Origin of the sequence: Methylomonas koyamae, assembly GCF_006483455.1 — a bacterium.
In the GTDB taxonomy this organism is placed as follows: domain Bacteria; phylum Pseudomonadota; class Gammaproteobacteria; order Methylococcales; family Methylomonadaceae; genus Methylomonas; species Methylomonas koyamae_B.
On the sequence record NZ_PPPU01000012.1, the window covers coordinates 114,433 to 170,761 of the forward strand.

Below are 56,329 nucleotides of genomic sequence, written 5' to 3' on the forward strand. Positions count from 1 at the left end.
CGAAGCGGCTTTGTTTCCGCGGCCTACCGATTCGATGCTGCAACGCCACTACGATAGTCTGGTAGCGGCCAAGGTCGAGAGTCGGCTGCAGGCTTTGATCAAGTAACATACTGCAATCCGGCGCCGATGCCGGGAGATTGGCCAGCGATCCCGACATCGGCGCCGTTGTCGCCTTGCGCGACACCTGCCTTAACTATTTTCTGGCGTTGTTGCCTGTGATTTGGCGAGAATAAGCCCCATCCTGACTCGATTCTTTTACCAATGCCCGATTCTTCCGATTACGCCGCGCTGTGGCTGACTTTTAAGGTCGCCGGGCTTGCCACCTTACTGCTGTTGTTGGTCGGTACGCCATTGGCCTGGTGGCTGGCGCGTAGCCCTTCGCGCTGGAAGGGTGTCGTCAACAGTATCGTTGCCTTGCCTTTAGTGTTACCGCCCACCGTGCTGGGGTTTTACCTATTGATATTGATGGGGCCGGCCGGCGTCGTCGGCAAATTCACCCAGTGGCTTGGATTTGGCACGTTGCCGTTCAGCTTCGGCGGCTTGGTCACGGCATCGGTGTTGTATTCGCTGCCGTTTGTGGTGCAGCCCTTGCAGAATACCTTTGTCGCCATCGGCAGCGGACCGTTGGAAGCCGCCGCCACCGCCGGCGCCGGACCGCTGGACCGCTTTTTCTCGGTGGCGTTGCCGCTGGCCAAATCGGGGTTCCTGACCGCCGGCATACTCGGCTTCACCCATACTGTCGGCGAATTCGGCGTGGTGCTGATGGTCGGCGGCAATATTCCGGATAAAACCCGAGTGGCGTCGGTACAGATCTACAATCATGTCGAGGCCCTGGAGTACGGCCAAGCCCATTGGCTGGCCGGCGGTTTGTTGATCTTTTCGTTTCTGGTGTTGTTGGTTTTGTACAGTACTAAACATACCCAGCCTTTGAGTCAGTCCGCCAAATGAACGCGTCCGAATTGATCGCTCGTTTCCAACTCAACTACGGCGGATTCGCGTTGAATGTGGACTTGAATTTGCCGGCGGCCGGCGTGACAGTGTTCTACGGCCATTCCGGGTCGGGCAAAACCACGTTGCTGCGCTGTATCGCCGGTTTGGAGCAGGCGCCGCAGGGTTATCTGCGTGTCGGCGATACCTTGTGGCAGGACAGCGAGCGCGGCCTGTTTCTGCCGACCCACCGGCGTAACCTGGGTTATGTGTTCCAGGATGCCAATTTGTTTCCACATCTGAGCGTGCGCGGCAATCTGGATTATGCGGTCCGGCGCATGCGTTGCCGGGAAGGCAAAATTTCGCTGGAGCAGGCCATCGAATTATTGGCGATTGCGCCGTTGCTGGCGCGCATGCCGGGGCGCCTGTCCGGCGGCGAGCGGCAGCGGGTGGCGATCGCCCGCGCTTTGGCGGCCAGTCCCGACATCTTGTTGATGGACGAACCGCTGGCGGCATTGGACGAAGAACGCAAGCAGGAGTTTTTGCCCTATCTGACCGGCCTGCAGCAAAACCTGCGGATTCCGATTCTGTACGTCACCCATTCCCGGCACGAGGTCAATCGGCTGGCTGACCACTTGCTGGTGATGGCGGCCGGTAAAGCCGTGGCCTGCGGACCGCTGGCCGAGACATTGACCCGGCTGGACGGGCCGCTGGCCGCGGACCGGATGGCGGCCAGCGTCTGGCAGGGCCGGCTAGTGAGCCACGAAGCCGACTACCATCTGAGTCATGCCGAATTTGCCGGCGGCAATCTCAGTCTGCCCTACCTGGATGCCGCGCCGGGCAGCCCGGTACGGATCAGAATTTATGCGCGCGACGTCAGCATCGCGCTGCAACCGCCCCAGGCTTCCAGCATCTTGAATATATTGCCGGCCGAAGTACGCGCGGTCGCGGATCTGGGCCAGGGCCAAAGCGTTGTGCAATTGGCGGCCGGAGGCGAAATTCTGCTGTCCCACATCACCCAAAAATCGGCGGCGTTGTTGAACCTGCGACCGGGGATGCCGGTGTTTGCCCAGATCAAAGGCACCTCTATCGTCGGTTGACTCAGGATTGCGGCCGTTTTCGGCGTAGCGGGCGCTGTGTTGGCTGCAGAAATCGGCTACTCTTTGCCGAAGTTTTCGACGACGGCGGTCACGAGGTAGCGATGGAAGAGGATAAAACCGTACTGATGAATGCGAAGCCGGGGGCCGCGCAGGCCGATTTGGACCGAACTCTGCTGGTCGGCACCAGCAGGCTGGCCGTCAGTGTGTTGGATGCTTCCGGCCGCGCCGTCGCCGATTTTGCCTTTGCCAAGGATTTTCGCGTCGGCCGTTCCGCCGACAACGAGGTGGTGATCCAGGATCCGTCGGTCAGCCGGCACCATTGCGAAATCAAATTCAGCGGCGGCGCCTGGTGGCTGTTTGACCTCAACAGCAGCCACGGCGTCTATCTGGAGGGGCTGCGGGTTTCGGGCAAGCTCAAATTGGCTTTGCCGGCGACGGTCGGTTTCGGCCCGGCGGCGTTCGTTTTGAAACTCAGCGACCCCGCCGCCCAGCAAAAGCCGATATTGCCGCAACCCGGCGCCGCAGCAATCGCCCAAGTCGAGCCGCAACCGCAGCAGCATAGCCAATCCCGCCCGCAATTAACGCCCGAGCAAATCCGTAATCGGCTATTGTCCGAACAGGAGTCGGAAGACATGGGCGACTACACCCGGATGGTGCGCGGCTTCATCCGCGAGGACCGCACCGTTCGCACCAAAAGCTACAAGAAATGGATCTGGTCGCTGGCCGGATTGTTGGTGCTGGTGGCCGGTTTGGCGGTGTATCAGCGGTTTGCGCTGGACAACGCCCGGGCGCTGGCGATCAACATGTTCTACGACATCAAGACGCTGGAAGTCAGCCTGTCGCAAGCCGACATTCGGCTGGAGCAAAGCGCGGAGACCTTGGTGCAAACCCTGGCCGCGGTCAACGACGAAAAGATGCGGGTGTCGCAGGAAAGGATCAAGGAAGAGCAATTGCGAATCCAACAGGAAAAGAAACGTCTGGCGGAAGAACGTGAGCGCTTGAAGGCGATGAAAGTCAAATACCAGGCCTATCTGCAACAAATCGATTTTCTGCGGCTGAGTTTTCCGAGCGACGAGGAATACGAGCGGGAACTGGTGACGCGGGTGGCGCGCGGTTTCGGCGAAAGCGAGCTGGAGGTACCGGAAGAGTTCGTGGCCAAGGTCAAGCAGTACATCGACAGCTGGAAAAACAGTTCCCGTCTGCAATTGGCGATTCGTAACCTGGAAGCCAACCAATATGCGCCTATCGTGCTGAGCGAGCTGGAAAAGGAAGGCTTGCCGGCTTACTTTTTGTATTTGCCGCTACAGGAAAGCAATTACGACAGCAAAGCCGTCGGTCCGGAAACCCGCTTCGGCATCGCCAAGGGCGCCTGGCAGTTTCTGGCGAGCACCGGCCAGGATTACGGCTTGGCGCCGGGGCCGTTGGCTAATACCCGCGATTACGACGAGCAGGACGCCCGTTTCGATTTCAACCAGGCAACCCGCGCCGGTGCCAAGTACTTGAAGTACATCTACGGCACCCAGGCCCAGGCCTCCGGCTTGTTGGTCATGGCCAGTTACAACTATGGCCACAACAAAGTGCGCAGCATGGTGGAAAACATGCCGGACAATCCGCGCGACAAGAACTTCTGGAAATTCATCCAGCAATACGAGATACCGGCCGAGACTTACGATTACGTGTTTTACATCGTCTCCGCGGCCGTGATCGGCGAAGACCCGAAGCATTTCGGCTTCGATTTCAAACCGCCGTTGCTGGCGGCGATGCCGGTACCGGGCTAGCGCCGCCGCTCGATCCGCGCCGCCAGCGCCGATCGGCGATCAGGCGGCGACGGCCGCAGCCTGCACCGATTGGAGGAAGTCCTGGACGTCGGCGTTGATCAGTTCGAAGCCCATCCGTTCGCTGAAACGTTTTTCTTTATCGGTCGGATTTTTGCGCAAAAACCAGCCTTTCGGCTCGGTCGCACCGTAAACGATGTCGCTCATCACCATCCGCTCCGAGTCGCGGTTCAACGGTAAACCGATCAGCAGGTACTTTTTGCCTTTACGGTATTCCTTCAGAAAATCCGGAATCGCAAAGCCGCCCATCAATTCGGTAATGTAATCAACGTAATCGGCATCCGAGGCGATATAGTTGGCTTCCGGTTTCGGTGTGCCCATCGGCTTGAATAGGACCGGCAGGTTTTTGTCGACCTGCTCCTGGCTGACCTCGAAATAGCCGCTGCCGTCGTAGTGGTAAATTCTGAAACGGAACGCGGTACCGACGATGCGGGCAACGCCGACGATCAGAGTGTGTTCCTCGTCGGCGTAACTGTCCTGCAACTGGGTGTCGCGGTTGATATCGATCACGTACTTCGGCCGCCATTCCTGCAGCCAATCGTGCAGTGCGGCGCGGGTGTATTGCGCCTCGCCGTAGGTTTTATTCAGAAATTGAGTCAGAAAGTTGCGGCCGCGTTTCAATTCCTGGTTCATCGCGGCCCGCGGAAATTCGTACATCAGCTTGGGAGCCATCGGTTTGCCGCCGTTCATTGCCAGAATCAGGCTGTCGCTGTCGGCCGGCATCGGCTCCCGGGTCAGCTTGTTTTGAGCGTCGAACAAGACGCCCGGCCCCAGGTACGGGATGACTTGGTTGTCGTACAAGCCGCTTAAAATTTCGGAAAACACACTGTTGGACATGTCGCGCCCCATCAAGGATAGTAAAGGATACTGGGGGAAAGCAAAATTCAATCCAATTTTTCCGGTTTGGCGGCAGGCCTTGTCCGGCGAGGCTTTCGGCTGCCACCGGTCGGGAAGGCTAAGGCAACAACCGCATAAATTTCAGTGAATTTGTCGGACATGCGACAAATCCGGTTTCAGGAAATCGTTGTGGCCGGCAAAGCCGGTGGCGGCCGTTCGGGCCGCCGGATGCGCTCAACCGATACTGAACTGCGCAATTAAATCGCGCAAATTGCGGTTGATGCCGGTGATGGCCGATGCGCTGGCTTTGTTGTTTTGGGCTTCGCGGCTGGTTTGCCGGGCCAATTCCGCGGTCTGGTTGAAACTGGTGGCGACACGTTCGCTGGCTTGGGATTGTTGTAGCGAGGTCTCGGCGATGATTCGGCTTTGTTGCAATAGGCTGGCTACCGAGTCTTTGATGCCGGCAAAAACCTGACCGACTTGTTCGACGGCTGCGGCGGTATTTTTGGCGGCGCTTTGTTGGCCGTCCATCAAGTCCACCGTGTCGGCGGTCGCGGCATTCAGCTTCTCGACCAGGGTGCGGATTTGCCCGGCCGAAACCGCCGTTTGCGCCGCCAGCTTGCGCACTTCGTCGGCCACCACCGCGAAGCCTCGGCCGTGCTGGCCGGCCCTGGCAGCCTCGATAGCCGCATTCAAGGCCAGCAGATTGATTTGTTCGTTAAAACCTTGAATCACATCCAGCACGTTGCCGATGCCCGCCGCATCGCGTTGCAAGCGCTCCAATGCGCGGCCGGTGGCTTCGTTGCAGCGGTCCAGCGTGTCGATTTGCTCCCGGGTATGTTGCATCGTGGACAGGCCGCGGTCGATCAAATCCCGCGCCGACGCCGTCACGCTTTGCGAATGGGCGGCATGGTCGGCAACGCTGGCAAACGAACGGTGTAGTTCGGTCATCTGGCGGGCGCCGTTCTCGGTGGCGAGGCGTTGGTCGGCGATAATGGTTTCCAGGCTTGCGGCAACCTGCAGGATATTCTGGCCGTGCCGGTTTAGCTCGGACGATTCCTGGTTGATGTTGCGGATTAGCCGTTCGAAGTAATCGTGCAGTTTCAGCAGCGAATCTTTCAGCAGGTTTATCTCGGCGATCCGGCTGCTTAAGTCGACCGAGCCGCGCAGATTGCCGTTGGCCAAACGGTCGACATGGCCGCTGATATAGCCGATAACTTCGGCAAGATGGCGTTTCAGATAAATCATCAAGCCGCTGATTGCGACCAGCACGGCGGTACACAAACCGACGATTCCGTACAGTACCCGCTCGTAGGCTTGGTATTCGGCGGAAATTTCGCCGCGTAATCCGTCCAGGCGTTGCTGCAGCGCATGCATTTGCTGTTCCGCCTGGTCCTGCCCGGCTTTTTTCTGGGCGATCAACTGGCTGGCGTTGGCCAGTTCTTTGTCGTAACGCTTCGTCAGTGCGGCGATTTCGGCCACCGGTTCGGCGGCGAAATCCTCCGCCGGCCGGTCTGTTCCGGCCAGCGCCAAGCCGAAATCGGGTTCATCGGCAGCTTGCGGCTTCAATAAACCCAGCAACGGCAGGTGTTGGATGCGTTCCGTTACGGCGATGAGCTGCTGCAGATAGTGGTGCACGTTGTCCGGCGAACCGTTGCCGCGGGAAGCAAAATAACTTTGCCTAGCTCGGGACAGCGACAGCAAAGCGGTTTGCGCCTGGCTGAGCGTCACCCAGTAAAGCTGTTTGGTGTGGTTTTCGGCCGGCGCCCGCTCGGCGTAATCGAGCAAGGTTTGCAGATGGCCGGCGAGCTGTTGTTCGTTATTGATCAATAGCAGTTGCGGGTCGGCCAGCTTGCCGGCGGCGGCCAATTCGGCGATCACCGATTCCTGCACGTTGCGGAGCAGGTCCAGAAGCGGCGTTTTCAGATGGGCGGCGATTGTTGGGTTGGCTTCGAGATCGTTAACGGTCTGGCGGACGTTGTGGTCTATCGCGGTCAGCAGCGTGGCGTCGCCGGTAGACAAATAGGCAAAGATCGGCTGGCTGACCTGCAGGTAAAAGCCGTTTTGCTGTTGTCCGAAATATTCGACGGCCGAAAACGCCTGGTTTAAGTGGCGCAACGCGGAGACTACGGCAATGGTGAAACCGCTGAGCGTAAGGATTAACAGTAGGCTGACGATCTTGGTAATTCGGCTGATGTTCATGGGCGAAAATAGCAATCGGTAATTTGGAAAATACTTGGCGGTTTAACGGACAGCAGCCGGCCTAACTTAGGCGTTGAAAGGCGCTGGTTTTGCCCCTAAACAGCAATGGCTGGATAGTGCGGGTCGTTGATTTGCCCGATTTGAGCGACTCTGGTGGCGATGCTGATATTGGCCGTCGATTGTTGGCAGAGTCGGGTGACATGGGCGTTTGTCTGTGCCCTTCCGGACCTTAGGTTTGAATCGATGCGCCGGATAACGGCCGATGGAATCCCTAACGGCAAAACCGCCAATTACCGCCACAAAAATCACCGGCGAGCTGGCCTTGGTGTCGATGTCCTTCATCGTTTCTGACTCCTGGTATGGTTAAGGCGCGGTGAGTTCGCGCGGCGGATGTTAAAACGGAATTGCGACAACTTTGTTACAGATTCGGGCCGGCGCTATTTCGATGGATAAATTGCCGGCTAGCCGGCAATTTCGGCAAGAAATTCGCCATGCGGGGTCGGGGGTGGCCGCGAATTCTGGCGTGAGGGCTAGGGAAATATTGCTGCCGACTCGGAATGCCGAAAGTTCGGCGGCGGGATCAATTTGGCGGGATTGTCAGGGATTGTTTCTGATTAGATACACGGGCGGCATGCGCTGGCCGCGCCGCCCCGGTGGGGGGGCGACGACTGCCGGTTGAACCGGTTGAGCCCCGATCTCGGTCTAGTGAGCGTTACTGCGAAATTGTTGTCGGATTTTCTGTTAATGCCAACCGCCGTACTGGGTGGTCGGGTCGCCGCGGAAACCGGAGGTGGTTTTGTTGGCGTCGGGCACGTGCGCGGTTTCTTCCGCCGCTCTGACCATGTTGCCATGGCTGTAGCCGCCCATGGCCTTGGCCTGTTTGGCTATGGCGGTCGTGGTCGGGTTGATGTCGTATTTGCCGGAGTCGGGATGGATGATGACGCTGACCAGTTCGTCGGCGCCCGAGCCGTAACTCAAGATCAGCGGCAGCGGCGTATTGGCCGGCACTGGTATCTCGAACCGCGGGCTGTTGTTCAATTCGGTGCTGGCGATCAATTTGCCGGCTTCGGAGCGCAACTTGACTTCGCCGGATTTGATCGGACCGCTGTTGTTGCTGACCGCACCGGTCAGGCTGGCCGCCCGTAAATGTTGGGCGCCGGCCGGCTTGGCGACGATGGTCTTGGGTTGCTCCTGGCCGCAGCCGGCCAGCAAAGCGCCGCTCAACAGCGCCAGCGCCGCGACCGGAAAAATCAGGTGTTTGGGGTGTGTTTTCATGGGGTTCTCCTCCGTTGCCGGCTAAAGATACCCGTTTCGCCGATGGCCGACAAGGCCGCGCCCTTGCTCAGATTGCAGTTGAATAATGCCGGTAACGCCGTTATATTGCCTGGCTTTTATACTTGTAAATCAATGCCATGCCATCATTCGACATCGTTTCCGAACTCGATAGCCACGAAGTGACCAACGCCGTGGACCAAGCCAACAAGGAAGTCTCGACCCGTTTCGACTTCAAGGGCTCCAATGCCAATTTCGAACAGACCGACGACGGCATTATGATGAAAGCCGAATCGACCTTCCAATTGCAGCAAATGCTGCCGATTCTGTATGCCAAGATGAGCAAGCGCGGCATCGACATTTCGGCGCTGGAGAGCGGAAAAATCACCGATACCGGCAAGACCGCCAGCCAGATCATTGCCTTGAAGCAAGGCATCGGCAGCGATCTGGCGAAGAAAATCGTCAAACTGATCAAAGATAAAAAAATGAAAGTGCAGGCCGCGATCAACGGCGACAAGGTGCGCGTGACCGGCAAGAAAAGGGACGATCTGCAGGAAGTGATCCAGATGCTGCGCACTGAGGATCTGGAACAACCGCTGCAATTCAACAATTTCCGGGATTGATCCCGGCCGGCAGACCCTGGTGGAAGCGCGCATCGGCCATCCGGCACCGCCGCTGGCAATCGGCGAATGGCTGCAGGGCCGGCCGACGCCACTGGCCGATCTAGCCGGACGCGTGGTGCTGGTGGCGGTATTCCAGGTCAATTGCCCCGGCTGCTTTTTGCATTGCCTGCCGCGGGCCGAGGATTTGCATTGGCGCTACCAGGACTATGGCTTGACCGTGTTGGGCCTGGCCACCGCGTTCGAGGATTTCGACAAAAACACGGTCGGCAATTTACGTTTGTTGCTGGACAGCGGCCGCGTGATCGGCGAAACCGAAAAACTGTTGCAGCAGCATGCGCTTCTCAAAGGCGAGCGGCTGCCGTATTCCTTGAGTTTTCCGGTGGCGATGGACTGGCTGGTGCCGCAATCGGCGGATAATCTCGAAGTCGAGATCGACGCATTCGTCGCCCGACAATTGCCGGATTTCGAGAGTCGCCCGCCGACGGAACGCCAAGTCATCCGCGCCCGGCTGCGGGCCTATTTCGCGCAACGGCCGTTCCGTCCGGAAACCTTCGAGCGCTATCGGCTGCAAGGCACGCCGTCGTATCTGTTGATCGATAGGACCGGCATCCTGCGTGCCAGCCGCTTCGGCGCCTACGACGAGCTGGAAACCGATCTGATCGGCCTGCTCTAAAACTCGCCGGCGTTGGCCGGCTTTTTCCAACCCCCCAAGGATATTTTCGATGACCGAACCGCTGCTGATCGCCAAATCCGCCACCGCCGAGTTGCACTTGTTGCCGGCCATGGCCAATCGCCACGGCTTGATTGCCGGCGCCACCGGCACCGGCAAGACCATTACCTTGCAAACGCTGGCCGAGGCTTTTTCCGAGATCGGCGTGCCGGTATTCATGGCCGACGTCAAAGGCGATCTGTCCGGGTTGAGCCGGCCGGGTGGCGGCAACGCCAAAGTCGACGCGCGTCTGGCCGAATTGGGCCTGCCGGAACTGCAACCGGCGGCCGCACCGGTGTTGTTTTGGGACGTGTTCGGCGCCAAAGGCCATCCGTTGCGTTCGACCGTGTCGGAGATGGGGCCGCTGCTGCTGGCGCGAATGTTGGATTTGAACGAAGTGCAGAGCGGGGTGTTGACCGCCGCCTTCAAAATCGCCGACGACAACGGCTGGCTGCTGCTGGATTTGAAAGACCTGAAAACAATGTTGCAGTACGCCTCTGAACATGCGTCCGAGCTGGCCGGAGAGTACGGCAGTATCTCGGCGGCCAGCGTCGGTGCGATTCAGCGCGGCTTGCTGCAACTGGAACACGAAGGCGGCGAAAAACTGTTCGGCGAGCCGGCGCTGGATTTCAACGATCTGCTGCAAACCGAAGGCGGCCGCGGCGTAATCAACATCCTGGCCGCCGATACCCTGTATAACTCGCCGCGGGTTTACGCCACCTTGTTGCTGTGGCTGCTGTCGGAGTTGTTCGAAAACCTGCCGGAAGCCGGCGATCTGGACAAGCCGAAGCTAGTGTTCTTCTTCGACGAGGCGCATTTGCTGTTCAACGACGCCCCGGCTGCGCTGTTGCAAAAAATCGAACAGGTGGTGCGATTGATCCGTTCCAAAGGCGTCGGCGTCTATTTCGTCAGCCAAAATCCGCTGGATATTCCGGACGTGATTCTGGGCCAGCTTGGCAACCGGGTGCAGCATGCGTTGCGGGCCTTCACGCCGCGCGACCAAAAGGCGGTGAAAGCCGCTGCCGAAACCTTCAGAACTAACCCCAAGTTGGACGTCACCGCGGCAATCGGCGAACTGGGCGTCGGCGAGGCGTTGGTATCGTTTCTGGAAGCCAAAGGGACGCCGGCCATTGTCGAGCGGGCCCTGATCAAACCGCCGCGCTCGCGGATCGGGCCGGCCAGCGACGCCGAGCGGCGGGAGACGATAGCCAGCTCGGTGATCGCCGGCCATTACGAAAAACAAGTCGACAGGGAATCGGCTTACGAGATTCTGAAAGGCCGCGCCGAGCAAGCCGGGCCGGCCGGAAGTGGCGATACCGGCGGCAGCGGTTTCGATTGGGGCGAGGTGTTGATGGGCGGCGGGGCCAGTAAATCGACTTCCCGCCGCGGCCGACGAAGTTCGGCCGAAACCGTGCTGGAGGCTGCAGCCAAAAGCGCGGCGCGCAGCATCGGCCAGGAAGTCGGCAAGCAAATCATTCGCGGCGTTTTAGGTTCTTTGTTGGGCGGGCGCCGCCGCTAGCGGCAAACATTGCTGACACCACGCTGTCAGGAGGGCTGTTTTAGGATGGCGGCTCTTTTAAACCAATGGAGGAATCCACCATGAATCAAAATATCGCAACCTGGTTCGAATTGCCTGCAACCGACCTCGGCCGCGCCCAGGATTTTTACCGTAGCGTCTTGGATACCAGTTTCAAGCTGGAGGACATGAGCGACATGCAATTGGCGATTTTCGAAGCCGAAGACGGCGCGGTCAGCGGCATGTTGGTGAAAAGTGAGCACTATCAACCCTCGGCAACCGGAGCCGTGGTGTATTTCAACGGCGGTGAAGATCTGAGCCAACCTTTGGCTAAAGTCGAAGCCGCCGGCGGCAAGGTCTTGATGCCGAAAACGCCGATCCACGACGGCGAATGCGGTTACTTCGCGCTGGTGCTGGACAGCGAGGGCAATCGAGTCGGCCTGTACTCACCGGCATAATCCGAAGCGGCAGCCGCGATGCGCAGAGCCGACCGTCTGTTTCAGATCGTGCAGATTCTGCGCAATCGGCGGCTGGTCACGGCCAAGGCCCTTGCCGAGCGGCTGGAAGTGTCGGAGCGCACTATTTACCGCGACATCCAGGTGTTGAGCCTGTCCGGGATTCCGATCGAAGGCGAAGCCGGCGTCGGTTATGCCTTGCGCCACAGCCTGGATATTCCGCCGTTGATGTTCAGTGCTGCCGAACTGGAGGCGCTGGTGGTCGGCGCCCGCATGGTCAAAACCTGGGCCGGTACCGAGCTGGGTCGGTCGGCGCAGTCGGTGTTGGACAAGGTCACGGCGGTGGTGCCGGCCGAATTGCGCGACCGTTTGGACCGTTCCAAATTGTTCGCGCTGCGCTTCTCGCCGCGCGAAGATTTGGACGTCACGATGGACATTTGCCGCCAAGCCTTGGACGCCAAGCGCGTGCTGCATCTGGATTACCGCCGCGGCGACGGCGAATTCAGTCAGCGCCGGATCCGGCCGCTGGGGCTGTATTTCTGGGGCAACGTCTGGACCCTGGTCGGCTGGTGCGAGTTGCGCGGCGATTTTCGCAACTTCCGCTTGGACCGCATCGAGCGCGCGCTGGTGCTGGACGAAGCCTTCAGCGAAGACCCCGGCCAGACTTTACAAGACTTTATCCGCAGCATGCATTGCACACCGCAATGATTTTGTAGCCGACGGCAAGAATCGGTTTGCCGAATTCCGGCTTTTATCTATCATGGCAGATTAAGCGGTCGGTGCGGCCGCCATTTTCCTCACCGTTTCAACCATTATCCCTACCATGACGACAATCAATATCCAACAAATGATGGCCGACAGCGGCGTTGCGTTCGGCACCAGCGGCGCGCGCGGCCTGGTCAGCCAGATGAGCGGCGAGGTCTGTGCCGCTTACACCTTGGCGTTCATTCAAGGCTTGAATCTCGCCCGCCGCGGCCAGCGTATTGCCTTGGGCATGGATCTGCGGCCGTCCAGCCCGGAGATTGCCCAAGCCTGCGTCGCCGGCATCCGCCAGTCCGGTTGCGAGGTGGATTTTTGCGGGGTGTTGCCGACCCCGGCGCTGGCCTTGTATGCGTTGGCGGAAGGCATTCCGGCGATCATGGTCACCGGCAGCCATATTCCGTTCGACCGCAACGGCATCAAGTTTTATCGGGCCGACGGCGAAATTAGCAAGGCCGACGAGGCGGCGATGACCGGTGCGACGGTCGAAGTGGAAGCGGTGGCTGCCGAATTACCGGCCGTCAATCCGGCGGCATTGGACCAGTATCGGCAGCGCTACACCAAACTGTTTGCTAGAGATTTGCTGGCCGGCTGGCGGGTGGGAGTTTACGAACATTCCAGCGCCGCCCGCGATGTGTTGAAAGAGGTGCTGGCCGAACTGGGCGCCGAGGTGATCGGTTTGGAGCGTACCGATACCTTCGTGCCGATCGATACCGAAGCGGTCGGCGAGGCGGACAGGCAGCGCGGTCGTAACTGGGCCGCCGAACATAAACTGGATGCATTGATCTCCACCGACGGCGATGGCGACCGGCCGTTGATCGGCGATGAGCATGGCGAATGGTTGCGCGGCGACATCGTCGGCTTGCTGTGCGCCAAATTCCTGGGCGCCGATACTGTGGTCACACCGGTCAGTTGCAATACCGCGATCGAAGCGTCGGGCTGGTTCAAGCAAGTGATACGCACCCGGATCGGTTCGCCGTACGTGATTGCCGGTATGGAACTGGTCGGTACGGGTGGAGTGGCCGGTTTCGAGGCCAACGGTGGCTTTTTGGCCGGCAACGGTCTGAGCGTCGACGCTAAACCCCTGGCCGCGTTGCCGACTCGCGATTCGCTGCTGCCGGCGTTGGCGTTATTGGCGATGGCGCGTGGGCAGGGCGTCAAATTGTCCGGCCTGCTGCAAGGTTTGCCGCAACGTTTTACCGCCAGCGACCGGATTCAGGAGTTTCCGGCGGCCAACAGCCGAGCGTTACTGGACCGCTTGCAAGCCGACGACACCGCCTATCGCGGCCTGTGGGGCGATAGCTTGGGTGCGCCGGTAAACAGCGATACCACCGATGGCCTGCGCCTGACCTTCGCCAGCGGCGACATCGTCCATTTGCGGCCTTCCGGCAATGCCCCGGAACTGCGTTGTTATGCCGAGGCTGGCGATGCCGAGCGGGCGCAAAGTCTGGTGGCGGAAACCTTGCGGCGGATTGCCGGCTGAATCCCGGTCTATCGTCAATATCGCCTCGGTTAATTTGTGGTTAAGTTTCCATGGGATATCGTAGACCCGCGATAACACATAACACCAAGGAGACAACATGCAAAACAAAGCTATTTTAATCGGGTCGTTGCTATTGGCATCATCTGCGGCCTGCGCCGAAACCGGCGTTCTGGAAGGCGTGGCGAAACAGGCGGCAAAAGATACTGCGGCCGCGGTAGCGCCGGGCGCAGTGCAACGGGCGGAGCAGGCCAGCCAAGCCTTGGAGCAGGCTCAGCAAGTCAAACAAGGTGTCGAAAATGCGCCCGGTGCATTGAAAAACCAGGCCCAGGAAGCGGTGAAAGACGCGGCGCAGCAAAAGCTGGAGCAAGCGGTGCCGGCCGAAGTCAAACAGGGCGCGGAAACCGTTAAAGCCGGCAAGGAAGCCGCCGCGAATCTGAAAGGCAAAGCCGATTCCGCACCCAAATCCGCCGGCGAAGCGGTCAAAGCTGCCAAAGGCAAGGCCAAGCAAAAAGCCGCCGCCAAAGCGCTGGATTTGCTGAATTAAGTCCGGTAAACGGGCGGCGGCCGTGCCGCCGCCCGCCATTTGCCAAAATTCCGGTCGGTCTCAAGCGGCTGGCCCATCCGGGTTGGCTCGGTCCGGACAAGGGCGCCGGGTGCCGCTTTCCCATCTGAGCCGATTCGATACCGAACGTCGGCCAATTGGCTATCATTAGCGCTCTTTCCTCAGAACCTCCGCAACATGCTTAATACCGCCCAACTCAAAGCTTTGTCGGTTTTTGCGATATTCGCGATTATCGGTTTCGGCCCGATTTCTCCCGGTTGTTTGATCGGCATGTATGTCGTGGTCAAGCGTCCAGATTGGTTCCACCGCTTGGTGCGCGGTATCTTCGATTATCCCGACGATGCCGATTTTGTGAGCGCTGCCGAAACCCGCGCGGCCCGCATCAAAAGCTTTGCCTGTCTGTTCGTGCTGTTTCTAGTCGATATCGTGCCGTTGCCGGTCACGCCGGTGGTCGCCTTTGCGATTATCCTGGGCCGGCCGAGTTGGTTCTATCGGCTGGTCAGTCGGGTCTACGGGCAATCGGCCTGATACGGACCGGTGTTGGATCGAGCAATTGCCAACTTTCCCCATTATCCACGCCGAATCGGGCAAGCTAATTCGGAGCAGGAAAACTAACGGCATCCAACGCCAGATTCAATTGCAACACGTTGACCCTGGGTTCGCCCAACACGCCCCATTGCCGGCCTTCGGTATTGGCTTCGATTAATTCCCGAACTTTGGCTTCCTCGATTTTTCGGAACCTAGCAACGCGTTTGACTTGGTATTCCGCCGCCGCCGGACTGATATGCGGGTCCAATCCGCTGCCGGAAGCAGTGACCAGATCGACCGGTACGGGCGCTTGATTGTCGGGATCGGCTTGTTTTAGAGCCTGGATGCGGGCGGCAACGGCTTCGCTCAGTTCCGGATTAGTCGGCCCCAGGTTGGAACCGCTGGAGGCGGCGGCGTTGTAAGGGTAGGGCGCAGTGGCCGACGGTCGGCTCCAAAAATAGTTCGGGTCGCTGAAGCTTTGCCCGATCAAGCGAGAGCCGATCACCTCGCCATTGGCCGTTTTAATCAGACTGCCATTGGCTTGCTCGGCAAATACGGTTTGGGCGACCAGGGTCACCAAGGCCGGATAGACGGCGCCGGTGGCCAGGGTCAATAACAGCAGCATCACCGCTGCGGGTCTTAAATAACTGGACATTTTTGCTCCTTACACCCAATTCATCGCAACCAAAAATAAATCGATCGCCTTGATGCCGATGAACGGCACGATCAAGCCGCCGACGCCGTAGACCAACAAGTTGTTGTGCAGCAATTGCTCGGCGCCGACCGGGCGGTATTTGATGCCTTTCAAGGCCAGCGGGATCAGGGCGATGATGATCAAGGCATTGAAAATCACCGCCGACAGAATCGCACTGGCCGGCGTCGCCAGCTGCATCACGTTCAATACGTTTAACACCGGATAGGTGGTCGCAAACGCGGCCGGAATGATCGCAAAATACTTGGCGACGTCGTTGGCGATGCTGAAGGTGGTCAGCGCGCCGCGCGTCATCAGCATCTGCTTGCCGGTTTCGACGATTTCGATCAGCTTGGTCGGATTGGAATCCAGATCGACCATGTTGCCGGCTTCCTTGGCGGCCTGGGTGCCGCTGTTCATCGCCACCGCCACGTCGGCTTGCGCCAGGGCCGGCGCGTCGTTGGTGCCGTCGCCGGTCATCGCCACCAGGCGGCCGTCGGCTTGGTGTTGGCGGATCAGGGCCAACTTGGCCTCCGGAGTGGCTTCGGCCAGAAAATCGTCGACGCCGGCTTCGGCGGCAATCGCCGCTGCTGTCAGTCGGTTGTCGCCGGTAATCATAATGGTCTTGATGCCCATTTGCCGTAGTTCGATGAAGCGCTCCTTGATGCCGCCCTTGACGATATCTTTCAGCTCGATCACACCCAGAGCCTTGTCGCCTTCCGCGACCACCAGCGGCGTACTGCCGCGGCGAGCCACGTCGTCGACCAGGGTTTTCAGTTCGGCCGGCCATTTGCCGCCTTGGGTTTCGATGTGCTGGCGGATGGAGTCGGCCGCACCCTTGCGGATTTGTCGGCACGGCTCGGCCGGTTTGTTGGGGTCGCCCGGCAAATTCACGCCGCTCATCCGGGTTTGGGCGCTGAAATGGACGAAGGTGGCGCCCAGAGAATGGATGTCGCGTTCGCGCAGCCCGTATTTTTGTTTGGCCAAGACTACGACGCTGCGGCCTTCCGGGGTTTCGTCAGCCAGAGATGCCAACTGAGCGGCGTCGGCTAACGATTTGTCGGAGACACCTTTGACCGGGAAAAAGCCCGAGGCTTGGCGGTTGCCTAAGGTAATGGTGCCGGTTTTGTCCAGCAGCAGCACATCGACGTCGCCGGCGGCTTCGACCGCACGGCCTGAAGTGGCGATGACGTTTTTCTGCATCATCCGGCCGATGCCGGCCACGCCGATAGCCGATAGCAAGCCGCCGATGGTGGTCGGGATCAGGCAGACCAGCAAGGCCACCAATACCGTGACGCTAATCGGACTGCCGCTACCGGCGGTTTCCACGCTGTAAATGGAAAACGGTAGCAAGCTGACGACCGCCATTAAAAACACCAGCGTCAACGCCACCAACAAAATGGTCAGGGCGATTTCGTTCGGGGTTTTCTGGCGCTTGGCCCCTTCCACCATGCCGATCATCCGATCCAGAAAGCTTTCGCCGGGGTTGGTGGAAATACGCACCACCAGCCAGTCGGACAACACCCGCGTACCGCCGGTTACCGAACTGAAGTCGCCGCCGGACTCGCGGATCACCGGTGCCGATTCGCCGGTAATCGCGCTTTCGTCGACCGAGGCCACACCTTCGATGACGTCGCCGTCGCCGGGTACAAAGTCGCCGGCTTCGATCAGCACCACGTCGCCTTTGCGCAAACTGGAGCCGGCGACTTTGCTGTAGTTGCTGCCGTATTTCGCTTCATCCAGCTTTTTAGCGGCGATGTCGCGCTTGGCGCTACGCAGAAAGGCGGCTTGGGCCTTGCTGCGGCCTTCGGCGACGGCTTCGGCGAAATTGGCGAACAGCACGGTAAACCACAGCCATAACGTAATCGCCAGAATGAAACCGGCCGGTTCCTCGCTGCCGCCGTTCCAGGCTTGCAGCCACAATACGGTTGTCAGGATGCTGCCGAGATAAACCACGAACATCACCGGATTTTGCCATTGCCGGCTTGGCGTCAGTTTGGCAAAAGCACCGATAATCGCTTGTTGCAGGATTTGCGGGTCCATCAAGGACGTTGAAACGGGTTTGCTGGTCATAGTGTTACCTCTATCAATGCTCTGTAGGCCGGAATAAAGCGGTTCGAGCGGTAGCGAAAACCGCTGTTTCCGGCGCATGGCTGAATTTAATGGTGACCGAGCATTTGCAACTGCTCGACGATAGGGCCCAAAGCCAGTGCCGGCACGAAAGTCAGCGCGCCGACCATCAGCACGGTGACGATCAGCAACACCGCAAACAAAGGTGTATGCGTCGGCAACGTGCCGGGACCGACCGGTACCGTCTTTTTGGCCGCCAAGGAACCGGCAATCGCCAGCACCGGAACCATCAGCCAATAGCGGGAGAACAACATCGCCAGGCCCAGCCAGACGTTATAAAACGGCACGTTGGCCGACAAGCCGCCAAAGGCGCTGCCGTTGTTGTTGCCGGCCGATGACCAGGCGTACAGCACTTCGCTGAAGCCGTGGGCACCGGGATTGAAGATCGAGGCCTTGCCGGCGTCCAGCATCAGACTTAGTGCCGTGCCGCCCAGTACCATCAAGGGCGGGATCAAGATGACGATGGCGGCCATTTTCATCTCGAAGGCTTCGATCTTTTTGCCGAGATACTCGGGGGTGCGGCCTATCATCAAGCCGGCGATGAACACGGCGACGATGGCAAACACGATCATGCCGTACAAGCCGGAGCCGACGCCGCCGAAAATGACTTCGCCGAGTTGCATCAGCCACATCGGCGCCAAACCGCCGAGCGGCGTATAGGAGTCGTGCATCGAGTTGACCGAGCCGTTGGACGCGGCGGTGGTCGCTATCGCCCACAATCCGGAATTGACGATGCCGAAGCGGGTTTCCTTGCCTTCCATATTGCCGCCGGCTTGCCGTTCGGAAACGCTTTGATCGACACCCAATCCCGTCAAGGCCGGATTGCCGCTTTGTTCGGCCGGTACTGTGACAAAGATCAACGCGACGAACACCAAGGTCATCGCCGCCAGAATCGCCCAGCCCTGGCGGGTGTCGCCGACCATGACGCCGAAGCTGTAACACAGGGCCGCCGGAAGCAACAGAATCGCCAGCATTTCCAGGAAATTGGAGAGCGGTGTCGGGTTTTCGTAAGGATGGGCGGAGTTGACGTTGAAGAAGCCGCCGCCGTTGGTGCCCAGTTGCTTGATGGCGATTTGCGAGGCGGCCGGGCCTAAGGCCAGGGTTTGTTGTCGAGTCTGCACGGTTTCTCTGGCCGGTTTGCCTTCGGCATCGACCATGGCTGTGCCATCCGCATCCAGCTTCGGCGCCGAGTAGCTGACGGCTTGCAGCGTATTCAGGGTCTGATACGGGTTGAAGGTTTGCACCACGCCCTGGCCGACCAGGACCAGGGCCAACACGAACGACAACGGTAGCAGGATATACAAGGTGCTGCGGGTCATATCGACCCAGAAATTGCCGATGCCCTGGGCATTGCGGCGAGTGAAGCCGCGAATCAACGCGACCAGTACCGCCATGCCGCTGGCCGCCGACAGGAAGTTTTGTACGCTCAGTCCCAACATTTGCGTCAGATAGCTCATGGTGCTTTCCCCGCCGTAGCCTTGCCAATTGGTATTGGTGGCAAAGCTGACTGCGGTATTGAAAGCCGAATCCGGCGTCACTGCCGACAAGGCTTGCGGATTCAATGGCAGCACGTCTTGAAAACGCTGCAACAAATAGACGGCCAGCAAGCCGAACAGATTGAAGGCCAGCACCGCCCAGGCATACTGCTGCCAGCGCATGTCTTGCTCGGGATCGACCCCGCTTAGACGGTAACACAGCCGCTCGACGCCGGCGAACCAGCGGTTCAAGCCCACCGACTCGTCTTGGTAAACCCGCGCCATATAACTGCCCAGCGGTTTGGCCAGTGCAATCAGCGCGATCAGATAAATGGCGATTTGCAAAAAACCTGGTCCGTTCATCAGAATTTCTCCGGGTAAAACAGCGCGACCAACAGATAGACGAACACGGCCAACGCCAGCCCGCCGCTTAACAGATAAATCCAGCTCATACTTGCCCCCTCAGTGCATCGCAGCCCGCCACTAACAAGACAGTGGCGGCAAAGAAGGTCGCCGCTACCAGTAAATACAGGATGTCCATCGTTACCTCCACTCTTTAAGCCGGCTTTGCAGCCGTGATCGATTGCGTAGCGATAGGGTAAAGATAGGCCGGTAAAAATGTCGTAAAAAAGACGTAAGCCGGGATAAAGGAAATATAAGGATTTTGTATCTCGCCGCGGTAGCGGAATTCGAGTGGCGGATGTTATGCGGCTCTGCTATTGGAGCTCAGTGCGCGCGGCCGAATTCGAGGCCGCCAAGGTCGGAGGGTGATCAGAGGGATTTGAACGGGGGAGCAGGCTATCGGCCGGGCGGCGGCCGACAGCTTGAACATTAAAAAACGGGAACCGGGTTCCGGCGCATGCCGCAACCCGGGGAAAGCCGGGTTATGCCGCCGCCAGACCTTTGACGATATCCAGCACCGCTTGGGCGTGGCCTTCGTGGCTGACGCCGTACATGGCTTCCACCAGCTTGCCGTCTTTATCGATAATGAAAGTGGAGCGAACGATTTTCCATTTTTTGACGCCGTCCTTTTCCACTTCCTGCCAAGTGCCGTAACTGTCGCACAAGGTGCCGTCGGTGTCGGCCAGCAGTTGTACGTTCAGGCCGTATTTGGCGATGAAGGCGCGGTGACTTTCGCAATCGTCTTTGCTGACGCCGATCACGACGGTATCCAGCGCCGCGAATTCGTCGGCCAGGCCGGTAAAGTCGTTGGCTTCTATGGTGCAGCCCGGCGTGTCGTCTTTCGGATAGAAATACAGCACGATGTTCTTTTCGCCCTGATAGTCGGCCAGATAAACCGGTTTATTGTGTTGGTTGACGGCGCGGAAGAAGGGCGCTTCCTGGTTTTTTTCTAATTGTGACATGCGATTCTCCTCTCGATTTCGGCCTGTAGGAACCGGAGCCAAGTCCGGGTGGCGCTGCGTTGGCGGGCGCCGGGTTTTCAAGACCAACGGTCGTTGAAATTGGGAGCGGTTTTTGGTTGAAACCGCAATTGGCCGATTATGAACCAAGTTTTCAGGCCCTATCTACCCCAAAAGCAGTGGGGCAAAGTCGGCTCCGGCTAAGGGCTCTGGTAAGGGAGAAATTCGCCGCTCGGTTAAGCCCACTGCTCATCGATTTTACCGTCGTGGCCGCAAAACACCGCGCGGGTCAGGCCGCTGAAAATGCCGTGTTCGACGATGCCGGGGATGGCGTTCAGGCGTTCGTTCAGGGTTTTGCCGTCCAGATTGGGTTCGAAAGCCACATCCAATACCAGACTACCGTGCGATGTCACCACCAGGCCGTCCTGGTTCGGGGTCTGCCGCAAGTTGCCGTGGCCGCCGATCGCAGCGACGCTGCGTTGCACCAAACGCCAGGCGAACGGGCTGACTTCGATCGGAATCGGGAAGTTTTCGCCGATCCGTTTTACCCGTTTGCTGGCGTCGATCAACACTAAAAACGAGTCGGCGGCTTTGGCCAGCAATTTTTCCCGTACCAGATCGTAGCCGCGGCCTTTCAACAGCGTCAGGTCCGGCGCGACTTCATCGGCGCCGTCGACGTATAAATCCAGCCCATCGATATGTTCCATGCCCAGTAATGACAGACCTAGCTGTTTGGCCTTATTGGCGCTGACCACCGAGCTGGACACGACTTTGACTTTCAAGCCTTCTTCGTTCTGTCGGCGCGCCAGTTCTTCGATGAAAAAATTGGCGGTGGAGCCGGTGCCGAGGCCGACGATCATGCCGTTTTGCACTTGCTGAGCCGCGTAGTGGGCGACGCGTTGTTTATCGTTCATGGTCGTCTGCTCCTGTGTTGGTTGGCTTTATTCTTCCAGTTTGGCGATCCGGGCTTCCAGCGCCTTGAATTTCTGCAACAGTTCCGGCAGTTTGGCCAGCGCCGCCAATTCCCGCCACGCCACTTTACGATCCTTGGCCGGGCTGCCGAACACTTGTGCGCCCGGATCGACATCGGCCGAGATGCCGCTGCGCGCCATGACCACGGCACGGGAGCCGATCTTGACGTGGTCGGCGACGCCGGTGCTGCCGGCCAAAATCGCGCCGTCCTCGATGGTGCAGGAACCGGAGATGCCGGACTGGCCGCAGATGATGACGTTGCGGCCGACGATATTGTTGTGGCCCAGCTGCACCAGATTGTCGATCTTGCTGCCGGCGCCGATTTTGGTCGCGCCCAGCGCGCCGCGGTCGATACAGGTGTTGGCGCCGATTTCGACGTTATCCGCGATTTCGACGTGGCCGACGTGCGGCACTTTGACGTGCTGGTTGTCGCGGAATTTGTAACCGAAGCCGTCGGCACCGATGACCGCGCCGGCATGGATGATGACGTTGTTGCCGATCACGCTGCGGTCGTAAATCACCGAATTCGGGTGAATGTGGCAGTGTTTGCCGATCGAAACGTGGTTGCCGATGCGGGCGCCGGCTTCGATGGTGCTGCTGTCGCCGATGCTGCTGTGCTGGCCGATCGTGGCGAAAGGGCCGACGTGGACGTCGTAGCCCAACGTCGAGGTGTCGGCCAGTACCGCATGTTCGGACACCTGGCGTTTCAGCGCCGGTTCCGGGTGCAGTGCCTTCACCGCATTCAAGAAGCTGATTTCCGGGTCCTTGCACACCAACAGGGCCAGATTTTCCGGGATATCGCTGTCGATCAAGGCTTCGCTGATAAAGCAAGCGGAGGCTTGGGTGTCTTTCAAGTACTTTTTGTATTTGCCGTCGCTCAACACCGTCACCTGATGGGCGTGGGCAGACATGATGTCGGCGGCGGAGTTGATGAAGACCGACGCGTCGCCGCCGTGTACGGTGGCGTCGCAGTGTTGGGCCAGATCCTTAATCAGCATGTCGTTTCCTATTTCCAGATTCCAATAATATGGGTGAAGTCGTCGGTCCAGGGTTGCAGACCGAAGGTCAACGGTAATTTTTGCCAGTGGCCGAGCCGGCTTTGCTGCAGACGTTGCAGGCGCTCCGGATTCTTGGCGATCACCACCCAGTCGGTAGCGACCACCAGAGGGACATCGGTTTCCGGTTTAAATTCCTGCAGCAAGGCCGCCAGATGCAACTGGTTGACGTGGTCGGCCATGACTTTTTTCAAAGCCAGGTGGCGGTTGGTGATGTGAAACGCCAGCAGGCCGTCGTCTTTCAGCTTGGCGAAGTATAGCTGCAAGGCCTCGCGGGTCAGCAGATGGGTCGGCACCGCATCCGAGCTGAAGGCGTCCATCACCAGCAAGTCGAAACTGCGGTCGGCGGCTTTGGTCAGCGACAGGCGGGCGTCGCCGACCACCATTTCGGCTTGCGGGTTGCAGCGGCTCAGGTAGCTGAACCATTTCGGATTTTGCGCCACCTCGACCACCAGCGGGTCGATTTCGTAAAACGTCCATTGCTGGCCGGGTTTGAAATAGCAGGCCAACGCACCGGCGCCCAAGCCGACCGCGCCGATATGCCAATGCTGGTTTTCGGCGTCGAACTCGGCGAACACCTGGCCGATCGGGCCGGGTTTGCTGTAGTAGGTCAACGGTGTCGTCAGGTTGCCGGGGGTCAGGCGTTGTGCGCCGTGTTTAGTGGTGCCGTGGTACAGCTCGTGCACGGTTTCCGGCTTCTGGTTTTCGTCCGGGATCACGGTGTCGCGCACCGACATTACGCCGAAAAAGCTGCGTTCCTGGTACAGGGTGTTGGAGGCCATGCTGTGCAGGCCCAGCGTAAACAGCAGCAACACGCCGGTCAGCGAGCCCAGCGCGATCGGGCTATGGCGCAGTGCGTAACTGACGCCGGCCAGCAGGATCAGGGCGCCGCCGATCAGATCCAGATAATCGAACAATTCGCGGCTGCTGAAATAAACGATCAGGCCGACCGCCAGCACCACGGCCGGGAAAATCGGCTGCAGAAACCATTTGCCGTCGAAAAAGCCGGGACGCAACAACAGTGCCGCGACGATCATGATCGGGTATTCGTAGACCGAGTTGAACACGAACGGGGCGACGAAGGTATTGAACAGTCCGCCCAACATGCCGGCGAACGACATCACCAGATAAAAACGGGTCAGATATTGCGGATGCGGCCGGCTTTTCGCCAATTCGCCGTGGCAAACCATTACCGCCAGGAAAAACGCGATCAGGTGCAGAATCAGGTCCAGCCAATAAGGCAGCGTGGCCGGATTGATGAAGGAATAGGCGATGAATACCGTCAATACCGCCGGTTGCGCGGCCAGCATCCACGGCCGGAGCCGGTCGGCCCAGGTGCCGAACACCAGAATGAAGGTCAGCAGGTACAAGGTCAGCGGCACGATCCACAACAACGGTACTGCGGCGATGTCGGTACTGATGAACTGAGTCAAGCCGAGCAATAAACTGGACGGCACGAAAGCCAAGGCCAGCCAATGCAGTTGTTGCAGCGTCGTGGGCGGTTCAATGCCGGCGTCGGTCAAGACCTCGTCGTCGGCCTTATCGGCCTGATTCCGCCAAAAACTGATGCCGCAAACCAGAATCAGCAGGCACAAGCCGACGTAAGCACCACTCCAGGCCAGCCGTTGCGTCGTCAGGCCCAAATTGGGTTCGATCAAAAACGGGTAGCTCAATAGCGCCAACAGGCTGCCGGCGTTGCTGGCGGCGTATAAATAGTAGGGATCGCCGCTGCTGTGATGGCCGCTGTGCGAGAACCATTTTTGCAGCAACGGCGCTGTGGTCGACACCACGAAGAAGGGCAGGCCGATGGCTAGAAACAAAGTCCAAACCAGCCATAGCGTCGGATTGCCGGCGGTGGGCGGCGTCGCGTCTGCCGGCAACGCTACCGGTAACGCGATCGCGCTGAAAATCAGCAGCGCGGTATGGATTTGCAACTGGCGCTGGCTGCCGAAACGCGAACTGAGCCAATCGGCATACAGATAGCCGAGGAACAGCAGGGTCTGGTAAAACACCATGCAGGTATTCCACACCGCCGGCGTACCGCCCAGCAAGGGCAGCAGAATTTTGCCGAACATCGGCTGCAGCACGAACATTAACGTGGCGCTGGCGAACAGGGTGGCGGCGAACGGAATGACGGGAGAAATCGAAGATTGGCTGGCGGTTTGTGCGGTGCTGTTCATTGTTATTCTGATTGTGGCCGAACGAGTCTCGGCCCATCATAAAGCATTTGACGGCGCTTGTGGCCGCTTCGGCGATACGAGTGGCCCGTCTTTAGCTGGCCGGGGAGACGGCAGGTCCGGGGTTTTGTTCGCTCGGTGACGCATTGTTCGCAGCGGCGATATCGGTCCGTCAAGGTTTTGGCGACTTCCATCGCGGCCGGCTCCGTTTTGGCGTGCCCGAGTCCGGCTGCTGGTCGCCAGCCTTCAATAGTCAACGCGGTTAGCGGGAGCGGATCGGTGGATGGCGGTTGCCGAGTTCGTCCAAATCGTCCAGGCTCATAATCGGCGAATACATCAGGTCTTTGATGTCGGTAGAGCGGGTCCAGCCAAAATCCATTTCGCCGATCGCGCGCTTGGTCATTTTCATAAAGCGGGTCTCGACTGCCGGGCTGGTCGTGGTATCTCCCGGTTGGTGCATGCGTGCGGCAGAAACGACCGAGCAGCGGCAATCGCGGTCGTGGAAGGAAAATTGAAAACGAAAATTGCGGTCACGAGCGTTGATGTCGCGGTTGGTTAGGAACACAAAATGGGTGTGCTTGCCGCCTTCCGGCAAGCGTCGCATCACCGTACCGGCTTGTTCGAAGATGTCTTGCGCGGCGAATTGTTGCGTGCCGGGAAAGGCTTGCAAGCCTAAGCTACCCAACGGCAGAGTGGCCTTGACCCGAATGCCGAACTCTTTGGTTAACGTTTTAGCCATTTGTGCGGCGTAATCGCCGGAGAAATCGTCTAGCGGTAATAGATAGACATCGACCGCACCGGTTTTCTCTGCCGGCTGGGTCTTGGTCTGAGGGGGCGCAGGTTTAAAGTCGGGAATCGGCGCCAGGGTTTCGGCGGGCGCTGGCGTTTCGACCGCCGCGCAGCCGGTCAGGATGACCGCGATTGCGGTTAAGAGTGCTGGACATTTCATTGATTAGATCCTAAACGTGAAACAGACTTGGCCGGCGGCAGCTGGTTAGCTGCGCCGCTTTAGTGGTCGAGTGAACTAGCTGACGGTGGGGCGCGAATGCCGACCGTCGCCGGAATTCTAACGATTCGCCGCCCATGTGCCAATCTTGACTAACGTGTTAAAGTCAGCTGCTATCGCCCCGGCGCTGCTGGCGGAATAACTTCAAAACCGGTTATTGGTAGTTTTCAACATGTACAGCCCCGTTCAGTTTCAAGAGCACGACCCACAGCTTCTCCAGGCATTGATGCGGGACTACCCGTTGGCATGCCTGATTACACCGACTTCAACGGGAACGGAAATCAATCACCTGCCGTTGCTTTGGCGCGATGACGGCTCTGAGCAAGGCGTGTTGCATGGTCATGTCGCCCGCAACAATCCGGTTTGGCGCGAATACGACCGACGCCGGCCGGCGTCGGCGGTGTTCCAAGGCCCCAACGCTTACATTTCGCCAACCTGGTACGTCGGCACGCGCGAGCATGGCAAAGTTGTGCCGACCTGGAATTACGCCGTCGTGCATGCTCATGGCCGGCTGCGGGTGGTAGAAGATGCCGCTTGGTTGTATCGACACTTGGCGGAGATGACCGACGTACAGGAGGCCGGTCTGGCCTCGCCGTGGGCTTTGGCCGATGCGCCGGCCGAATTTACTGGCAATTTGCTGAACCAGATTATCGGTATCGAAATTGCCGTCGAGCGTTTGGAGGGGAAGTGGAAAGTCAGTCAAAACCAGCCCATCGCCAATCGGCTCGGGGTAATCGCAGGATTGCAATCCAGCAGCCAGCCGCAAGCGGCAGCAATGGCGGATCTGGTACGGCGCCGTTTGCCCAACGGCGATTGATGGTGGCGTTGCGACGGTGTTCGGGCAAATGATTGCCGGCTGCGCGGCGTCAAGAATCTGACTGGAAATCCGTGCCGGGGCGGCAATAAATTGCGCCTTTGCCAGGCTTCGGCGGATGAAATATTTTTTGTTTTTATGTAAGTTGTTGTTATTTTTATGTAAAAGTTATATGGCATGGAAAGTGAATGATCCGGGTAGGCGGCAATAATGCCAAACTCATTAGAGATTTATCGGGAGAACGATCATGCCATCACCAATGGTCATCAATACGAATATCGCTTCATTGAACAGCCAGAAATATCTGAGCCGGACTAACGAAAGTCTGCAAACGTCCATGGAGCGCTTGTCTTCAGGCATGCGGGTCAACAGCGCGAAAGACGACGCGGCCGGTTTGGCGATTGCCGACCGGATGACTTCGCAGATCCGCGGTATGACGGTTGCCATGCGCAACGCCAACGACGGTATTTCCATGGCGCAAACGGCCGAGGCCGGTATGGGAACCCTGACCGAAACCTTGCAACGGATGCGCGATTTGGCGATTCAGGCAGCGAACCGGGCGGCGGTCAGCAATGGCGACCGGCAAAAACTGCAAACCGAGTTTGCCCAGTTGGGCGACGAGTTGCAGCGGATTATCACCAACACCGAGTTCAACGGTAAGAAAATCCTGAACGGCTCGTTGCAAGGCGCGAACTTCCAAATCGGTGCCAACACCGCCTCGGATAACCAGATTTCGGTGACGGTATCCAATTTGTTGAGTATGTCCGGCATCAACGAACTGTTCGGCACCAACCGCTCGATCGGTAGCGCTGCGACTTCCACGTTCGTGCGGTCCGCGATCGATGCGATCGATACCGCGATCGAGAAGATCGATATCTTCCGTTCCAACCTCGGTGCGATTCAAAACCGTTTCACGACCACGATTGCTAATCTACAATCGTCTATCGAGAACCAAAGTGCGGCGCGGTCCAGAATCATGGATGCCGACTTCGCTTCGGAAACTTCGAATCTGACCCGCAGCCAGATCCTGCAACAAGCCGGCACGGCGATGTTGGCGCAGGCGAATCAGGTCTCGCAAGGGGTCTTGAAACTATTGCAATAAACCGGGCTACCAGGCGCGAGGTATGACAGAAACGATCGATTTGGCGGATGAACAAGCGCTGGGGCCGTTAACGACGAACGCGTTCGGCGACCGCTACTTTTTCAATCTGAATCGCCACGCGTTCGATAAGCTCGGCGCGGCGGCGTTGTTCGAGACCAAGTTCGGCGATCTGTTGTTCAGGGAAGACGAGCTGAACATCGTTGTCGGTACCGATTCCGGCATGTTGTTGCAGTATTTGCGCGGCAAGACTTTGCCGAAGGGTACCCGATATATTTTTATCGAGCCGGATCGGGTATTGCAGGCCTTGCTCAGCCATGACTTGCTTGGGGAGACAGACGAACGTATCGTTTGCGTCGGTCCCGGCGAGTGGCCGCAGACCCTGCAAAAATTCAAAGCCGCCGATTATTTTTATATCGATGCGGTGAAATCGGTCAATGCGTTGTGCGCACAGGACGATTTTATCGACGAATACGCCGAGTTGAGTTGGCACGTCGCCGAGGTTCTGTCGCAATTGAACTGGCGGTATAGCGCCGAATTGGGGTCGGAAGCGTTTATTGCCCGGCAAATCGCCAATGCAGCCGACAACCGGTTGCCGGCCAAATTATTGGCAAAGGCGTTCAGCGGCAAAACGGTGGCAATTCTTGCCGGCGGGCCGTCGCTCGATCAGGCTTTGCCCTGGGTAATTCAGCATCGGCAGCAGTGCGTGGTATTTGCCGTCTCCCGCATTTCCAGGCAATTGCTGGCCGCCGGTATCGAACCGGACTTCGTGTTTTCCGTCGACCCCACCGATTTAAGTTTCGATATCAGCAAGGAAATGCTGAACTTCAGCGAAAAAACCGTTTTTGTCTGTTCTTACCACACTGTGCCGACGTTGGTCAGTCAATGGCCGGGCACCATGCTCTATCTGGGGGCTCGATTGCCCTGGCAGAGCGACTTGAATATCAAAAACCTGAGCAGCGCCGGTCCTACCGTGACCAATACGGCCTTGAACATGGCCTACGAATTCGGTTTCAGTCGCATTATCTTGTGCGGCGTCGACCTGTGTTTTACCCGCGAGGGCTTTACTCACGCCAAAGGCAGCGACGAACAATTGGCTGGGCCGCGGTTCAATCTGACCTCATTGCAAGTCGAGACCAATGGTGGTTATCTGGCGCCAACCAGTTGCGATTTTGCCCAAGCGATCAAGTCGTTGGGACGGCAGACCCAGTTGCTGAGCCGTGCCGGTTGTCGCATCGTCAACCTGGCCGAGGGCGCCGCAAAAATCGAAGCGGTGGAATATCTGCCGGCGGCGTCGTTGCTGCTGGACTCAGAACCAGTCGACGTGGATTCCATTCTGGCGGCACGGCTGTCATCGGCGAGCGGCGGATGCCAGGATCTCGAACAGGTTCATGCCGAATTGAAACGCGCGCAACACCAAGTCAAAGCGATTGCCAAACTGTCTGCTAACGCCCGCCAAATTAATGACGCGATGTATCGGAGCGAGGGTACGGTCGTCAGTTTTAAAGACAAGAAAAACCTCGACCAAATCGAGAAAAAATTTAAGCGCGAATATCGGCAATACAGCCGGCTGGTCAAAAAATTCGGTATTCGCAGTTTCATCAAATTGACCAAGCCGTTCGACGATGCAGAATGGAGCGCCGAGGAAGCCCGCCAATTGGGCAACGTTTATTACGATGCCTATGCCGAAGGCGCCAATAAGTTGTTGGCTTTGATCGATGCAGCGATCGATCGTGTTTCTGCGCGTCGGCAAGAGCAAATGCCGCAGCCCGATTTTGCTCAGCTGCTTGCCCAGGCGGAAACAGACCGCAGTTACGGCCGAGTCAAATTGTGGCGGCGAAAATTCGGCGAAGAATCGTTACCGGCCGGGTTCGCTGCTGAATTTGCCGAGATGGAGCGGCGTTATGCGGACGTCTTGACCGATCGCAATACCAAGCACATGGCTCGAGCCAAGAGCCACAGCAATCTGGCTGCGGTAAAGCATCGGGCCGGTTTGCTGTTCAAACATCGCAAAACGGCAGAACTGCGAGATTTGCTTGCCGCACTGGATAAGCACGAGCAACAGCAGGCGGCAAATTGTTACCGCTTTTTGGTCGAGGGCTATCTGGCCGAATTGCAGGAGTGCCCGGAAGATGCGTTGGACGCTTACCAGCGGGTGGTCGATTTGGGGGATGCCTTGCTGGAGGAAGCTTTGGCCAGAATTGCCGCGATCGGCGTCAGTCACGACGACGGGCAAACGGCCAGATTGGCTTTGGAGTGCTTGTCGCAATTGAATCCGGTGTATTTGCCGTTCTACGCCGAAATTCAACGGTTGCAGCAGGACATGGTTGCGGCTATCGATTCGTACGCGGCGTATATCGGACAGTTCCCGCAAGACGTACTGGTACAGATGAAATTGGCGGCGTTGTACGGCGAATGCCGGATTTACGATGGGGCGGATATGATGCTGGATTACATTTTGCAGCAAAAACCGGATTACGCTGCGGCGTTGGCTTTGAAGCGGCACCTGTCGGAGCAGAAAACGGCGGGTTAGGGCTAAAGATTTCGCGTTGTCGGGCGATAAGCTTGGCAGTGCTATCTTTTGTTCTGGAGGTGTGCGATGGCTGATTCGATATCCGGTATTAATTCATCCAGTCTGCTGGCAGCGGTGTTGCAGCAGGCATCGAATAAGCAAGAGTTGGCGGTGGCTGTCGTCAAAAAAGGCCAGGAAGTCGAAGCCGCCCAGGGAGAGGCCGCGCTGAAGCTGATTGATTCGGCCGCTACCGCTGCTGCCGGCAAAATCGATACTTACGTTTGATGCGTGTTCGCGGCGCTCAGGTTCTTTTCAAGATCAATTCCAATACCAGTTTGCTGCCGAAATACGCCAAGAGCAGCAGCACAAAGCCAATCAGCGTCCATTGGATTGCGGTACTGCCACGCCAGCCGTACCGCAGTCGCCCGACCAACAACCCGGAAAAAATCAACCAAGCGCAAATCGACAGGACTGTCTTGTGGGCCAGATGCTGCGCGAAGATGTCTTCGATAAAAATGAAACCGCTAATCAGCGCCGCGGTTAAAAACACCAATCCTGTGCCGATCATTTGAAATAACAAGGTTTCCATCGCTTGTAGCGGTGGCAGCGCCAGCATTAGTCTTTTTGGCTGGTGGCTGCGCAGTTGTTGGTCTTGAATCGCCAGCAAGATGGCCTGAATTGCCGCGATATTCAACAAACTGAACGCGACGATGGAAGTCAGAATGTGGACGCTCATCTGCCAACTATGCGTAACCAGCGGATGGTTGGTTTCCGGAAAAATCATATCCAGGCCGATCAATGTCGCCGCCAGAGGGAATACCGCGACGCCGAGTTTTTCGACCGGCTTGTCCAGTGCGGCGCACAGTAGAAACCACGAGATGACTAGCGCTACCAGGGTCGCTGCGTTAAAGAAACTGAAGTTGAAAGGTTGTTCGCCAAGGAAGATGGTCCCGGCGTAAGCGGCATGCAATGCGGCGCCGATCCAGGCCAGGCGGATAGGCACCGGGCGGCGCTCCTGTCCGGCGAAAAGGTCCTTCGCGATGAAAGTGGCCGCGGCCAAATAGCATAAAACCGATAGGATGCCGAGAATTGCGATATTCATTGGAGTGGCGGGGCAGAATTATCAAAAGGCGTTGCGTAGGCCTTATGTTAAACTAAGCCCGAGTATTGTTCTAACTCCGCTTGAGCCGGAACGAGTCGTAATTAACCAGCTAAACAAGACGTATCTATGTTCGATAATTTATCCGATCGCCTGAGTGGCACACTTAAAAAAATAAAAGGCCAAGGCCGTCTGACCGAGAGCAATATTCAGGAGACCATGCGCGAGGTGCGGATGGCTTTGCTGGAGGCGGATGTCGCGCTGCCGGTGGTGACCGACTTTATCGAGCAAGTTACTCAGCGCGCGCTCGGCCAGGAAGTGCAAACCAGTTTGACGCCGGGTCAGGCTCTGATCAAGGTGGTGCAATCGGAGCTGATAAATGTGATGGGTGCGGCCAACGAAGAGTTGAATCTGCGTACCAATCCGCCGGCCATCGTGTTGATGGCGGGCTTGCAGGGTGCCGGTAAAACCACGACGGTCGCCAAGCTGGGCCGGCATCTGAAAGAGAAGAAAAAGAAAAAAGTCGGTGTGGTCAGTGTCGACGTCTACCGGCCCGCAGCAATCAAACAATTACAAACCCTGGCTGACGACATCGGTCTGAAGTTTTTCGAGAGCGATGCCAGCGAGAATCCGGTCGATATCGTCAATCGGGCGCTTGATGCGGCCAGACGCCAATTCGTCGACGTACTAATCGTCGACACCGCCGGCCGGCTGCATGTCGACGACGAGATGATGGCCGAGATCAAGGCCTTGCATGCCGCGATCAAGCCGATCGAAACCTTGTTTGTCGTTGACAGTATGACCGGCCAGGATGCCGCCAATACCGCCAAAGCCTTTCACGACGCGCTGCCGTTGACCGGTGTGATCCTGACCAAAGCCGATGGCGACGCCCGCGGCGGTGCGGCATTGTCCATTCGTCAAATTACCGGTAAGCCGATCAAATTCATCGGTGTCGGCGAAAAAACCGATGCGTTGGAGCCGTTTTATCCGGACCGGCTGGCGTCCCGTATCTTGGGTATGGGCGACGTGTTGTCGCTGATCGAGGATATTGAACAAAAAGTCGACAAGAAAAAAGCCGAGCAATTAGCCAAGAAACTGCAAAAAGGTAAAAGCTTCGATTTGGATGATTTGAAGGAGCAGTTGTTGCAGATGCAAAACATGGGCGGTCTGGGGGCGATGATGGATAAGTTGCCTGGTATGAACAATGTGCCGAAAGATATTAGGGAAAAGGTCAATGACAAGGATTTGGCGCATCAGATTGCCGTGATCAATTCGATGACCAAGCAGGAGCGGCGGTTTCCCGATTTGATCAAGGGTAGTCGCAAGCAACGTATTGCCGACGGTTGCGGCCTTGATTTACAAGCGGTAAATCGGGTGTTGAAACAACATCAGATGATGGAAAAGATGATGAAGAAGTTCAGCAAAGGCAATATCGCTAACATGATGCGCGGCTTGAAGAGTAATATGCGCGGCCTGAGAATGTGATCGGCGCAATTTGTCCTTCACTTATTCGCAAAATCGCGTAGAATAGTTTGATTAAATTTTTTGATTCAATGTTTTTTAAGGTATTCAAATGGTAAGCATTCGTTTGTCCAGAGGCGGCGCAAAGAATCGTCCTTTTTATCATGTTGTCGTAACCGACAGCAGAAGCAGCCGCGACGGTCGCTACATTGAGCGGGTCGGTTTTTTTAACCCGCTGGCACGTGGTGCGGAGCAGCGTCTGGTGTTGGATGCTGAACGCGTTCAATATTGGAAAGCCAACGGTGCTCAGCCGACCGACCGTGTTGCCAGACTGATCAAAGACGCTGCTAAAGCTGCCGCGTAACGCTTAGTTTTGCAGGCAGGGGAGTATCTGAACGTCGGACAAGTATCCGGCGTTTTTGGTGTAAAGGGCTGGGTAAAAGTGTTTTCTTTTACCGATCCCCGCGAAAATATCCTGAAATATTCGCCATGGCTGTTACAAAAACACGGCCAGCGCCATGAATTGAAAGTTGTTGGTGGTCGCCGACAAGGCAATTTGATTGTTGCCCAGCTTGAAAATATTGGCGACAGAGATGCTGCCGCCGAGTGGATGGGTGCGGAAATTCTGATTCGCAAGCAGCAATTGCCCAAGCCTGAGGCGGGTGAATTCTACTGGGCCGATTTGATAGGCCTGTTAGTAGAGAACCAAGCAGGTTGCAAGCTAGGTACCGTCGATCATTTGCTGGAGACCGGAGCCAACGATGTCTTGGTCGTTGTCGACGGCGAGACTGAACGTTTGATACCGTTTTTGCAGCCCAGCACGATTTTGAAAGTCGACTTGGTTGCCGGGTTGATCGTCGCCGATTGGGATCCGGATTTTTAGGCGGATATGCATTTCGATGTGGTCAGCCTTTTTCCGGAGATGGTCTCCGGAGCGGCAGGTTATGGCGTAACCGGGAAAGCGATAGAAAAAGGTTTGGTCGGTTTATCGGTCTGGAATCCGCGCGATTACGCGCACGACCGGCACAAAACGGTAGATGACAGGCCGTACGGCGGCGGGCCCGGCATGGTAATGAAGTACCAGCCTTTATTGGATGCTGTAAACGACGCAAAACGGAGTCAGCAGCCGGATGGAGCCAAAGTTGTGTATTTGAGCCCGCAAGGGCGATTGATCACACAGGCCCTGTTGCAGGATGCCAGCACCAGCCGGCGTCTGATTCTGATTGCCGGACGATATGAAGGTATCGACGAACGATTTATCGAACATGCTTGCGATGACGAGTGGTCGTTGGGCGACTATGTGATCAGCGGCGGCGAACTTGCAGCTTTAATTGTAATAGACGCGATCAGCCGCTTGATACCGGGGGTGCTGGGCGACGAGGAGTCGGCTAAACAGGATTCCCATGCCGACGGCTTATTGGATTGCCCGCATTACACGCGGCCTGAGCGTAGTGAACTCGGCAATGTTCCCGAGGTCTTGTTGGGCGGTAATCATGCGGCGATCCGCCGCTGGCGAATGAAGCAAGCCTTGGGTAGAACCTGGTTGCGACGGCCGGATTTACTGGAAAAACGCGAATTAAGTGCAGAGCAGGACGCCTTGCTGAAAGAATTTAGAAACGAAGTTGTTAAATAGGGTGTGGTTATGAGTAAAATTATCGAAGAATTGGAAGCGGAACAGCTGAAAAAAGACGTCCCTGAATTCGGTCCGGGCGATACTGTGGTTGTTCAAGTCAGAGTGACCGAAGGTAGCCGCGAGCGGCTGCAGGCTTTCGAAGGCATCGTTATCGCCAAGCGTAATCGCGGTTTGAATTCCGCATTTACCGTCAGAAAAATTTCCCACGGCGTTGGTGTTGAGCGTGTGTTTCAGACCCACAGCCCTGCGGTTGGCAGCATCGAAGTCAAGCGCCGTGGTGATGTGCGCCGTGCCAAGTTGTATTATCTGCGCGATCTGGCCGGTAAAGCCGCCCGGATTAAAGAAAGACTTTCTTAAGCCGTTGCTATCCGATTGGCAGCAATCGGATCGGCTCCGAAAAAGGCGGCTATCAGGCCGCCTTTTTTTTGCCGCTCATTTTGAATAATCCATGACCTTGCATATTGTTTGGCAGCCAACAGCGGATGCCGAACCGCACACAATTGGGGTGCCGGTATTTGGTGTTGAATTGTTATTGACCTTGCGCGGGTCGGTCATCGTCGACGCCTCCTGGCGGATGCAGGCACTTCCGGCGGAGGGGGATCTGCCTGATCTGGCGCTACATGTTCGGCAATATCTACTGGATCCGGATAATACTGGTTTGCAACTTAAGCTGCTAACTCAGGGTAGCGAATTCAGCAAAAAGGTCTGGAACGCGTTGTTGGCAATACCGGTCGGGCGGACGTTGACTTATGCTGAATTGGCGAAATGCTTGGATTCGGCTCCGCGCGCTGTTGCTGCTGGTTGCAAACGTAACCCTTACGCCGGAATCATTCCTTGCCATCGTGTTGTCGCAAGCCAAGGTATTGGCGGCTTCATGGGCCAGATCGAAGGCGAGTTCGTTCAGTTGAAAAGGCAGTTGCTGGACTACGAGCGCCGTTTGCGCGATTCGGAAGCATGAATTCGAGTCAGTCCATAGAAGTTTTTTTAAATACGCTTTGGCTGGAATTCGGGTTAAGCGATAACACGCTCGCCGCCTACGGCAGCGATTTGAAGCAATTTTCTGCCTGGCTGAAGCATAAAGAGTTGCCGGCCGCAGACGAATCGGATATCAAAGGGTTTTTGGCCCACCTGCGGCAACTTGGTACTTCCAGCCGCTCCTCGGCGCGCAAGTTATCCTGTTTGAAACGGTTTTACGGTTATTTGCTACGAGAGGCAAAAATCGTCGTCGACCCTACCCAACTGGTAGATGCGCCGCAATTAGGCCGATATTTGCCGGGTTCGCTGTCCGAGAGCGATGTCGAAACATTGCTGGAGGCTCCGGAAATCAGCAGCAATTTGGGTTTTAGAGACAGAACCATGCTGGAAGTGCTGTACGCAACCGGGTTGCGGGTATCGGAATTGGTTGGACTGAGTTTTTCACAGATCAATTTTCGCCAAGGGTGTTTGCGAGTGGTCGGCAAGGGCGATAAAGAGCGCCTAGTCCCAATCGGCGAGGAAGCCCTGGATTGGGCCGAACGTTACATCAAGGGAGCCAGACAAGCGTTACTGGGCGGCCGCCAAAGCGACTATTTGTTTGTTACCGCGCGCGGCGACGCTATGACACGGCAGGCTTTTTGGCATATCATCAAGCGTTACGCCAAGCTGGCCGGAATTGACAAACACTTGTCGCCGCATACCTTACGCCACGCGTTTGCGACTCACTTGCTGAACCATGGTGCCGATCTGCGCGTGGTGCAGTTGTTGTTGGGGCATTCCGATCTGTCTACAACCCAAATTTATACCCATATCGCTCAACAGCGCTTGAAAGAACTCCATCGCCAACATCACCCCAGAGGTTAAACATGAGCAATTTGATCCATCCAACGGCTTACATCGAAAGCGGTGCGATTTTGGCGGAGAACGTACGCGTCGGGCCGTTTGCGGTGGTCGAAGCCGGAGCCAGCGTCGGTTCCGGTAGCCAAATCGGTGCTCATGCCGTCGTCCACGGCCGAGTAAAAATGGGGGCGAATAATATTCTGCACCCGCATGCCGTATTGGGCGGGCTCCCGCAGGACACCGGTTTTCAGCCGGAAACCGAGTCATGGTTGGAAATCGGTGACGGCAACGTGTTCCGGGAAGGTTTTACCGCCCATCGAGCCACCAAGGCCGGTGCGGCGACTATGATCGGGGCAGGTTGTTATTTCATGAATAACAGTCACGTCGCGCATGATTGCCGGGTTGGCGATAACACCATTTTTGCCAATAACGTGGCGATTGGCGGTCACGTCGAGGTCGGAAATAATGTGTTCATGGGCGGTGCGGTAGTGGTTCACCAATTTTGCCGGGTCGGGTCTTACGCCATTATCCAAGGTACAACCGGTATCAACATGGACGTGATACCGTTTACGTTGATCGGCGGCCGTCCGGCAAAGCATTACCGACTGAATATCGTCGGCCTGAGGCGGGCTGGGATTGCTGGCGATAGGCTCAAAGCGCTTTCCGCCGCATTCAGATTGCTAAGAAATAAAAAAAGCCTTGATGAATTGCAATCTACCGAAGAACTGCAATACTTAAAAAATTGGTTGGCCGCCGATTCGAAGCGTGGATTGCACGGTTTCATGTCGATAGCGCCGACCGATCACGACTAAAGGGAGCTAGACCCGTTGAGAACCGCGATTTATCCGGTTCCGCATCCTTCGGGCAGCGATTCGGCACACAGCCAGAAATAACCGCCATGAAAATACACGTAATCGATAATGCCGGGCAAATAGAGCCATTGCTGCTGATGGCTGAGGCCGAAGTGGCGTTCTATACCGACGAGATACAGGCGCTAAATGCCGCGGAACAGGATAAGCCTGGGCTGATTTTGTTGAATTATGCGTTACGCGAAGCTGATACCGCCGAATATACCGGTTTGTTGTTGAATGCCGCTCCGGCCAGCAATATTGTGATCATTGGCAACGATCTGGCTACGGAGCAAGTGGTCAGTTGCGTGTTGGCTGGAGCCAAGGGCTACCAAAACAGCGATTCGCTGGCGCTTTATATCAATCGCATGATTCGGGCGGTAGCTGCCGGCGAAGCGTGGTTAGGGCGTAAGCTCGTCGCCAGTTTATTGGATGCGGTGCATAAAGCTTGTGTCGGCCAGGACGCATTGTAAGTTAGTAGTGTAATCCTACTTCGAAGTAAAACATTTGACCGCTGATCGGCAGGTTATAAGGATAACTGGCGGTTGCCGGTTCCGTGCCGTCAGAGTCCAACAAATTGCGGGCCGAGGCTGTCAAATCCAAATATCCCATCAGTTTTTTCGCATTCAGCGTCAAGTCCAACGTCTCATAATCTTTTAACAGCCGGGTATCTCCCGGACTGCTTAGTCTGTGGCCGATCCAGTTGATCTGGGTTTGAATTTGCCATTTCGGCAGAAAGTTCCAGGCCAGCGCCGAATACACGTGGTGTTCCGGTACGTTGCTGACGCGAGTGTGCGTCGCTTCGTTGCGGGCGAATTGCCAGGCATAGTTACCGCGCAAATTCCAATCCGGCAGAAACTTCCAGTCCCACTCGAACTCGCTGCCATAGCCGTCCTGTCCGGGTGTGTTTTGCTCGGTCAGTGTGGTCGAACTGGCGATAGGTCCGCTGATCAGGTCGTGGATTTCGTAATGGTACAAATTCAGCGCCGTTCTGAGCGTTTTGCTCGGATGATAATCGAACGCCAATTCCGTGGTGGCGATGGTTTCCGGACTCAAACTCGGATTGCCTAGAAATAGCGTGCTGTTTTGTTGGTATTGCTCCAAAAAGCTCGGCGCCCGGTAAGCTTGGCCGTAAAGCAATTTGCTGGTGAACTGTTCGTTGACATCCCAAACCAGCGCCGCCCTTGGGTTAAGCGTGCTGCCGAAGTCGGAATAGTGGTCGAAGCGCAGACCCGTGGTCAAATGCCAATCCGGGGCAAACTGCCATTCGTCTTGAAACGCAGTGGACCAGATATCGCGGTGTTGGTCGTCCAGAAACGTGAAAGGCGTCCCGGTCAGATTTTGCAGCGGACCACCCAGGCTGGTGATGCCGGCACCGTAATTGCGGGCCTCCTCGGTGTTTAGCTCCTCGTAGCGGAAGCCGGCGATCATCCTGATGATATGGTTGGAAAAGCCCTTGTAAATACTCGTCAGTTCGAAACTGGGTACCGTATTTTTAAAACCGGCGACGAAGCGCAGGCCATTAGGAAACGGCACCAAGGCATTGATCAATGCCGGTTGTCCGGTGACGTTGCCGCTGGCATCCAATGGTAGTATCGATCCGGGAGGAAAGCCGTAAATATCTGCTGAAACGTCCGTATGCAAGAAACTGGCGTGGGCCTGCAACTCCCAATCTTGAAAATCGTCTTCGGTTGAATAACGAATGTCGGCGAGATAGTTGCTGCCGTTGCCTTTGCCGCGGTTATCCAAAGCGCCGAAAGCGCCGGATCTAAAACCGTAATCCGATTCGTTGAAGGCCCAGAAACCCAAATCCCAATGTTTGCGTTGCAGATTCAGATGGCCGTTCCAGCGTTCGTTTTGAGTTTGCATCGGCCCCGGCGCCAGTGAAGCGCGGGTCGACAGCAACTGGTCGATCTGGCTTTGCGCATCGGCTTTGATAATTCGGTCCGGGTCTACCCCATTGTGGCTGTATTGCAGGCTACCGGCCACGTCCCAGCCCTGCCATTTACCGCCGTATTGGCCCCAGGCGCTCTTGGTGTCGGCGTTGCCGCCGCGGGCGCCAACGTTAAAACCGTCGATGTCGGCCGCTTTTTTGGTGACGATATTGATGACGCCGGCGAAGGCGTCGGCACCGTAAAGCGCGGAACCCGGCCCGCGAATCACCTCGACGCGTTGAATGTTCTCCACCGGCATGATCATGCCGGCCATGTGGGTGCCTTGGTAAGGTAACGAAAAGCGGGTACCGTTGATCATCAGCAATACTTCGGAATTGGTCTCGTTGCGGATGCCGCGCATGGTATAGCTGTAATCGTTGGTCACAGGTTGGATCGTGACATGCATGCCGGGCACGGTTTCCAGAACTTCATGCAAATCGGTGGCGCCCATCGCCGCGATTTGTTCGGCGGTAATAACGCTGGTGACCGCTGCGGATTGGGCGATCGGTTTGGATGTACCCGACGCGATTGTTACCGATATATTGGCCAACTCCGCCGGCGACATATCCAGTAAATCGTTCATGCTTTTGTCGGCGTGTGCCGCTTGGCTAATCAAGGTAAGCCATAAACCAGGTTTGAACAGCCGTTTTTTCAAAGCACCAGACATAACAAATCTCATAAGTCCCGTAGGGGCACCGGCTTGGCGATGCCGTAACCTTGCGCGTAATTGACGCCCAGGGTTTGCAGTAAATCAAAGATAGACTCGTTTTCGACAAATTCGGCAATTGTTTTCTTACCCATCACGTGCGCCACTTCGTTGATCGACTTGACCATCGTCAGATCCACTCGATCTTCCACAATGTCTTTGACGAACAAACCGTCAATTTTCAGGTAGTCGACCGGCAGGTTTTTCAAATAAGCAAATGAAGACAAGCCGCTGCCGAAATCGTCTAAAGAAAACGAGCAACCTTTGCCGCGCAGCGATTCCATGAATTGGCGGGCGTAAGACAGGTTGCTGATCGCCGCGGTCTCGGTGATCTCGAAACAGATTTTCTCGGTCGGAATTTGCCATTTCTGGAATTGTTCGCCGATGAAACCCAGCATGGTTTGGTCCGACAGCGACAGACCGGACAGGTTGACCGAGCACATTTCCAGGCGCTGCAACAAATCCGGTGTCGTTGCCAAATACTCGAACAGTGAGGAAATGACCCAGCGGTCCAGCGGCGGAGCCATGTTGTAGCGTTCCGCCGCCGGCAGAAATGCGCCGGGCGGGATGATTTTGCCCTGGTCGTCGCGGTAGCGGATCAGGGTTTCGAAGTGTAAGGCCTCGCGGTTGTGATTCACCGGCACGATCAACTGGCCGAACAATTGGAAGCGATTTTGTTCGATACCCAACCGAATCTTCTCGACCCATTGCATTTCGCCCTGGCGCAAGGTTAATTCCTCGTCGTCCGGACTGAAGACATGCACCCGGTTCCGGCCTTTCTCTTTCGCCGCATAACAGGCGGCGTCGGCTTCCTTCAACACGTCGACCGCATTGCCGCTGGAACGGTTGATGGGGGCTACGCCGATGCTGACGCCGATGCTGAAGCTGCGGTTTTCCCAGGCGAACTGAAAGTCGCAAATCGCATTTCGCAATTTTTCGCCGGTGATGACGGCCTGATCCAGAGAGCAGTACGACATCAAAATACCGAATTCGTCGCCGCCCAAGCGGGCCAGGATATCCATCTTACGCACTTGTTGTCGTAATAACTCGCCAAGCTGCCGTAACAATTCGTCGCCGGCCAGATGGCCGCAGGTATCGTTGACGATCTTGAACTGGTCCAAATCAAGGTAACACAACACGTGGGCGCTGTTGTCGTTTTGGGCTTGCAACACCAGATTTTGGATATGGATGTCGAATTGGCGGCGGTTGACCAGGCCGGTCAGTTCGTCGTGGCTGGCCTGGTAAGCGATTTTTTCCGACAGTCGGCGGGTTTCGGTAATGTCTTCGCACACCAGCAACATATGCGGCAGATTGTTTTCGTCCTTGACCAGGCGCGCGGTTTCCCTGACCCAAATCGTATTGCCGTTCCGGCAAACGATGCGGCTTTCCAGTTTGTGTACCTGCTCCGGGTGGTCGCGGCAAATTTGCAGGAACTGGTTGCAGTTGCCGATATCCTCCGGGTGAGAGAAGGCGAATAACGAACAACCCTGCAATTCTTCGACCCCCAAACCCAACTGTCGGGCGCCGAAGCGGTTGACCGAGATAATTTGGCCGTCCAAGTCCAGGTTGAATACCATCGTCGGGTTATTGTCGTAGAGCGCCTGATAGTTGTTTTTGACGCTGACCAGCGCCTTGTTCTGAGTTTCGACGGTATCCAGCATGTCGTTGAAAGCGTCCACCAGGATGCCCATTTCGTCGCTGCTGTGTTTTTCGGCGCGTAACGAATAATCGTGGTCGCGGCTGACTTTCTGCGCAGTACGCGCCAACTGGGAAATGGGCTTGGCGACCCGGTTCAGCAACGGCGCCGTCAGCAAAAAGGTGATGAACAATGCGACGAACAGGACCAACAGCACCACGCCGACGAATTTCAACTCCCGCCAGAAGGCGGTGCTGAGGTCGGACGACAAATACACCGCACCGATGATCTCGCCGTCGAGCAACATCGGTTGGTAAACGTACAAGGACAATTGGTCGAAGTGGGTGTATAAACCTTGTTGGCTGGCCGGACACTGGTTCGCCGGATTGTCCAGCGCGGTAAACAGTCCGCCCGCCTTGTCGTATACGCAGGCGCTGCGCACATCGGGCAGATTGGCTAAAGAGGCCAGGTTTTCCTTGGCCAGATTGGCGTCGTCGAACATCACCGCCGCGATACTGCGGTTGGCGATCAGCCCGGCGACGGCCAGCAGGTCGTCTTGGGCCTTGCGTTTGACGTCGCTGATATTGATCGTCACCAGAATCACCAGCGCCAGCAGCATCGAGAACAAACTGGATGTGATCGCGATCGTAAACAGCTTGGATTTGATCGACAGTCGAGCGAAAAACTTACTCAAGCTCTCCTCCTTCGACCAATGTGGCGACTTCGATCAGCTTGGCGCTGACGTTCAGGCCGTTTTTTTTCAACGCTTTCAGGTTGATATGCAATTTGACTTTGGTGTCGTCCAACACAAAGCCGATCATGCCGCCCGATTCGGCAAAAAACGGCTGACTGCTGACCGTCAGCGCCGTTTTAAACGAACCGACAGTTAACACCCCTGCCACGGGCTGTTCGGGGCGCAGGTCCGGATTATCGAAATAGGCGATGTCGCAATCGCGCGCCTGTTTGGCAGAGTCGAAATGGATCAGCTTGATCGGCTTATCCTGAGCGGTTTTGCTTTCCAGCGGATCAAGCAAGTGGCCGAACGGATCGTTGCCGATAATGCAAATGTTGAACGTGGGGCTGGCTTTGGCCGGCCAGGTAATGAACTTGGTGAAATTATAGAGATAGGCCGCTTTAACCTTGTATTCCAATTCGTTGTCGTCGGCGTGTGCTTCCTGAGCGATAAAACAGCACAGGAAGCTCCAGCCGAATGCGACGCAAATGCGCCGCAGTGTCCGCGCCTCAGCGAGAGAAAAAACGGAAACCAAGTTATTGCCTGCCGAAAAAAATCATGGGGCAAGGATAGTTGAAAAATCACTGGCTGCAGAAAAAAGCCCGTAGCGCGCGGATCATATAGCCGTGGTCCAAAACCCCGGCACTTTCGCGGATACTGTGCATGGCCCACATGGGCGAGCCGACGTCCACGCTGCGCACGCCCAGTTTCGCCGAGGCAATCGGGCCGATCGTACTGCCGCAGGGGAGGTCGCCGCGGTGCGCGTATTTCTGGTAGGGCACGTCCGCGTCGCGGCAAAACCGGATGAATTCGGCTTCCGACACGCATTCCGAGGCATAGCGGTGGTTAACGTTAATCTTGATGGCCGGGCCGTGATTGACGATGACTTTATGGCTGGGTTCGTAGGCGCCGGGAAAGCCGGGCTGGTAAGCGTGAGCCATATCGGCGCTGACCATAAAGCTGTTGGCCAGGGCTCGGCGGTAGCCGTCGGTGCGGTCGCAGCAGTCGGTGGCGATACGTTCCAGCACGTCCGGCAAAAAACTGCCTGCCGCGCCTTTGCAGCTCTCGCTACCGATCTCTTCGTGGTCGAAAAAGCCGCAGACCAGCGTATTCCCGCTATTCAGTACCGAAGCGTCCAACATCGCCGTCAAACCTGCGTGGCAAGACGCCAGATTATCCAGCTGGCTGTCGGCGTAGAATAAGCGATCGGTGCCCCAGAATACGCCTTTTTGGGTGTCGTAGACGTTCAATTCCCAGCTCAACAGACTGTCGCCATCGATGCCGGCAGAGTCGGCCAACAGCTGGCGAAAATAATTAGCAGGCAATTGTTCGGCAGCGCTGGCCAATATCAAGGCCAACTCGTTTTGCTTTTGCAGTTTCAGGCCGTCTTCGTTAACGCCGCGGTTCATATGAATCGCCAGATTCGGCAAGCGCAACAGCGGTTGGTCGAAGCGCAGCAAACGGCTGCCGATGCTGCCGTCCGTCTGGCTGAATGCGATACGGCCGGCCAGACTGAGATCGCGGTCGGTAAAGGTTGCCAGAATCGGCCCGCCGTAAATTTCGACGGCCAGTCGCTGAATTTTGTCGGATTCCAACACCGGCTGCGGTTTGACCCGCAATCCGGGCGAGTCGGTGTGGGCGCCGAGCAGCTTAAAGCCTTTGCTCGCCAAGTCTTCCCGACCCAAAACGAAGGCGACCACTGAAGAGTCGTCTCGAATCACGTAATAACGGCCTCCGGCACTCAAACTCCAGGCGTCGCCCTCGTGCAGGCGCTGAAACTGAAACGCCTGCAGGCGTTGTTCGATGCAGGCTGCCGCATGCCAGGGGCTGGGGCTGGCGTCGATAAAGTCCAATAAATCCTGTACTTGTCGGTGTGCGCTCATGTTTTCTTGTCCAGGGTTAACGCCACCGAATTGATGCAATAGCGCAATCCGGTCGGTAACGGGCCGTCTTCGAATACGTGGCCGAGATGGGCGCCGCAGGAATGGCAGGTCACTTCGGTACGGCGCATGCCGTGGCTGGTATCGAGGTGCTCGTCCAAGCTCTCGGCATGCAGCGGGTTCCAAAAACTGGGCCAGCCGCAGCCGGAGTGGAATTTATGTTCCGAGTCGAACAAGGCCGCGCCGCAACAGACGCAACGGTAGATACCGTCGTCTTCGCAATCGGTGTATTTGCCGGTGAACGGCGGCTCGGTACCTTTTTCGCGGCAGACGCGGTATTGCTCCGGCGTCAGCTTCTCGCGCCAAAATTTGTCAGCATCATTAGAGTCGGTCATGGTGGCAGTCCATATCAACAGTGGTACTGGTCATTGTACCCAGAGTTATACGCTTGCTGAAGGAAAGCGAGATATCGGTTGACTATGTTAGAAAACCCTAATATTCTGTGGTCACATGATTTTGCGGCGCATAATTACCATAATCCAAAAAAGAAACTTCAAAATCGTGCGTGTCTGAATTTCAGCGAGGAGAATGTCATGGCAAGAATCGTAGTGTTAGGTGCAGGTATCGGCGGCGTGCCGATGGCTTACGAAATGAAGGAAACGGTGGGCAAACAGCATGAAGTGGTGGTGATATCCGATTCGCCGACCTTCCACTTCGTACCCTCCAATCCCTGGGTGCCGCCGAAATGGCGCAAACCGGAAGATTTGAAAATCGAATTGGCGCCGGTGATGGCAAAAAAAGGCATCACCTTCATCCAAAAGGCAGCCACTAAGGTCGATCCGCTAAACAATAAAGTCGATCTGGCCGACGGTAGTGTGGTCGAATACGACTATCTGATCATCGCTACCGGTCCGCGTCTGGCCTTCGACGAAGTGCCCGGTTTGGGGCCGCATGGCGGACATACTTCATCGGTGTGCCATGTCGATCACGCCGCGTTGGCCGCCGAAGACTGGGACCGCTTCATGGCCGATCCCGGCCCCATCGTGATCGGGGCGGTGCAAGGCGCGTCCTGCTTCGGTCCCGCCTATGAATACATGATGATCATCGAAACCGAGTTACGCAAACGCAAGATCCGCGACAAGGTGCCGATGACCTTCGTCACTTCCGAACCTTACATCGGTCACTTGGGCCTGGGCGGCGTCGGCGACACCAAAGGCTTGTTGGAAAGCGCGTTACGCGACAAGACCATCAAATGGATCACCAACGCCAAGGTGGACAAGATCGAAGCCGGCATGATGTATGTCACCGAAGTCGACGAAGATGGCAACGAAAAGAAGAAGCACGAACTGCCGTTCAAGCATTCGATGATGCTGCCGGCGTTCACCGGCGTCGATGCGGTGCGGCATTGCGGCGCGGAAGGTCTGACCAATCCGCGCGGTTTCGTCATCGTCGACGAACACCAGCGTAACCCGACCTATAAAAACATTTATTCGGTCGGCGTCTGCGTAGCCTTGCCGCCGGTGGAAAAAACCCCGGTGCCGACCGGTACCCCGAAAACCGGTTATATGATCGAATCGATGGTGACGGCAACGGCCCATAACATCCGCGACGAACTGGACGGCAAACAACCGACCGACAAGCCCAGTTTGAGCGCGCTATGTCTGGCCGATCTGGGCGATACCGGCGTGGCGTTTTTGGCCGTACCGCAAATTCCGCCGCGCAACACGACTTGGTCGAATCACGGCAAATGGGTACACCTAGCCAAAATTGCCTTCGAAAAATACTTCATGCGCAAGATTAGAAAAGGCATCAGCGAGCCGTTCTACGAGCGAATGATGCTGAAATTCATGGGCGTCGTCCGCCTGAAATAGGAGATGCTTATGTCTATCGATCGGATGGTGATGGCGTTTGCCGGCTCGTTTATTCTGGCCAGTCTGGCTTTGGCGCATTGGCATTCGCCGAATTGGTTGTGGTTTACCGCCTTCGTTGGCGCCAATTTGGTGCAGGCGTCATTTACCGGGTTTTGCCCGTTGGCGATTATCCTGAAAAAGTTCGGCGTCAAATCCGGCTGCGCATTTTAGTTTGTTCCCTCTAGCCTAACCGCCGCTGGATTGGCGGTTAGGTCTTTTTCGGCTCAGATCCGACCGGAAAAAATCCGGTGGCCGCACTCTTGAAGTTTTCGTCAGCGCCCCTAATTTGTCGGTGTCCGGGCCGGACGGCTCGGTTACAACCAATGTTTTCAAAGCTTATTTGAATTGGGGAGAAAGAATCATGAGAGTCGAATATACGCCGATTTACCGTCCCAACCTGGGTTTGGGCCAATGGGCCGCAATGCTGGACGGCATTTTACAAAGCGACCGGCCGAATCACGATTATCCGGCCTTCGATATCGAAGTGGTCGGGGACAACCAGTTTGCGATCAGTTTGGCGGTACCGGGTTTCAGTCCGGACCAGTTATCGATCGAAACCGAAAACAAGGTGTTGACCGTCAAAGGCGAGAAACCGCAAGACGCCGAAAAACGGCGCTTCCTGCACCAAGGCATTTTTAGTCGCAATTTCGAACGCCGCTTCAACCTGGCCGAACACACCGAAGTCAACGGTGCCCATTACCGCGACGGGTTGCTGACCGTCAGGCTGGTGAAACGGATTCCGGAGGCAATGAAACCGCGGCGCATCGAGATCGATAACGTCGGCCAAGTGTTGAGTCCGGCGCAAGCGACATTGCCCATCGCATGAAACTGGTCGCCAGTCGATGACGGTTTGAGCCCCGTTGTCAGCCAACGCCGGTGGCGGGGCTCTCGCCAATTTCCCTCTTTACAGCCTTTCCCTTCAGCATTCGGGCGATCAGCCGGAAAATGCTGACTGCTTGCCCTGATCTCAGTCGATGCTCCGGCATCGTCAAGTCTGATTGATAGCCCCCTAGGTTCCTCGCCACGTCCGGGTTATTCCTTTCCCCTGTCGGCCGGTCTGGCGTCGGTTGCGCCGGGCTTTGTTTGGTCGCAATCGTCGATTGTCGGGTTTGCTACAAAAAAAATCGGGCCAAGACCTTGAAAATCATTGTCTTAGCACTTGGCACAACGGTTGCAATAGATAGTACAAAAAACTTGGGGTTGTGCCATGAAATCGACCAAAGACATTGCCGAAATGCTGGACGAACCGGCATGCGAGCATAACAAGAAGGAAAAATCCGGCTGCGCCAAACCCAAACCCGGCTCCGCCGCCGGCGGCTGCGCCTTCGACGGCGCCCAAATCGCCCTGTTACCGATCGCCGACGTCGCTCATATCGTGCACGGCCCGATCGCCTGTGCCGGCAGTTCCTGGGACAACCGCGGTACCCGTTCGTCCGGCCCGGACCTGTACCGGATCGGCATGACTACCGACTTGACCGAGCAGGACATCGTTATGGGCCGCTCGGAAAAGCGCCTGTTCCACGCCATCAAGCAAGCGGTGGAAACCTTTAACCCGCCGGCGGTATTCATCTACAACACCTGCGTGCCGGCCCTGGTCGGCGACGACATCAATGCCACCTGCAAAGAAGCCACCGAGCGTTGGGGCGTGCCGGTCGTGCCGATCGACGCCGCCGGTTTTTACGGTACCAAAAACCTGGGCAACCGCATCGCCGCCGATGCGATGATCAAATACGTGGTCGGCACCCGCGACCCCGATCCATTGCCGCCGGCCGCAATCGAAGCGGAGAAAGCCGGCATCAAAATCCACGACGTGAATTTGGTCGGCGAATACAACATCGCCGGCGAATTCTGGCACGTATTGCCGCTGCTGGACGAAATGGGCTTGCGCGTGCTGTGCACCTTGTCCGGCGATGCCCGCTTCCGCGAAGTGCAAACCATGCACAAGGCCGAAGTCAATATGATGGTTTGTTCCAAAGCCATGATCAACGTGGCGCGGAAATTGGAACAGCAATACCGGATACCCTGGTTCGAAGGCAGTTTCTACGGCATTACCGATACCAGCCAGGCCTTACGCGATTTTGCCCGCGTCATTAACGATCCGGATTTGACCGCTCGTACCGAAGCCATCATCGCCCGCGAGGAAAACCGGATTCGCGAAGCCTTGGCCCCGTGGCGCGAACGCCTGAAAGGCAAACGGGTGCTGCTGTTTACCGGCGGCGTCAAGAGCTGGTCGGTGATTTCGGCGCTGCAGGATTTGGGTATGGTCGTGGTCGCCACCGGCACCAAGAAATCCACCGAAGAAGACAAAGCCCGGATTCGCGAATTGATGGGCGAAGACACCTTGATGATCGAAGACGGTAGCCCGAAAGCCTTGCTGAAAGTCGTACACGACTACAAGGCCGACATTCTGATTGCCGGCGGCCGCAATATGTACACCGCCTTGAAAGCGCGGATTCCGTTCCTGGACATCAATCAGGAACGCGAATTCGGCTACGAAGGTTACCAAGGCATGCTGGAACTGGTTCGCCAATTGGCGCTGACGCTGGAAAGCCCGGTCTGGGAAGCGGTCAGAGCGCCGGTGCCGTGGAAGGCTGCGGCCAAGGTTGCCAAAGCCGCCGAACAGGCGGTGCTGTTCGCCGAGCCCGTCGCCGCTTAACCGGGGTATTTCGCTATGGCCGAAATTTTAAAACGCAACAAAGCCCTGTCGGTCAGTCCGCTGAAAGCCAGCCAACCCACCGGCGGCTCCTTGGCTTGCCTGGGTTTCGACCGGGCCATCCCGATGCTGCACGGCTCGCAAGGCTGCACCGCGTTTGCCAAAGTGTTTTTCGTCCGCCATTTCCGCGAACCGATTCCGTTGCAAACCACAGCGATGGACCAGGCCAGTTCGGTGCTGGGCGCCGACGAGAACGTGATCGAAGGCATCCGGGTCATCGCCGAAAAATCCAACCCGGCTTTGATTGCGGTACTGACCACCGGTTTGGCCGAAACCCAGGGTTGCGATGTGCAGCGTAACCTGCGCGAATTTCGCGCCAAATATCCAGAATACGACCATGTCGCGGTCGTGGTGGTCAACACGCCGGATTTTACCGGCTGCGTCGAAACCGGCTATGCGGCGACGCTAACCGAAATCGTGCGCAGCTTGGTGCCGGATGCCGAGCAGGCCGGCACCAAGCCCGGAACTCGGCAGCGCCAAGTTAACGTCCTGGTCAGCCCGATGCTGACGCCGGGCGATTTGGAAGCTTTGCGCGACCTGATCGAGCAATTCAATTTACGGCCGGTTTTGGTGCCGGATATTTCCGATTCGCTGGACGGCAGTTTGACCGACGACGATTTTTCGCCGGTGACGATAGGCGGTACCCCGGTGTCGGAATTGAAAACGCTGGGCGAGGCCCGCGCCACGCTGGTGATCGGTGCGTCGCTGCGCAAAGCCGGCGAACTGTTGCAGGAAAAAACCGGCGTTCCCAGCCATTTCTTCGACCATCTCTACGGGCTGCAAGCCAACGATGCCTTGATTTGCGCGTTGGCCGACATCAGCGAAATGCCGGTACCGGGCAAGGTCGAACGGCAGCGGGCGCAGTTACAGGATGCAATGCTGGATACCCATTTCATGCTCGGCCAATTGCGGGTGGCGATTGCCGGCGATCCGGATCAACTGAACGCGTTGGCGCATCTGGTCACCGGCATGGGCGCCGAAGTGGTTGCGGCGGTCGCGGCCGGCAACGCGCCGGTGCTGGCGACCACGCCGGTTGCCAGCGTTAAGATCGGCGACCTCGAAGATTTGGAGAACCTGGCCCGCGCCGGCAAGGCGCAATTGTTGATCGGTAACTCGCACGCGGTCGCTAGTGCCGAGCGCTTGGGTATTCCGATTCTGCGGGTCGGCTTTCCGTTGTACGACATCATCGGCGGCTACCAGAAAACCTGGATCGGCTACCGCGGCTCTCGCCAAACCCTGTTCGATCTGGCCAATCTGGTGATTAATTTCGCCCACGAGGACATCGAACCGTACTACTCGCCGTACGCGCAGAAGCCGGAAAACGAACGCCAAGCCTGCTCGCCGTCATGTCATTAGCACGCCGCATGCAGGTATTGCATGCCCCAGACCAGAGGATGCCTATGGAAACCGCCATTAAAGTCGCTTTCGCCACCACCGACATGGTTCACGTCAACCAGCATTTCGGTTCCGCCAGATCGTTTGCGGTCTATGCCGTGGACCCGGAGCAGTCGGAAATGCTGGAAGCGGCCCAGTTCGGCGAACTGGCGCAGGATGGTAACGAAGACAAATTGTCGGTGAAGATTCAATTGCTGGAGGGTTGCGCGGCGGTCTATTGCCAGGCCATCGGCGCCTCGGCGATCAAGCAGATCGTGGCCCAGGGCATCCAACCGATCAAGGTTCAGGAAGGCGCCACCATCAAGGATTTGATCGGCGACTTGCAACAAGAAATGAAAGCCGGCCCATCGACTTGGCTAGCCAAGGCCATCAACCAGCATAAAGGACCGAGTCCGGATCGGTTCAGTGCGATGGAGGATGAGGGGTGGGATGAATAGTGCTGATGTTTAGCGTGGGCACGGGTTTTGTGCCCTCCCCGAAAACAGGTTTTGTGTCGCTATCGCGACGGATGAGTTAGAAGTCGGGTCTCGGCCCGACAGCCGAGATACTTTTCTTTGCTTGTCCAAAGAAAAGTATCCAAAAGAAAAGACACCCGGACGCCGCTTTTTTCCTGCGCTCCGCGACGTTTATCGAGGGTCGGCAGAAGGGGCTTCCCAGCCCCTCCGCCGCCGCGCCGCATCCTTGCGGCGCCCCTTCGGGCTGATCTCGATAAACGCCACGGATGCTCGGCGCGGCATACGGGGAACGGCGTGGCGATAGTAGAAGCCGTTGAAAGATTTGATACTTAAATATAGGAGAACCACCATGTCCCAACCCGCACTTGTCGTCGAAGCCGGCGATCCCTTGATGACTTCCGACATCGTCGTCGAAATGCTGAAGCAGCTTCGGGCGATGGATACCTACGATACCTACGAAGGCTGGTCGGAAGAGAAAATCATCGATCCGTTGATCATGACCAAGGAACGCAAACGTGAGATCCCGATCGTCGGCGATCCGGACGAAATCACGTTGGCCCGGGTCAAGGCCTACTACAACGCGATTGCCTCGCTGGCGGAAAAACGCACCGGCTTGATGGCGGTGCCGGTGATCAACATCACCCACGAAGGTTTCGGCCGGGCGCTGGTGCTGGTCGGCAAATTGATCGCGGTCGATAAAGTCTTGCGCGACGTGCACCGTTTCGGTTTCGGCAGTTTGGAAGAATTGAACGAGAAGACCGAGAAGATTCTGGAAAAGGCCGTCAGCTTGATCGAGCAATACAAAGAAGTGGCCGAAGCTTGAGGTGATTTATGAGTGACGAAGACATTAAAGCCTTGGAAAAAGAAGTGAAGAAAAACAAACGCCTGGCCAACGAGGCGGCGTCGGTACTGCACGACTTGATCGAAGACCGGTTGCCCGATGCCTACGGCGAACTGATGAGCGTGGCGCAAGCCACCTACGATGCCTGCAAGGCCTGGGACGACGCCAACAAGAAATTCTTGGCGGCCAGCGCCACTTCAGCTTAGGAGGAACGATGAGCGAATTTGTAACCGGCGTGACCTTCGGCGGTACGGTTTGGACACCGTCCTACGTCACCGATATCAATCAGCGTGCCTGCATCGGCTGCGGCCGTTGTTTCAAAGTCTGCCCGCGCGATGTGTTCGATCTGGTCGAGAAAGACGAGGTCTTGGCCGATGCGGCTGACGACGACTACGAAGATTTCGAGGACGACGACAACAGTATGGTGATGAGCCTGAAAAACGCCGCCGACTGCATCGGTTGCGAGGCCTGCTCCAAGGTTTGTCCGAAGGATTGTTTTACGCATCAGCATAAGGCTGCGGCGTAGGTGATGGCGCTGGCGCGACGGCTGAATTGAATGCCGGTTCGCGGGCCGGCGGCCGCGATACTTTCGCTACGAAAACCATCCGTGGTTTTCGCCCTAACGGGCCAGCCTTTGGCTGTGCAAATTCGTTCCAAACGAATTTGTGTGTCGCCAAAAGAAAGTATCCAAAGAAAAGGCGACCCGGATGCCGCTTTGATCCTGCGCGCCGCATCCCTGCGGCGACCCTGGCGGGCTGATCCGTACAAAAGCCTCGTTGTTCGGCGCTGCATACGGGAAATTCCGTCCCAGTGTAGTTGGTCGGAGTGCCAGTAGATATTTTTGAAAACCGCTCATATTGGGGATGGTTTTACTCCCGTATTTCGACCCCGAGCATCGCCGTTTTTTGCTGGATTCGCCCGAAGGGGAGCGGCAGGGATGCCGCTCGTTGGCGAAGGGGCAGGAAGCCCCTTTCGCCAACCCCTGCAAAAAATGAGAAGCGCAGGATAAGGGCGAAATCCGGGTGTCGTTTCTTTTGGATACTTTTCTTTGGACAAGCAAAGAAAAGTATCTCGGTTGTCGGTCCGAGAACCGACACTCAAATCCACGTCGCGATAGCGACACCAATTTTTCTATCTTAAAAAAGGAAAGCTATCATGCCACGCCCCGAAAAACACGTATTCGTCTGTACTCAAGCCCGTCCGCAAGGCCATCCGCGCGGGTCCTGCTCGGCCAGCGGTTGCGCCGAGGTGATGAACGAGTTCATGAACCAGATCCAGGCCCGGAATCTGTTCGAGAAAATCGGCCTGACCAACACCGGTTGCATGGGGCCGTGCATGCTCGGCCCGAGCGTGCTGGTCTATCCGGAAGGCGTCATGTACGGCAAAGTCACCAAAGACGACGTCAAAACCATCATCGACCAGCATTTGTTGGGCGGTGCGCCGGTCGAGGCGCTGCAAGTGCCGGCCGAGGTCTGGTAAGCCATGACCGGAGTGGCGTTTCTGGAAGAGCGGGTGCTATTTAGCCCGGATGTGCCCGAGGCGGTGAACAAGCTGCTGCAAATGGCCGTGGCGGCCAGCCATGCCGATAAACCGCTGGCGGAAAAGTACTTCCAGCAGGCGCAACAGCTCGATCCGGCCTGCCTGCAGACCTATTTCGCGCTGTACAAATTTTATTTCTACCAGGGCCGGCTGGCCGAGGCCGAGCGCGAAGCTTTGGCGGCGCTGGCGGAATCGGCGCGCCAAGGCGGGTTTCCGGCCGATTACCGGCAATTGGCGGCCGAAGCCGGGCAGTGGGATATGTACGCCAGCGACGTCTGCCTGTTTTATCTGTACAGTTTGAAAGCGCTGGGCTTCATCCGCCTGCGCCGGCAACTGGAGGAGGAGGCGCGGCTGGTGCTGGCGGTGCTGCGGCAACTGGACCCGCTGGACCGTTCCGGCGGTTCGGTAATCATGCATTTGGCCGAGGCCTTGGCGGAGGATGCGGCATGAGCGAAGAATTGCAACAACAAGTCGAAGCCAAACGCAGCTTCGGTAAGGCGGTATGCCAGCGCATGACCGAGAACATCGTCAAACTGGGTTTTCCGCTGCAGACCGATCTGAGTTTGCCGGATTTCGACGCCGCGGTGTTCAGTCTGGTCACCGATCCGTTCACCCAAAGCCGGGATTTGGTGGGTTATTGGTATAACGCCGGCAAACAGCGTATCGGCCAGATCAAGTTTCACGGCGACGGCAGTTTTTACGCCGAATACGACGTGGTAAAGCCGCACCCGACCAAGAAGCTCTGGTTCGTCGAGGCCATCAACGCCTGGGGCCGGCAGGACAACATCAAAACCGAAGCAAAATTGTTGGAAACTCCGCAATAAGGAGGCGCTATGGCTAATCCCAAACGCTTGTACGAATTGCTGTTGGACTATTGCAGCAGCGATGCCGTGGTGGACAATTTGATGATCGGCCTGGTCTGGACCATATGCCAAAGTCAGGGCAAGGCCACGGCCGGTCTGGCGATGAGCCCCGGCCTCGCCACGCGCACCTTGACCTGGTCGGGGACCTTGGTCGGCAAGCCGGTCACCGATCTGGCGGCCTGGATTACCGAATGGGACCCGTTCAAGGCCACCGTGGCGATGGCGGCGATCAACAGTTGCATCAACGCCCGGCCGCTGCCGGAATCGGTGGCGCTGGATTGTCATGGCGAACACGCCAATCTGGCGGTGTTCGATTATTTTCTGCCGCAGTTGCAGGGGAAGCACGTGGTGGTAATCGGCCGCTATCCCGGCATCGAACGCTACCAGGACAAAATGTTGCTGACGGTGCTGGAGCGGCAGCCGACGGCGTCCGATCTGCCGGACTCGGCGTGCGAGTTTTTGTTGCCGCAGGCCGACTGGGTGTTTCTGACCGGCAGCAGCATCACCAACAAGACCTTCCCGCGCCTGACCGAACTGGCCTCCCATGCCACCACGGTTTTGATGGGGCCGACCGTGCCCTGGTTGCCGCAATTGCACGAGTTCGGCATCGATTATCTGGCCGGCGTCGAAGTCGTCGACCCGCAAGCGCTGTACCACACCGCGGCTCAGGGCGGCGGGGTAAGGATTTTCCATAACGGCTTGCGCTACCGGATTGCCGAGCTGGCGCCGCAACGCAGTATCAGTTGGCTGAAGCAGCAAATCGCCGATTGTTTTGCCGAAAAGTCGCAACTGACCACGGCGATGCAGCAATGGTACGACGCCGGCAACAAAGCCCGATTTCCGCAGTATTCGCTGCTCGACCAATTGAACGGTCGTTTGTCGCGCTTGGATACCAGTTTTAAATCGTTATGGGACAACTATGCCGCCGGATAACGTATGACCTTGGCTGTACCGGAACACTTCGAGCGGCACCGGTTGTTGCTGTTATACAAGGGCGACATCAGCGCTTTGACGTTATTCGCCCAGCAAGCCAACGGCAGCGTCTGTTTCCCGCAACCGCTGCCGGCGCTATCGTCCGCGCTGGACCAGGACAGTGGCGAAGCGGCCGGTTTGACCGTGCACCCGGCAACGCTGGTCAATGCTATCAATAAGCTGATGGGCTTCGAGGCCGATTTGCTGCAGGCCGAAGCCGGCTACAAGCAGTCGGTCGACACCCCCGGCGGCATCGTCACCGTCTACATCGCCCGCTTTAAACTGCTCGATCCGCCGCACCGGTTGATGCAAAGCCTGGATTGCCGGATGCGCACCTTACCCGAACTGCGCGGCCGGCCGCCGGCCGAGATGGAGTTGCTGCGCCGCGCCTACGAAACGATGATGGAGGGTTAGCGTGTTCGATTACATGGATTTTGGCCTGGATTCCGGCGAGGATAGCGGCGCATCGTTTTCGACCAACACCGGCCCGTATATTCCGGATGCGCAGGACTGCATGCGCTGCGGCATGTGCGTGACCGGCTGCCCGACCTACCGTTTGACCCAAACCGACGCCGAAACCCCGCGCCAGCGGATTCGCAGCATCGAAAAAGTGTTGCGCGACGAAGCGCTCAGCGCCGACGAACGTACCCATCTGGATAACTGCCTGCAATGCCGGGCCTGCGAAACCGTGTGTCCGAGCCGGATGAAATACGGCGAACTGTTCGACCTGGCGCGGCACAAACTGACGCAATTGCAGCCGCCGTCCTGGCTTGCCGGATTGGCGCTGCGTCTGATCGAACACAAAAACTGGCGACGCAGCTTGTTGCCGTTGCTTACCCTATATTTGCGTTCGGGCCTGCAAAAGCCGTTGCGGGCGAGCGGCCTGTTGCAAAAACTGAATCTGGCGGCCGCCGAGCGCTTAGTCTGCGAGCCGGCGCTCGGCGGTTTAGCCGGAGTTTTTCCTGTGAGTAAACGTGCCCGCCAACGCGGCCGCGTCGCCTTGTTTACCGGTTGTCTGGCCGAACATTTCGACCGCGCCACGCTGCGGGCGGCGATCAAATTATTGAATGCGGTCGGCTACGAGGTGGTGGTGCCGGAAGGGCAGGGCTGCTGCGGCGCGATCCACCAGCATAACGGCCGCTCGGCTGAGGCATTGATCGAAAACAATATCGCCACGTTTTACGAGCTGGAAGTCGAGGCGGTGGTGTATCTGGCCAGCGGTTGCGGAGCGATGCTAACCGAATACCAGGGCGCGGATAGCGAAACCTCCGGCTGGTTCACCCGCAGTTTGCGCGACATCAACGAGTTTTTGCTGGAACATTGGCCGGACCAGTTGCAGCCGGCGGCATCCAACCTGAATATCGCGGTGCACGAACCGTGCAGCCAGCGTAACGTCTTGAAAAACGCCAAGGCGGTTTATGCCTTGTTGGCGAAAATCCCCGGCGTGAATATCGAAGCCTTGCCGGACAACCACACCTGCTGCGGTGCCGGCGGCAGTTATATGTTGAGCCATCCGGAAAATGCCGGGCAGTTAAAAACGCTGAAGCGCCAGGCCATCGCCGGTTGCGGCGCCGATATCGCCGTCAGCACCAATTTCGGTTGCGCGTTTTTTCTGAACGCCGAGCGCGGCGAAACCGACCGCAAACTGATGCATCCGATTCGGCTGCTGGCCGACCGGATCTGACCAACCGCGGCCGCGCCTGCCCGGCCGCAGGCGCCGAGCCTGACTATCCCCGGCGATTTGTGTAAAATCGCGCCACTTTTTCATTTCGATAGCGCAGGCAGCAGCATGACTA

60 protein-coding genes (2 of these 60 running past the window's edge) are annotated in these 56,329 nt (G+C 57.2%); 41 read left to right on the plus strand and 19 right to left on the minus strand.

The genetic code is table 11. The annotated features are described in order from the left end of the window. The 4 genes from C2U68_RS06510 to C2U68_RS06525 form a co-directional block, all read left to right on the plus strand. Positions 1-106, plus strand: the final stretch of a protein-coding gene (locus C2U68_RS06510) for a hypothetical protein (RefSeq protein WP_140911705.1). The gene continues 206 nt to the left of window position 1, outside the view; the window shows 106 of its 312 coding nt (coding positions 207-312); the start codon falls outside the window, past its left edge; its stop codon occupies positions 104-106. 155 nt (positions 107-261) lie between these two features. After that, a complete protein-coding gene (modB, locus tag C2U68_RS06515) occupies positions 262-948 on the plus strand; it encodes a molybdate ABC transporter permease subunit (RefSeq protein WP_140911706.1) in 687 nt (228 codons plus the stop codon). Next, on the plus strand, positions 945-2,027 hold the full coding sequence (modC, locus tag C2U68_RS06520; RefSeq protein WP_140911707.1) for a molybdenum ABC transporter ATP-binding protein: 1,083 nt from the start codon (positions 945-947) through the stop codon (positions 2,025-2,027). Before modB ends, modC begins: the two co-directional genes overlap by 4 nt. A 101-nt stretch (positions 2,028-2,128) precedes the next feature. Further along, positions 2,129-3,805, plus strand: a complete 1,677-nt coding sequence (locus tag C2U68_RS06525; protein WP_140911708.1) for an FHA domain-containing protein — start codon at positions 2,129-2,131, stop codon at positions 3,803-3,805. A gap of 39 nt (positions 3,806-3,844) precedes the next feature. Here C2U68_RS06525 and C2U68_RS06530 read toward each other — a convergent pair whose 3' ends face one another. The 4 genes from C2U68_RS06530 to C2U68_RS06545 all read right to left on the minus strand — a co-directional run bounded on the left by C2U68_RS06530 (position 3,845) and on the right by C2U68_RS06545 (position 8,176). Continuing rightward, a complete protein-coding gene (locus C2U68_RS06530) occupies positions 3,845-4,699 on the minus strand; it encodes an SIR2 family protein (protein ID WP_140911709.1) in 855 nt (284 codons plus the stop codon). Between the two features lie 234 nt (positions 4,700-4,933). Continuing rightward, the gene (locus C2U68_RS06535; RefSeq protein WP_140911710.1) at positions 4,934-6,901 is read right to left on the minus strand and encodes a methyl-accepting chemotaxis protein; all 1,968 of its coding nucleotides are present in this window, start codon (positions 6,899-6,901) and stop codon (positions 4,934-4,936) included. Between the two features lie 66 nt (positions 6,902-6,967). Then, positions 6,968-7,243 (minus strand): hypothetical protein, encoded by a 276-nt coding sequence (locus tag C2U68_RS06540; RefSeq protein ID WP_140911711.1) that lies wholly within the window; start codon positions 7,241-7,243, stop codon positions 6,968-6,970. A gap of 399 nt (positions 7,244-7,642) precedes the next feature. Then, positions 7,643-8,176 carry a hypothetical protein gene (locus C2U68_RS06545; RefSeq protein ID WP_140911712.1) on the minus strand — a complete coding sequence of 178 codons (534 nt, stop codon included), beginning with the start codon at positions 8,174-8,176 and terminating at the stop codon, positions 7,643-7,645. Between the two features lie 137 nt (positions 8,177-8,313). Here C2U68_RS06545 and C2U68_RS06550 point away from each other — a divergent pair, with 137 nt between their 5' ends. The 8 genes from C2U68_RS06550 to C2U68_RS06585 all read left to right on the plus strand — a co-directional run bounded on the left by C2U68_RS06550 (position 8,314) and on the right by C2U68_RS06585 (position 14,808). After that, on the plus strand, positions 8,314-8,796 hold the full coding sequence (locus tag C2U68_RS06550; RefSeq protein WP_140911713.1) for a YajQ family cyclic di-GMP-binding protein: 483 nt from the start codon (positions 8,314-8,316) through the stop codon (positions 8,794-8,796). A 19-nt stretch (positions 8,797-8,815) separates the two neighbouring features. Continuing rightward, positions 8,816-9,469, plus strand: a complete 654-nt coding sequence (locus tag C2U68_RS06555; RefSeq protein ID WP_260839242.1) for a TlpA family protein disulfide reductase — start codon at positions 8,816-8,818, stop codon at positions 9,467-9,469. Positions 9,470-9,518: 49 nt separating this feature from the next. After that, positions 9,519-11,024 (plus strand): helicase HerA-like domain-containing protein, encoded by a 1,506-nt coding sequence (locus tag C2U68_RS06560; RefSeq protein WP_140911715.1) that lies wholly within the window; start codon positions 9,519-9,521, stop codon positions 11,022-11,024. An 80-nt stretch (positions 11,025-11,104) separates the two neighbouring features. Further along, the gene (locus C2U68_RS06565; protein ID WP_140911716.1) at positions 11,105-11,479 is read left to right on the plus strand and encodes a VOC family protein; all 375 of its coding nucleotides are present in this window, start codon (positions 11,105-11,107) and stop codon (positions 11,477-11,479) included. Between the two features lie 18 nt (positions 11,480-11,497). Next, positions 11,498-12,184 (plus strand): helix-turn-helix transcriptional regulator, encoded by a 687-nt coding sequence (locus C2U68_RS06570; RefSeq protein ID WP_140911717.1) that lies wholly within the window; start codon positions 11,498-11,500, stop codon positions 12,182-12,184. A gap of 115 nt (positions 12,185-12,299) precedes the next feature. Further along, positions 12,300-13,718: a phosphomannomutase gene (locus C2U68_RS06575; protein WP_140911718.1), complete on the plus strand. Its 1,419-nt coding sequence runs from the start codon at positions 12,300-12,302 to the stop codon at positions 13,716-13,718. A gap of 97 nt (positions 13,719-13,815) precedes the next feature. Then, the gene (locus C2U68_RS06580; protein ID WP_140911719.1) at positions 13,816-14,262 is read left to right on the plus strand and encodes a hypothetical protein; all 447 of its coding nucleotides are present in this window, start codon (positions 13,816-13,818) and stop codon (positions 14,260-14,262) included. A gap of 195 nt (positions 14,263-14,457) precedes the next feature. Next, positions 14,458-14,808 carry a hypothetical protein gene (locus tag C2U68_RS06585; RefSeq protein WP_260839243.1) on the plus strand — a complete coding sequence of 117 codons (351 nt, stop codon included), beginning with the start codon at positions 14,458-14,460 and terminating at the stop codon, positions 14,806-14,808. 64 nt (positions 14,809-14,872) lie between these two features. Here the strand turns inward: C2U68_RS06585 and kdpC are convergent, their stop codons facing one another. From kdpC to C2U68_RS06630, 9 genes are all read right to left on the minus strand, one after another. Beyond that, positions 14,873-15,463 carry a potassium-transporting ATPase subunit KdpC gene (gene kdpC / locus C2U68_RS06590; protein WP_140911720.1) on the minus strand — a complete coding sequence of 197 codons (591 nt, stop codon included), beginning with the start codon at positions 15,461-15,463 and terminating at the stop codon, positions 14,873-14,875. Between the two features lie 9 nt (positions 15,464-15,472). Next, positions 15,473-17,572, minus strand: coding sequence for a potassium-transporting ATPase subunit KdpB (gene kdpB, locus C2U68_RS06595; protein ID WP_140911721.1), 2,100 nt, complete (start codon positions 17,570-17,572; stop codon positions 15,473-15,475). Positions 17,573-17,658: 86 nt separating this feature from the next. Then, positions 17,659-19,467: a potassium-transporting ATPase subunit KdpA gene (gene kdpA / locus C2U68_RS06600; protein ID WP_140911722.1), complete on the minus strand. Its 1,809-nt coding sequence runs from the start codon at positions 19,465-19,467 to the stop codon at positions 17,659-17,661. Next, the gene (locus C2U68_RS06605; RefSeq protein ID WP_140911723.1) at positions 19,467-19,556 is read right to left on the minus strand and encodes a potassium-transporting ATPase subunit F; all 90 of its coding nucleotides are present in this window, start codon (positions 19,554-19,556) and stop codon (positions 19,467-19,469) included. Before C2U68_RS06605 ends, kdpA begins: the two co-directional genes overlap by 1 nt. 432 nt (positions 19,557-19,988) lie before the next feature. Continuing rightward, positions 19,989-20,468, minus strand: coding sequence for a peroxiredoxin (locus C2U68_RS06610; protein ID WP_140911724.1), 480 nt, complete (start codon positions 20,466-20,468; stop codon positions 19,989-19,991). A 233-nt stretch (positions 20,469-20,701) separates the two neighbouring features. Further along, positions 20,702-21,379, minus strand: a complete 678-nt coding sequence (gene rpiA / locus C2U68_RS06615) for a ribose-5-phosphate isomerase RpiA (RefSeq protein ID WP_140911725.1) — start codon at positions 21,377-21,379, stop codon at positions 20,702-20,704. A gap of 27 nt (positions 21,380-21,406) precedes the next feature. Further along, complete coding sequence (gene lpxD / locus C2U68_RS06620; protein WP_140911726.1) at positions 21,407-22,435, minus strand: UDP-3-O-(3-hydroxymyristoyl)glucosamine N-acyltransferase; 1,029 nt, start codon at positions 22,433-22,435, stop codon at positions 21,407-21,409. Positions 22,436-22,443: 8 nt separating this feature from the next. After that, positions 22,444-24,672, minus strand: a complete 2,229-nt coding sequence (locus C2U68_RS06625) for a fused MFS/spermidine synthase (protein ID WP_140911727.1) — start codon at positions 24,670-24,672, stop codon at positions 22,444-22,446. A 259-nt stretch (positions 24,673-24,931) separates the two neighbouring features. Then, the gene (locus tag C2U68_RS06630) at positions 24,932-25,618 is read right to left on the minus strand and encodes a hypothetical protein (RefSeq protein ID WP_140911728.1); all 687 of its coding nucleotides are present in this window, start codon (positions 25,616-25,618) and stop codon (positions 24,932-24,934) included. Positions 25,619-25,847: 229 nt separating this feature from the next. On the opposite strand from C2U68_RS06630, the gene C2U68_RS06635 reads away from it, so the two are divergent. From C2U68_RS06635 to C2U68_RS06650, 4 genes are all read left to right on the plus strand, one after another. After that, positions 25,848-26,492, plus strand: a complete 645-nt coding sequence (locus C2U68_RS06635) for an FMN-binding negative transcriptional regulator (protein WP_140911729.1) — start codon at positions 25,848-25,850, stop codon at positions 26,490-26,492. Between the two features lie 244 nt (positions 26,493-26,736). Continuing rightward, positions 26,737-27,591: a flagellin gene (locus tag C2U68_RS06640; protein ID WP_278210844.1), complete on the plus strand. Its 855-nt coding sequence runs from the start codon at positions 26,737-26,739 to the stop codon at positions 27,589-27,591. Positions 27,592-27,613: 22 nt separating this feature from the next. Next, on the plus strand, positions 27,614-30,121 hold the full coding sequence (locus C2U68_RS06645; RefSeq protein WP_140911730.1) for a 6-hydroxymethylpterin diphosphokinase MptE-like protein: 2,508 nt from the start codon (positions 27,614-27,616) through the stop codon (positions 30,119-30,121). 66 nt (positions 30,122-30,187) lie between these two features. Continuing rightward, positions 30,188-30,385, plus strand: coding sequence for a hypothetical protein (locus C2U68_RS06650; RefSeq protein ID WP_140911731.1), 198 nt, complete (start codon positions 30,188-30,190; stop codon positions 30,383-30,385). A 16-nt stretch (positions 30,386-30,401) separates the two neighbouring features. On the opposite strand, the gene C2U68_RS06655 is transcribed toward C2U68_RS06650, so the two are convergent. Continuing rightward, on the minus strand, positions 30,402-31,103 hold the full coding sequence (locus tag C2U68_RS06655) for a cytochrome c biogenesis protein CcsA (protein WP_313901404.1): 702 nt from the start codon (positions 31,101-31,103) through the stop codon (positions 30,402-30,404). A gap of 225 nt (positions 31,104-31,328) precedes the next feature. Here C2U68_RS06655 and ffh point away from each other — a divergent pair, with 225 nt between their 5' ends. From ffh to C2U68_RS06700, 9 genes are all read left to right on the plus strand, one after another. Next, on the plus strand, positions 31,329-32,684 hold the full coding sequence (gene ffh / locus C2U68_RS06660) for a signal recognition particle protein (protein ID WP_140911733.1): 1,356 nt from the start codon (positions 31,329-31,331) through the stop codon (positions 32,682-32,684). 88 nt (positions 32,685-32,772) lie between these two features. Beyond that, the gene (rpsP, locus tag C2U68_RS06665; protein ID WP_140911734.1) at positions 32,773-33,024 is read left to right on the plus strand and encodes a 30S ribosomal protein S16; all 252 of its coding nucleotides are present in this window, start codon (positions 32,773-32,775) and stop codon (positions 33,022-33,024) included. Between the two features lie 9 nt (positions 33,025-33,033). Then, positions 33,034-33,543: a ribosome maturation factor RimM gene (rimM, locus tag C2U68_RS06670; RefSeq protein ID WP_186289516.1), complete on the plus strand. Its 510-nt coding sequence runs from the start codon at positions 33,034-33,036 to the stop codon at positions 33,541-33,543. Between the two features lie 6 nt (positions 33,544-33,549). Then, positions 33,550-34,293 carry a tRNA (guanosine(37)-N1)-methyltransferase TrmD gene (gene trmD / locus C2U68_RS06675; RefSeq protein ID WP_140911735.1) on the plus strand — a complete coding sequence of 248 codons (744 nt, stop codon included), beginning with the start codon at positions 33,550-33,552 and terminating at the stop codon, positions 34,291-34,293. 9 nt (positions 34,294-34,302) lie between these two features. Continuing rightward, entirely contained in the window at positions 34,303-34,650 is a 348-nt protein-coding gene (gene rplS / locus C2U68_RS06680; RefSeq protein ID WP_054759399.1) for a 50S ribosomal protein L19, read from the plus strand. A 91-nt stretch (positions 34,651-34,741) separates the two neighbouring features. Beyond that, positions 34,742-35,251 carry a methylated-DNA--[protein]-cysteine S-methyltransferase gene (locus C2U68_RS06685; protein WP_140911736.1) on the plus strand — a complete coding sequence of 170 codons (510 nt, stop codon included), beginning with the start codon at positions 34,742-34,744 and terminating at the stop codon, positions 35,249-35,251. Then, on the plus strand, positions 35,248-36,132 hold the full coding sequence (gene xerD, locus C2U68_RS06690) for a site-specific tyrosine recombinase XerD (RefSeq protein ID WP_140911737.1): 885 nt from the start codon (positions 35,248-35,250) through the stop codon (positions 36,130-36,132). Before C2U68_RS06685 ends, xerD begins: the two co-directional genes overlap by 4 nt. Before the next feature lie 2 nt (positions 36,133-36,134). Then, a complete protein-coding gene (gene lpxA / locus C2U68_RS06695; RefSeq protein ID WP_140911738.1) occupies positions 36,135-36,920 on the plus strand; it encodes an acyl-ACP--UDP-N-acetylglucosamine O-acyltransferase in 786 nt (261 codons plus the stop codon). 86 nt (positions 36,921-37,006) lie between these two features. After that, positions 37,007-37,429: a response regulator transcription factor gene (locus tag C2U68_RS06700; protein ID WP_140911739.1), complete on the plus strand. Its 423-nt coding sequence runs from the start codon at positions 37,007-37,009 to the stop codon at positions 37,427-37,429. A gap of 1 nt (position 37,430) precedes the next feature. Here C2U68_RS06700 and C2U68_RS06705 read toward each other — a convergent pair whose 3' ends face one another. The 5 genes from C2U68_RS06705 to msrB all read right to left on the minus strand — a co-directional run bounded on the left by C2U68_RS06705 (position 37,431) and on the right by msrB (position 44,240). Next, positions 37,431-39,473 (minus strand): TonB-dependent receptor plug domain-containing protein, encoded by a 2,043-nt coding sequence (locus C2U68_RS06705; protein ID WP_260839244.1) that lies wholly within the window; start codon positions 39,471-39,473, stop codon positions 37,431-37,433. A gap of 92 nt (positions 39,474-39,565) precedes the next feature. Beyond that, positions 39,566-41,926: an EAL domain-containing protein gene (locus C2U68_RS06710; RefSeq protein ID WP_140911741.1), complete on the minus strand. Its 2,361-nt coding sequence runs from the start codon at positions 41,924-41,926 to the stop codon at positions 39,566-39,568. Continuing rightward, the gene (locus tag C2U68_RS06715; protein WP_140911742.1) at positions 41,919-42,500 is read right to left on the minus strand and encodes a YfiR family protein; all 582 of its coding nucleotides are present in this window, start codon (positions 42,498-42,500) and stop codon (positions 41,919-41,921) included. The genes C2U68_RS06710 and C2U68_RS06715 overlap by 8 nt, the downstream gene beginning before the upstream one ends. A gap of 46 nt (positions 42,501-42,546) precedes the next feature. Then, positions 42,547-43,848, minus strand: coding sequence for a M18 family aminopeptidase (locus C2U68_RS06720; protein WP_140911743.1), 1,302 nt, complete (start codon positions 43,846-43,848; stop codon positions 42,547-42,549). Continuing rightward, positions 43,845-44,240, minus strand: a complete 396-nt coding sequence (msrB, locus tag C2U68_RS06725; protein WP_140911744.1) for a peptide-methionine (R)-S-oxide reductase MsrB — start codon at positions 44,238-44,240, stop codon at positions 43,845-43,847. The genes C2U68_RS06720 and msrB overlap by 4 nt, the downstream gene beginning before the upstream one ends. 198 nt (positions 44,241-44,438) lie before the next feature. Between msrB and C2U68_RS06730 the strand changes: the two genes are divergently transcribed. The 16 genes from C2U68_RS06730 to C2U68_RS06815 all read left to right on the plus strand — a co-directional run. Continuing rightward, complete coding sequence (locus C2U68_RS06730) at positions 44,439-45,716, plus strand: NAD(P)/FAD-dependent oxidoreductase (RefSeq protein ID WP_140911745.1); 1,278 nt, start codon at positions 44,439-44,441, stop codon at positions 45,714-45,716. A 9-nt stretch (positions 45,717-45,725) separates the two neighbouring features. Further along, positions 45,726-45,926, plus strand: a complete 201-nt coding sequence (locus C2U68_RS06735) for a DUF2892 domain-containing protein (RefSeq protein WP_140911746.1) — start codon at positions 45,726-45,728, stop codon at positions 45,924-45,926. A gap of 190 nt (positions 45,927-46,116) precedes the next feature. After that, positions 46,117-46,581, plus strand: coding sequence for an Hsp20 family protein (locus C2U68_RS06740; RefSeq protein ID WP_222101877.1), 465 nt, complete (start codon positions 46,117-46,119; stop codon positions 46,579-46,581). Positions 46,582-46,962: 381 nt separating this feature from the next. After that, a complete protein-coding gene (nifE, locus tag C2U68_RS06745) occupies positions 46,963-48,411 on the plus strand; it encodes a nitrogenase iron-molybdenum cofactor biosynthesis protein NifE (RefSeq protein ID WP_140911747.1) in 1,449 nt (482 codons plus the stop codon). Between the two features lie 15 nt (positions 48,412-48,426). Next, positions 48,427-49,824: a nitrogenase iron-molybdenum cofactor biosynthesis protein NifN gene (gene nifN, locus C2U68_RS06750; RefSeq protein ID WP_140911748.1), complete on the plus strand. Its 1,398-nt coding sequence runs from the start codon at positions 48,427-48,429 to the stop codon at positions 49,822-49,824. 44 nt (positions 49,825-49,868) lie between these two features. Beyond that, positions 49,869-50,300: a nitrogen fixation protein NifX gene (nifX, locus tag C2U68_RS06755; protein WP_140911749.1), complete on the plus strand. Its 432-nt coding sequence runs from the start codon at positions 49,869-49,871 to the stop codon at positions 50,298-50,300. 367 nt (positions 50,301-50,667) lie between these two features. Next, on the plus strand, positions 50,668-51,141 hold the full coding sequence (locus C2U68_RS06765) for a NifX-associated nitrogen fixation protein (RefSeq protein WP_140911751.1): 474 nt from the start codon (positions 50,668-50,670) through the stop codon (positions 51,139-51,141). A gap of 8 nt (positions 51,142-51,149) precedes the next feature. After that, entirely contained in the window at positions 51,150-51,365 is a 216-nt protein-coding gene (locus C2U68_RS06770; RefSeq protein WP_140911752.1) for a CCE_0567 family metalloprotein, read from the plus strand. An 8-nt stretch (positions 51,366-51,373) separates the two neighbouring features. Next, entirely contained in the window at positions 51,374-51,685 is a 312-nt protein-coding gene (gene fdxB / locus C2U68_RS06775) for a ferredoxin III, nif-specific (RefSeq protein ID WP_140911753.1), read from the plus strand. 629 nt (positions 51,686-52,314) lie between these two features. Beyond that, complete coding sequence (locus C2U68_RS06785; protein WP_140911754.1) at positions 52,315-52,638, plus strand: (2Fe-2S) ferredoxin domain-containing protein; 324 nt, start codon at positions 52,315-52,317, stop codon at positions 52,636-52,638. A gap of 3 nt (positions 52,639-52,641) precedes the next feature. Continuing rightward, positions 52,642-53,148 carry a hypothetical protein gene (locus C2U68_RS06790; protein ID WP_140911755.1) on the plus strand — a complete coding sequence of 169 codons (507 nt, stop codon included), beginning with the start codon at positions 52,642-52,644 and terminating at the stop codon, positions 53,146-53,148. Further along, the gene (locus tag C2U68_RS06795) at positions 53,145-53,522 is read left to right on the plus strand and encodes a hypothetical protein (protein ID WP_140911756.1); all 378 of its coding nucleotides are present in this window, start codon (positions 53,145-53,147) and stop codon (positions 53,520-53,522) included. The genes C2U68_RS06790 and C2U68_RS06795 overlap by 4 nt, the downstream gene beginning before the upstream one ends. A 9-nt stretch (positions 53,523-53,531) precedes the next feature. Beyond that, positions 53,532-54,494, plus strand: a complete 963-nt coding sequence (locus C2U68_RS06800; protein WP_140911757.1) for a DUF364 domain-containing protein — start codon at positions 53,532-53,534, stop codon at positions 54,492-54,494. A gap of 3 nt (positions 54,495-54,497) precedes the next feature. Beyond that, complete coding sequence (locus C2U68_RS06805; protein ID WP_140911758.1) at positions 54,498-54,947, plus strand: hypothetical protein; 450 nt, start codon at positions 54,498-54,500, stop codon at positions 54,945-54,947. Between the two features lies 1 nt (position 54,948). Next, positions 54,949-56,217, plus strand: a complete 1,269-nt coding sequence (locus tag C2U68_RS06810; protein WP_140911759.1) for a (Fe-S)-binding protein — start codon at positions 54,949-54,951, stop codon at positions 56,215-56,217. Positions 56,218-56,322: 105 nt separating this feature from the next. Further along, positions 56,323-56,329, plus strand: partial view of a tryptophan--tRNA ligase gene (locus tag C2U68_RS06815; RefSeq protein ID WP_140911760.1) — the beginning only. 1,007 nt of this gene lie beyond the right edge of the window; the window shows 7 of its 1,014 coding nt (coding positions 1-7); its start codon is at positions 56,323-56,325; its stop codon lies off the right edge, out of view.

Coding starts and splice junctions, on each gene's coding strand:
- modB (WP_140911706.1), top strand. CDS start 262: ATGCCCGATTCTTCCGATTACGCCGCGCTGTGGCTGACTTTTAAGGTC.
- modC (WP_140911707.1), top strand. CDS start 945: ATGAACGCGTCCGAATTGATCGCTCGTTTCCAACTCAACTACGGCGGA.
- C2U68_RS06525 (WP_140911708.1), top strand. CDS start 2,129: ATGGAAGAGGATAAAACCGTACTGATGAATGCGAAGCCGGGGGCCGCG.
- C2U68_RS06530 (WP_140911709.1), bottom strand. CDS start 4,699: ATGTCCAACAGTGTGTTTTCCGAAATTTTAAGCGGCTTGTACGACAAC.
- C2U68_RS06535 (WP_140911710.1), bottom strand. CDS start 6,901: ATGAACATCAGCCGAATTACCAAGATCGTCAGCCTACTGTTAATCCTT.
- C2U68_RS06540 (WP_140911711.1), bottom strand. CDS start 7,243: ATGAAGGACATCGACACCAAGGCCAGCTCGCCGGTGATTTTTGTGGCG.
- C2U68_RS06545 (WP_140911712.1), bottom strand. CDS start 8,176: ATGAAAACACACCCCAAACACCTGATTTTTCCGGTCGCGGCGCTGGCG.
- C2U68_RS06550 (WP_140911713.1), top strand. CDS start 8,314: ATGCCATCATTCGACATCGTTTCCGAACTCGATAGCCACGAAGTGACC.
- C2U68_RS06560 (WP_140911715.1), top strand. CDS start 9,519: ATGACCGAACCGCTGCTGATCGCCAAATCCGCCACCGCCGAGTTGCAC.
- C2U68_RS06565 (WP_140911716.1), top strand. CDS start 11,105: ATGAATCAAAATATCGCAACCTGGTTCGAATTGCCTGCAACCGACCTC.
- C2U68_RS06570 (WP_140911717.1), top strand. CDS start 11,498: ATGCGCAGAGCCGACCGTCTGTTTCAGATCGTGCAGATTCTGCGCAAT.
- C2U68_RS06575 (WP_140911718.1), top strand. CDS start 12,300: ATGACGACAATCAATATCCAACAAATGATGGCCGACAGCGGCGTTGCG.
- C2U68_RS06580 (WP_140911719.1), top strand. CDS start 13,816: ATGCAAAACAAAGCTATTTTAATCGGGTCGTTGCTATTGGCATCATCT.
- C2U68_RS06585 (WP_260839243.1), top strand. CDS start 14,458: ATGCTTAATACCGCCCAACTCAAAGCTTTGTCGGTTTTTGCGATATTC.
- kdpC (WP_140911720.1), bottom strand. CDS start 15,463: ATGTCCAGTTATTTAAGACCCGCAGCGGTGATGCTGCTGTTATTGACC.
- kdpB (WP_140911721.1), bottom strand. CDS start 17,572: ATGACCAGCAAACCCGTTTCAACGTCCTTGATGGACCCGCAAATCCTG.
- kdpA (WP_140911722.1), bottom strand. CDS start 19,467: ATGAACGGACCAGGTTTTTTGCAAATCGCCATTTATCTGATCGCGCTG.
- C2U68_RS06605 (WP_140911723.1), bottom strand. CDS start 19,556: ATGAGCTGGATTTATCTGTTAAGCGGCGGGCTGGCGTTGGCCGTGTTC.
- C2U68_RS06610 (WP_140911724.1), bottom strand. CDS start 20,468: ATGTCACAATTAGAAAAAAACCAGGAAGCGCCCTTCTTCCGCGCCGTC.
- rpiA (WP_140911725.1), bottom strand. CDS start 21,379: ATGAACGATAAACAACGCGTCGCCCACTACGCGGCTCAGCAAGTGCAA.
- lpxD (WP_140911726.1), bottom strand. CDS start 22,435: ATGCTGATTAAGGATCTGGCCCAACACTGCGACGCCACCGTACACGGC.
- C2U68_RS06625 (WP_140911727.1), bottom strand. CDS start 24,672: ATGAACAGCACCGCACAAACCGCCAGCCAATCTTCGATTTCTCCCGTC.
- C2U68_RS06630 (WP_140911728.1), bottom strand. CDS start 25,618: ATGAAATGTCCAGCACTCTTAACCGCAATCGCGGTCATCCTGACCGGC.
- C2U68_RS06635 (WP_140911729.1), top strand. CDS start 25,848: ATGTACAGCCCCGTTCAGTTTCAAGAGCACGACCCACAGCTTCTCCAG.
- C2U68_RS06640 (WP_278210844.1), top strand. CDS start 26,737: ATGCCATCACCAATGGTCATCAATACGAATATCGCTTCATTGAACAGC.
- C2U68_RS06645 (WP_140911730.1), top strand. CDS start 27,614: ATGACAGAAACGATCGATTTGGCGGATGAACAAGCGCTGGGGCCGTTA.
- C2U68_RS06650 (WP_140911731.1), top strand. CDS start 30,188: ATGGCTGATTCGATATCCGGTATTAATTCATCCAGTCTGCTGGCAGCG.
- ffh (WP_140911733.1), top strand. CDS start 31,329: ATGTTCGATAATTTATCCGATCGCCTGAGTGGCACACTTAAAAAAATA.
- rpsP (WP_140911734.1), top strand. CDS start 32,773: ATGGTAAGCATTCGTTTGTCCAGAGGCGGCGCAAAGAATCGTCCTTTT.
- trmD (WP_140911735.1), top strand. CDS start 33,550: ATGCATTTCGATGTGGTCAGCCTTTTTCCGGAGATGGTCTCCGGAGCG.
- rplS (WP_054759399.1), top strand. CDS start 34,303: ATGAGTAAAATTATCGAAGAATTGGAAGCGGAACAGCTGAAAAAAGAC.
- C2U68_RS06685 (WP_140911736.1), top strand. CDS start 34,742: ATGACCTTGCATATTGTTTGGCAGCCAACAGCGGATGCCGAACCGCAC.
- xerD (WP_140911737.1), top strand. CDS start 35,248: ATGAATTCGAGTCAGTCCATAGAAGTTTTTTTAAATACGCTTTGGCTG.
- lpxA (WP_140911738.1), top strand. CDS start 36,135: ATGAGCAATTTGATCCATCCAACGGCTTACATCGAAAGCGGTGCGATT.
- C2U68_RS06700 (WP_140911739.1), top strand. CDS start 37,007: ATGAAAATACACGTAATCGATAATGCCGGGCAAATAGAGCCATTGCTG.
- C2U68_RS06705 (WP_260839244.1), bottom strand. CDS start 39,473: ATGAACGATTTACTGGATATGTCGCCGGCGGAGTTGGCCAATATATCG.
- C2U68_RS06720 (WP_140911743.1), bottom strand. CDS start 43,848: ATGAGCGCACACCGACAAGTACAGGATTTATTGGACTTTATCGACGCC.
- msrB (WP_140911744.1), bottom strand. CDS start 44,240: ATGACCGACTCTAATGATGCTGACAAATTTTGGCGCGAGAAGCTGACG.
- C2U68_RS06730 (WP_140911745.1), top strand. CDS start 44,439: ATGGCAAGAATCGTAGTGTTAGGTGCAGGTATCGGCGGCGTGCCGATG.
- C2U68_RS06735 (WP_140911746.1), top strand. CDS start 45,726: ATGTCTATCGATCGGATGGTGATGGCGTTTGCCGGCTCGTTTATTCTG.
- C2U68_RS06740 (WP_222101877.1), top strand. CDS start 46,117: ATGAGAGTCGAATATACGCCGATTTACCGTCCCAACCTGGGTTTGGGC.
- nifE (WP_140911747.1), top strand. CDS start 46,963: ATGAAATCGACCAAAGACATTGCCGAAATGCTGGACGAACCGGCATGC.
- nifN (WP_140911748.1), top strand. CDS start 48,427: ATGGCCGAAATTTTAAAACGCAACAAAGCCCTGTCGGTCAGTCCGCTG.
- nifX (WP_140911749.1), top strand. CDS start 49,869: ATGGAAACCGCCATTAAAGTCGCTTTCGCCACCACCGACATGGTTCAC.
- C2U68_RS06765 (WP_140911751.1), top strand. CDS start 50,668: ATGTCCCAACCCGCACTTGTCGTCGAAGCCGGCGATCCCTTGATGACT.
- C2U68_RS06770 (WP_140911752.1), top strand. CDS start 51,150: ATGAGTGACGAAGACATTAAAGCCTTGGAAAAAGAAGTGAAGAAAAAC.
- fdxB (WP_140911753.1), top strand. CDS start 51,374: ATGAGCGAATTTGTAACCGGCGTGACCTTCGGCGGTACGGTTTGGACA.
- C2U68_RS06785 (WP_140911754.1), top strand. CDS start 52,315: ATGCCACGCCCCGAAAAACACGTATTCGTCTGTACTCAAGCCCGTCCG.
- C2U68_RS06790 (WP_140911755.1), top strand. CDS start 52,642: ATGACCGGAGTGGCGTTTCTGGAAGAGCGGGTGCTATTTAGCCCGGAT.
- C2U68_RS06795 (WP_140911756.1), top strand. CDS start 53,145: ATGAGCGAAGAATTGCAACAACAAGTCGAAGCCAAACGCAGCTTCGGT.
- C2U68_RS06800 (WP_140911757.1), top strand. CDS start 53,532: ATGGCTAATCCCAAACGCTTGTACGAATTGCTGTTGGACTATTGCAGC.
- C2U68_RS06805 (WP_140911758.1), top strand. CDS start 54,498: ATGACCTTGGCTGTACCGGAACACTTCGAGCGGCACCGGTTGTTGCTG.